Below are 41332 nucleotides of genomic sequence, written 5' to 3'. Positions count from 1 at the left end.
GCGGAGCGGTTGACGTCGGAAGCAGGGGCGGTGCTGCTGCGGGAGGTGGACGAGAGGCTGGGGCTGACACGTTGGCTGGGGGAGACGCTGACGGACACGCGGGACGAGAGCCGAATCACCCACTCGCTGCGGGAGTTGGTGCGCACGCACCTGTTGCTGCTGGCGCAGGGGTGGAAAGACATCGATGACGCGGACGCGCTGCGCGAGGACGCGGCGCTCCGACGTTGTCCCGGCTGACGGCCATGCTGGCCCAGGAGGGCAACCGCGAGGTGCTCAGAGAGGCACTGGTGTGGTTGACAGGGCGCAGACTGAGGGCGTCGAGGCCCAAGGGCGAGCGGCTGAAGCAGGTGACGGTGGACGTGGATGGACTGCCGGTGGAGGTGCACGGGCACCAGGAGGGCAGCGCGTACAACGGACACTATGGAGTGCGCATGTACCATCCGCTGGTGGCCAGCATGGCGGAGACGGGGGACTTGCTGGACGTGAGACTGCGCGAGGGCAACGTGCACAGCGCCAGCGGGGCGCTGGACTTCATCTCCCAGTTGCTCGAGCGGGTGGAGAAGGAAGTATGCGAGGTGGCGGCGGTGCGCATGGATGCGGGCTTCCCCGAGGAGAAGCTGCTGGGGATGCTGGAGGAGCGAGGCACGCCCTACGTGGCGCGCGTGCGCAACACGGCGCCACTGCAGAAGGAGGCAGCCCTCTGGCGCTTCCTCCACTCGGGCGTCCCCCAGGGCCAGCCAGGTACCTTCCTGTACGAGTCGGAGTACCAGGCGCAAGGATGGAGCCGTGCGCGGCGCGTGGTGCTGGTGCTGGTGCTGGTGCTGGTGCAGAGGAAGGAGGAACTCTTTCCCTATGCCTTCTGGCTGGTGACGAGCTGGACGACGGAGCAGATGCCCGCCGAAGCGTTGCTTACGCACTACCGCCAGCGCGGCACGGCCGAGGGGCACTTCGGAGAGCTCATGGACGTGCTGGCCCCGGCGCTCTCCTCGGCCAAACGGCCCAAGTCCAACTACCAGGGCCATCCGCCCGTGCAGCGCTCGGTTTCAATCGATGCCTTCGCCAACAACGAGGTGCGCCTGCTGCTCAACGCGCTGGCCTACGACCTCGTGCACGCCGCGCGCGTGTTGATGGAGCAGGCCACGGGCGAAGGCTGGGGGCTGCGCCGTGTTCGCGAGCGGGTGCTCAAGGTGGCGGCGCGGGTACTGGTGCACGCCAGGCGGGTGGTGCTGGTCATGGGCCAGGAGTCGGCCGGTCTCTGGCGCAAGCTGTGGAGCCAGCTCGGCGCTCTGAGTACGGCCCACATCACGTAACCTCGACAGCCATTACCGCTCATCCGTCGAGTCGTTCGCCGCACCCTTTCCAACCACTCCTGCTTGCTACCCGCGCCCACGGGAGGGCCGACGTCTGTTCTGTGCTCGAAATCGCTCACAAGAGCCCCTGGCTCCTGCTCTCATGCATGAGTTGGGCCAGTTGTCATGAATATGATGGGCTAACTGGAGCCCAGTTACCGGTGGTAGTGAGCGCCTGTTCAGGTGTTTCTGTCCGGTCGTTTAGTCAGAGCTATTCATCCCCCGCAACTATGTCCAAAAACTTCGTGGGCACTCGACTAGGGTGGCCCCTTGGCCGTCCCGCCCTGGTGCTGGGCGGCCCACCCGGAGGGGCGATGCACCTGTCACCGCGTGAGATCGACAAGCTGCTGCTGCATGGCGCGGGCTTCCTGGCCCAGAAGCGTCTGGCGCGGGGCCTGCGGCTCAACTACCCCGAGTCCGTGGCGCTCATCGCCACCCAGCTCCTGGAGCTCATCCGTGACGGCCGCGGCGTGGCCGAGTTGATGGATGTGGGACGGAAGATGCTCGGGCGAGCGCAGGTCATGGAGGGCGTGCCGGAGATGGTGGCGGAGGTGCAGGTGGAGGGCACCTTCCCGGACGGCTCGAAGCTGGTGACGGTGCACCACCCCATCGAGGCCGAGCACGGCGACCTGTCGCTGGCGCTCTACGGCAGCTTCCTCCCGGTGCCGCCGCTGGAGCGTTTCCAGCGGGCGCCCCAGCCGGAGGAGGTGCGGCCGGGAGAGGTGCTGGTGCAGCCGGGCGAGCTGGTGCTCAACGAGGGCCGCGACACCGTCACGCTGGAGATCACCCACCGGGGAGACCGTCCGGTGCAGGTGGGCAGCCACTACCCGTTCTTCGAGACGAACCGGGCGCTCGTGTTCGATCGGGCGAAGGCGTACGGGAGGCGGCTGGACATCCCCGCGGGGACGGCGGTGCGCTTCGAGCCCGGGGAGAAGAAGACGGTGTCGCTGGTGGCCATCGCGGGGGCGAGGGTGGTGTGGGGCGGCAACGCGTTGGGCTCGGGGCCGGTGACGCCGGAGAACCAGGAGCGCGCCCTGGCCGAGGTGGCCGCGCGGGGCTTCGGACACGAGGAGGGCGCATGAGCCGGAAGATGGATCGCCGTCACTACGCGGACATGTTCGGTCCCACCACGGGGGACCGGGTGCGGCTGGGGGACACGGGGCTGGTGGCGCAGGTGGAGAAGGACTTCACCGTCTACGGGGACGAGTGCAAGTTCGGCGGCGGCAAGGTGCTGCGCGACGGCATGGGCCAGAAGTCCGGGGTGGGGGACGCGGAGGCGCTCGACTGCGTCATCACCAACGCGCTCATCGTCGACTGGTCGGGCATCTACAAGGCGGACATCGGCATCAAGGCGGGGCGCATCACCGGGATTGGCAAGGCGGGCAACCCGGACGTGATGGCGGGGGTGACGCCGGGCATGGTGGTGGGCGTCACCACCGAGGCCATCGCGGGCGAGGGGCTCATCGTCACGGCGGGCGGCATCGACTCGCACATCCACTTCATCTGCCCGCAGCAGGCGGACGAGGCGATCGCCAGCGGCATCACCACCTGGGTGGGCGGAGGCACGGGGCCGGCCACGGGCACCAACGCCACCACGTGCACGCCCGGCGCGTGGAACATCCGGCGCATGCTGCAGGCCACGGACAACATTCCGCTCAACATCGGCCTCACCGGCAAGGGCAACACCTCGCGTCCCGAGGGCCTGTTGGATCAGATCGCCGCGGGAGCCATCGGTCTGAAGCTGCACGAGGACTGGGGCACGACGCCGGCCACCATCGACAACTGCCTGTCGGTGGCCGAGGGCGAGGACGTGCAGATCACCATCCACACGGACACGCTGAACGAGTCGGGCTTCGTGGATGACTCGATCGCCGCGTTCAAGGGCCGGACCATCCACACGTACCACTCGGAGGGAGCGGGCGGCGGGCATGCGCCGGACATCATCCGGGTGTGCGGCCAGCCGAACGTGCTGCCGAGCTCGACGAACCCCACGCGGCCGTACACGGTGAACACGCTGGACGAGCACCTGGACATGCTCATGGTGTGTCACCACCTGGACCGCGAGATTCCCGAGGACGTGGCCTTCGCCGAGAGCCGCATCCGGGGAAGTACGATCGCGGCGGAGGACATCCTGCACGACCTGGGGGCCATCAGCATGATGTCCTCGGACAGCCAGGCCATGGGCCGGGTGGGCGAGGTCATCACCCGCACGTGGCAGACGGCGCACAAGATGCGGGAGCAGCGCGGGCGCCTGCGCGAGGAGACGGGGGACAACGACAACCTGCGCATCCGCCGCTACGTGGCGAAGTACACCATCAACCCGGCGATCGCCCATGGGCTGGCGCACGAGGTGGGCGCGGTGCAGGTGGGGATGCTGGCGGACCTGGTGCTGTGGCGGCCGGCCTTCTTCGGCATCCGTCCGGAGCTGGTGGTGAAGGGCGGTTTCATCGCCTGGGCGCAGATGGGAGACCCGGGAGCGTCCATTCCCACGCCGCAGCCCTTCTACATGCGGCCGCAGTTCGGAGCCCGGGGCCATGCGCTGGGAGCCACCAGCATCGCCTTCGTCTCGGGCCGCGCGCTGGCCGAGGGGACGGTGCGGGGACTGGGGCTGTCCAAGCAGCTCTCCGGGGTGAAGCGGTGCCGGGGGATCGGCAAGCGGGACATGAAGCTCAACGACGCGCTGCCGGTGCTCACGGTGGATCCGGAGACGTACGAGGTGCGCGCGGATGGCGAGCTGCTGACCTGCGAGCCCGCCGTCCGGTTGCCCCTGGCGCAGCGCTACTCGCTCTTCTGAGAGACGCACATGGGCTCCGCGTGGAGGGTGCTGCAGCTGGCCGACTCGGGCTTCCCCACGGGGGGCTTCGCGCACTCGGGAGGATTGGAGGCGGCGGTACAGCAGGGCGAGGTGCGCGGGCGCGAGGGCCTGGAGCGCTTCGTGCACGAGCTGATGTGGCAGACGGGGCACGGGGCGCTGCCGTTGCTGGGAGCGGCCTGGCGTGAGCCCTCGACGCTGGAGACGTTGGACGCACGCGCGGACGCCTTCCTCACCAACCACGTGGCCAACCGGGCGAGCCGCACGCAGGGGCGGGCCTTCCTGGACACGTGCGCGCGCATCTTCCCCGGGCCGGTGGGGCCGCTGCGGCAGGCGGCGCGGGAGGCGGGGGTGCTCTACCACCACGCGCCCCTGTTCGGCGCGGTGCTGCGCGTGCTGGACGTCGAGCTGTCCGACGCGCAGCGGCTCCTGTTGTCCCTCACGCTGCGAGGGGCGCTGTCGGCGGCGGTGCGGATCGGGATTGCCGGCACGCACGAGTCCCACCAGCTGCAGAACCGGTGCGCGCCCCTGCTGGACACGGTGCTGGAGACGTGTGCCGGGCTGGGGGTGGAGTCGCTGGCGCAGACATCACCCCTGATGGACCTGCTCGGCTCCACACACGACAGGCTCTACTCACGGTTGTTCCTTTCCTGAGGTGAACCATGCACGACGACCACCGTGGCCACGGCCATGACGACGACCATGACCACACGCACGAGGAGTGGGACCACCCGGGTCACTTCCACGAGCGCGAGCAGCCCGAGCGCCGCGACTTCTCGGCGAGGGCCTTCACGATTGGCATTGGAGGGCCGGTGGGCAGCGGGAAGACGGCGCTGGTGCTGGCGCTGTGCCGGGAGCTGAGGGAGCGCTACCGGCTGGGCGTGGTGACCAACGACATCTTCACCAAGGAGGACGCGGAGTTCCTGGTGCGCAACCAGGCGCTCTCGCCCGAGCGCATCAAGGCGGTGGAGACGGGCGGCTGCCCGCACGCGGCGATTCGCGAGGACATCAGCCACAACCTGCTGGCGCTCGAGGAGTTGATGGAGGCGCTGAAGCCGGAGCTGCTCATCGTCGAGAGCGGGGGAGACAACCTGGCGGCGCAGTACAGCCGGGAGCTGGCGGACTACACGGTGTACGTCATCGACGTGGCGGGTGGGGACAAGGTGCCGCGCAAGGGTGGGCCGGGCATCACCCAGTCGGACCTGCTGATCATCAACAAGACGGACCTGGCGCCGCACGTGGGCGCGGACCTGTCGGTGATGGATCGCGACGCGCGGAAGATGCGGGGCGACGGGCCGTTCGTCTTCACCCAGGTGACGAAGGGCGTGGGGCTGCGGGAGGTGATCGATCACCTGCTCGGTGCGTGGCGAAAGGCCACGGACGCCACGCTCCGCACCTGACGTTCGCTGAGCCGCAGGCAGCTCCTGCGATTCCAACAAGGACAACCGGATGATGCGAGACGAACAGTATCTTCTTGGCTACAGCGAACGCGAAGCGCTCAGGCTGCGGCAACAATCGCGGGATCTCGCGCATGAGACAGGGGGGTTGCTCAATCAGATCGGGGTCGGGCCGGGCGAGCGCGTCCTCGATCTCGGCTGTGGGCCGCAGGGGAGCCTCGAGCTCCTCGCCGAGCGGGTTGGCCCCTCCGGCTCTGTCGTCGGGCTCGAGAAGAATGCGCGGGCAGCCGCGCTCGCGCGGGCTTTCGTCCGCGAGCGAGGGTTGGCCAACATCGAGGTCGTCGCGGGCGACGCACGCGCCAGCGGCTTGCCGCGCGCATCGTTCGATCTCGTGCATGCGCGGCTCGTGCTGGTGAACGTGCCGAGGCCAGAGGAGATCGTGCGGGAAATGGTCGCGCTCGCCCGGCCGGGCGGCGTTGTCGCCAGCCACGAGGCGGACTATGCAGCGCATCGCTGCGACCCGCCGCACCCATCGTGGGACCGGCTGTTCGCGGTCTACGAGGCCTACTCGCGCGACAATGGGATCGACCTGTTCATCGGCCGGCGGACGCACAGCCTCTTCCGCGCGGCGGGGCTCATCGACCTGCGCGTGCACCCGCTGATTCACGTCTATCCCCCCGGACATCCGCGGCGCGGCATCTTCCTCGAGTTCATCGGCAACGTCCGTGCGCACCTGCTCGCCGACGGACGGATCAGCGAGGACGAGCTCGACACGCACCTCCGGGCGCTGCATGAGCACATCGCGCGCCCGGACGTCTTGATCATCTCGCACATGTTCTTCCAGGTCTGGGGGCGAGCGCCTTGAGTCAAATGGTCCAGGGACAGGGCATCATCCCAGGCGCGCGCAGGCCGCACGGCATCCTGAAAGGACTGCGCGATGCCGGTGTGCTGGATGACTATGTGATGTACGAGAGCGGCACCGAGACGAGGATCGTCGGCGGTTGCCTCGCCAGGGTCCTCCTCTCGGGAGACGAGCTCATCCTCGAGGGCCCTTCCGGCCCGCGCCGCTCGGAGCGTGCGCATGATCCGTTCAAGCAGATCGAGCGCATGCTCGCCGAGGTGGGAATCCCGCACTGGACGGCGTACGGGTACGTCGGGTTCGACGTCGCCCGCTTCTATCATCCCTACGGCAAGGCGATGAGCTGGCCCCTGCTCCACCTCGTGATTCCGGCCATCGAGGTCCACCTCCGCGGCGGGTGCGCCTTGGTCCAAAGCGCGGCGAACAAGGAGGCGATCGAGCGGATCGTCTCGACGACGAGCGACGACCAGACCACGGCCGCCCCCACCCCGCCGGACATTGATTTCTCCGATCGCGACGATTACCAGAACAAGGTGTTGTCGCTCTCGGAGGCGATCCGGGCGGGCGAGTTGGAGAAGGCCATTCTTTCGCGCTCCGTGGACATCCCGGGAGCGCTCGATGTCCTTGGCACCTACGCCGCGGCCGTGCGCACCAACCACGCGGCGCGCTCGTATTGCTTCCAGCTCGGCCACGTCGCCGGTGCCGGACTGAGCCCCGAGCTCCTGCTCGAGGCCGATGCCTCCGGGTTGGTCATGACGAACCCCCTCGCGGGGACGAGGCCTCGCGGCGCGAACGCCGAGGAGGACCTGCGCATCAGGAGCGAGCTCTACTCCGACGCGAAGGAGGTGAAGGAGCACGCGCTCTCGATCCTCGCCGCCCAGGAGGAGCTTCGCTCGGTATGCCTCGCCGGCTCCGTGCGGATCCATGACTTCATGCAAGTCAAGCCGTTCCGCTTCGTGCAGCACCTGTCGTCCAGGGTCTCTGGCCGGCTCGCCCAGGAGAAGACCGTGTGGGACGCGCTCAAGGCGCTGTTTCCCGGGATCACGGTGTCTGGCATTGATAAAGGCACGGCACTGCGCTTCATCGGCCGCCTCGAGCGAGAGCCGCGGGGGGTCTACGGCGGCGCGATCGGCTGGATGGACAGCCGGGGCGCGGCGGACATGGCGATCGCCATCCGGGCTGTCTACCAGTACGGGAGCACTGTTCGGCTGAACGCGGGCGCCGGGATCGTCGCCGAGTCGATCGCGGAGCGCGAATACATCGAGACCGTCAACAAGATGAACACGATGCGTTCGCAGCTCGTCTTTCTGCCGGGGTAGAGAACATGGACAGGGGCGGCCGTTCCAGGCCCGCCCTCCGCTGTGCATAGAGGAAAGGGATTGCGCGGATGGTGCTGAAACAACGCGGGTTGGTCAAGACGCCGTATGGGCTGATTCACTACGTGGCGGTGGGCACGCCGCGGCCGGACCGCGCCGCGCTGGTGTGTCTGCACATGAGCCCGCGCAGTGTGGACGAGTTCCGAGAACTGCAGGAGCTCCTGGGCTCGGAGGAGCGCAGGGTGGTGGCCATCGACGAGCTGGGCTACGGCGCGAGCGACAACCCGGACAGGTCGGTGACGCTGGAGCAGTTGGCGGACGCTGTCATGTGTGTGGTGGAGCACCTGGGCATCCAGCGCTTCTGCATGGTGGGCAGCCTGATGGGTTGCTACATGGGCATCAATCTGGCGGCGCGCTTTCCCGAGCGCTGTGCCGGGCTCTTCCTGCACAACCCGTACTTGTGGCCGGACGAGGCCGTGGAGAAGGCACGCAGCCAGGCCGCCTCGGAGAACCCGTCGTGGGCCGCGTGGGAGTCCAAGCCAGACGGAAGCCACTTCACGGACATCTGGAAGCTGCGCAGCGCCTTCCTCCCCCCGGACATCAATACGCGCTGCGTGGTGGACGACGCCGTCTACCGCCTCAAGCGCAACCTGCGCCAACCCCTGAACATCCACATCCAGGAGCCGCAGCTCTTCGACTTCACCCGGTTCTCCCACCAGGTGAAGTGCTCCGTGCTGTGCGTGTTTGGCGAGCAATGCGTCACTTTTTTCGATGCCATCGGCTACCGGATGACCGAGCAGAAGGCCAGACTCGCGGAAAAGTTCCCCGGCGCTGCCTCCTACACCGAACACCACCTCCCCGCCGCCTCCATCAACATGCTCAACACCCACGCCACGGACATTGCCCGCATTCTCACGGACACCCTGAGCACTCTGGGGGTGTAGACCTCGCGGGCGATGAGAGCGTTCGCGATGCGACATGTGTCGCGGTTGCCGAGACGGGCTGGCCGCGCGGGCTAACGGCTCTCCTGGGGAATGAAGGCGAGCACGCGCGCGGGGCTGCCACTGCCTCCCTGCACGGAGACCGGCTGCACGACGACGTAGGCTCCTTCGGCCGGCAGGGCGGAGAGGTCCGCGAGGTTCTCGATGTGATAGCCGCCGCCGCTCAGGAAGTGCCGGTGCTGCTGGAACGTCTTGCTCGGCCCCGGATCCGTCGAGAGCGTGTCGATGCCGATGCCGCGCACCTGACGGGTGCTCAGCAACTGGCTCGCGGCCATCGAGACTCCGGGGAAGTGCATCACGCCGGAGGCGTCCGCATTGCGGTAGCGCACCTCATCCGGCCAGCGCGAGGCCCAGCCGGTGCGGATGAGCACGATGTGCCGGGGCTCCAGCGCACCATGCTTCTGCTCCCAGGCCTCGATGTCCGCCACCGTCACCTCGTAGTCCGCGTTCTCCGAGGCCTTGGCGGAGACGTCCAGCACGGCGGCCGGGCCCGCCAGTGACTCCACGGGGAGCTGGTCCACCGTCTTCGCACCGGCGGCGAAGTGGGCCGGAGCGTCCACATGCGTCCCCGTGTGCTCGCCCACCGTGAAGTCGCGGATGTAGTACCCGTCCTTCTCGACGGTGCCCTTGACCTTGGCGGACATCGGCGTGCCCCCGGGGTAGACGGGCATCTGCTCCGTGAGGGGATGGCTGATGTCGACGATGCGCGTGCGCGCCATCGTCTCGGTGAGGCTGGTCCGTCCACCCTGGGTGGCACATCCACTCAGCAACAGCGTCACCGGCAGCGCGAGCTTCTTCCAGGAGATGTCGTTCATGGCCGGAACATACCTGGGCCGTGGCGCGGATGGGGCGAACACCGTGCGCCCCTTTCCGAGCACCTGATGCCCGGGCTACTTGTCCGTCTTGGAACGCCGTGCCGGGCTCTTCCTCGGCGCGGCCTTCTTCTTGTCGTCGTCCGCGACTCCGCTGGGCAGGAGGATCCTCGCCGGGCTCTTCTTCGACGCGGCCTTCTTCGCCTGGGTGGGAGCCTTCACCTGTTTCTTCGCTGCTTTCGTTCGAGTCGCCATGGTGGGGCGGAGTGTAACCCGTCCGCGATGTGGACCCGGAGTCCCCTCATGTCCTGCTGGCTTGTCCGGGTCGCGATTGCCTAGGCTCCGCGCATGTCCACCACCCCCTCGCATTCCGGCGGCTGCCACTGCGGCGCCGTTCGTTACCGCGTCGAGCTCGATCTCTCCAAGCCCGTCATCCAGTGCAACTGCTCGATCTGCGCACGCACCGGCACGCTGCTGGCGTTCGTGCCCGAGAGCAGCTTCACGCTCGAGAAGGGCGAGCAGAACCTGACCGACTACCAGTTCAACAAGCAGGTCATCCATCACCTGTTCTGCAAGACCTGCGGCATCCGCTCCTTCGCGCGGGGCACCGGTCCGAACGGCCCGATGGTGGCGGTCAACACCCGCTGCCTCGATGACGTGGATGTGACCCGGCTGAACATCCAGCACGTGGATGGAAAGAGCCGCTAAGCCCTCGGGTGGACAACTCTGGCGAGCCTCAGCCTTCGCCGCCGGCCTGTGCGCTCACCCGCGGCGCGCTCTTCTCCCCGGACGTGCGGTGCCGCCAGAAGAAGAAGACCGGGACGCCCGCGAGCAGGAGCAGCGCCCCCTCGAGCGCGTGGGTGGGGTTCGACGCAATGGAACCGATGACGACGTAGGCGGCCGCCGCGATGAAGAGCAGCGGGGTGAGGGGGTAGCCGGGAACCCGGTATCGCGCTCGCGGCACGCTGCCCGCGCGCTCGCGGGCGCGATAGACGAAGAGCGTTGCCGCCGTGGCGCCGAAGACGAGCCAGTCGGCGAAGACGACGGCGTCGAGCAACTCGCCGTAGGTCCCGGAGAGGGTGAGGAAGATGGCCCAGGCCGCCTGGAACACGATGGCGGACGTGGGGGTGCGGTAGCGGGGATGCAGCCGGGCGAGCCGCGGGAAGAAGAGCCCATCCGCCGCCATGGCCTGGTAGACGCGTGGCGAGACGAGGATGACCAGGTTCAGGAAACCGAAGGTGGACACCGCGATTCCCGCGGTGATGAACGTCCGGCCTCCGGGCCCGAGCAGTTGTCCGAGCGCGTCCGCCGCGGGTGCGCTGCTCGTTGCGAGCCCCTCCGCACCGAGCGTGCGCAGGTAGGTGAGGTTGGCGAGGAGGTAGACCGTCACCACGGCGATGACGCCGAGGAGGAGCGCGCGGGGCAGGTTGCGCTCGGGGTCGATCATCTCCTCGGCCACGAAGTTGGTCTGCTGCCAGCCGCCGTAGCTGAAGAGAACGGGGACCAGAGCCGCGCCCACGGCCAGTCCGAGCGAGTCGGGCAGGGCGGCGGAAGCGCCGAGGGCGGCCTCCGGCGCCTGTCTGGCCAGGAAGAGCCCGGCACCGCAGAGCACCGCGAGCGCCACCAGCTTCAGGAGCGTGAACACATTCTGGGCGAGCGCCCCGAGCCTCACTCCGACGTAGTTGATGCCCGAGAGCAGGACGATGGCACCCACCGCGAGCGGAAGCCGGGCCGTGTCCGGCAGGGCGAGCAGCGCGATCGTGTAGCTCGCGAAGGCCACCGCCACCGCCGCGATGGCTCCGGTGGCGATGATCAGCAGCAGGCTCCACGCGTTGAGGAAGGCCGGCAGCGGTCCGAAGGCATCGCGAAGGTAGACGTAGCTGCCCCCCGCCTTCGGGGCGCGCTGACCGAGCTCGCCGTAGACGAATGCTCCGATCAGCGCCACCACGCCGCCGAGCACCCAGACGCCCAGGGTGAGCTCCGGAGTGTGGACCCGCTGCGCGACGATGGAGGGATTGAGGAAGATGCCCGAGCCGATGATGCCGCCGATGACGAGCATGACGCCCGAGAAGAGCCCGACACGCCGCGAGTAACCGGCCTGTTCCTCCATGACGATTCGCGGCCCTGCTTCGTGTTGTTCGTCCATGGAGGCCCTCGGGTCCGGGCGGGAGCTTATCCGAGCAGGGTTCTCGAGAAGAGGGGGCCCTCGCGTGGCGATTGCCCACGCGGGTGCCTGGCGCATGTGCTCGAGCTCTTCGAGGAGGAGCCTTCCTCGGTCTTCACCTCCGTGCGATGGGCTGCTCGCCTCGGACGAGCTACCTCACACTCCCGACTTCGAGGTGTTGGCCTGCGTGAGGAGAGGAGGCCGGCTCACCGTGACCGATGTTCCATGTTTGAAGTAGATGGCGACGAGGATGAGCGAGACGAGGGAGATGAGCGACCACAGCCCCAGGCCCGGGAGTAGAACCATGGGCACATCCAGGAGGGCCACCGGTACGGTGGCCACGCCGAGGATGCCATTCGCCGCGAACAGCCGGCGTATCCAGTTCTGCACCTCGTCCCCGTGGAAGACACACGCGGCGGACAGGGTCCCGAGGCCCAGGAACGAGTAACCGATCGTCTCGATTGCGAAGAAGGCGGAGTGGAAGTTGGGCATGGCCAGCAGCGAGAGCCCCTCCAGGTCACCACTCGAGAGGTTGAGCCGCACCACGAACAGTTGCAGGTAGTCGTTGGTGCAGATGATGGCCATGTACGCGAGGGTGAAGAGCATCCCCAGCAGGCTGTAGAGCTTCTTCTCCTGGGGCGCGGACATGTGGATGCTGGCCATGTTCACGACGAGGGTCGGTGCCAGCAGGAGCGCGGGGAAGAGATTGATGAGCTGGCGCGAGTGGAAGCTCCTGGCGTAGGCCTCGATTCCCGCCCACTCCGGGGTCTGGATCCCGAAGGCGAGTGCGAGCCATAGAGCGGTCAGCACGGTCGCGAGGACGGCCGACCAGAACCCCATCCACCTCACCGGCCTGGGAATGCCCGGCGGCTGGCTGCTCGCTCCTGGCCCCGGTTCGACCCGGCCATCCTGCTGGGTGGTTGTGACAGTCATGACAAGCCCCTCCTCCGGAACCTGTATCCACCCGTGGAGACAGGCTCATCGGCCAAACGGATGAGGTGGCTTGGGTGGAGGAGGCCCCGTCCGGATGCCTGCTCCACATTGGGATCCACCCGGGCGTTGCCATGGAGGGCGCGCGGTCGTAAGACGGGGCCGTGTCCGAGTCCGATCCCCGGAAAGATCCCCGTTACCGTCCCTTCCGCGCCGCCGCCTACGGCCTCTACATCGCCGTGGTGTCCGCCTTCTGCATCGCGGTCATCATCGGCGTGACGCGCTCGGTGCGGGCGATGACGCCGCCCAGGAAGCCCCCGGCGGAGCAGGTGCTCTCCTACCGGGAGTGCCTCGACGAGGCGGATGCACTCTGGTCCCAGCTCGAGTCCGAGCGCGAGAAGCTGGTGCGCATCTCCCCGGCCCGCGAGGTGGACCGGCAGTGGCTCGCCTTCCGCACCACCTGGCTCCAGCACATGCGCGACGCCGAGGCCCGGTGCGCGCTCGAGTCCCGCGACCGCGCCAACCTCAAGGAGGTGTTCCGCCGCCTGGAGGAGGTGCAGGACCTCTACTCCATCCACGCCGTGCAGTACGCCGGTGAGGTGGGCGGCGTGGTGGACGCCCTGCGCGGCGCCTTCTCCACCGCGCGCAAGAACCCCGCGGCGGGCCGGCTGCCCTGAGCGGGGCCCCTCGCTACCGGCCCTTGTGAGGCCCCCTGGCTCCCTTGGGGGCCGGAGAGCCGTGCAGCCGCGCGTGCAGCGTGTCCGTCACCAGGTACCAGAACTGGACATTGCCGAAGCTGAGGATGTCCCCGTCCTTGAGCGTGGCCTCGCGGGTGCCGAGCGTGCTGCCGTTGAGGAAGGTGCCGTTGGTGGAGCCGGTGTCCTGCACGGTGCAGCGGCCCTGGGGCTCGTTCCAGCGCAGCACGGCGTGGCGCTTGGACACCGAGGCGTCGTCGATCACCAGGTCGCAGTCCGGCAGCCGTCCCACGCTCAGCGCCTCCGCGCGGGCCAGCGGGGGGAGGGTGGTGATGAGCAGGTCCTCGAACTCGAAGAGGAGCGAGAGCATGCCCTGCTCGATGGCGCCGGCGGAGGCCACGCGGGTGGGTTCGAGCGCGGCCGAGGGACGGCCGGGGGCGCGCTGGATGAGGACGAAGGGGCCGAGTTGACGGCGGAAGGCCCCGATGGACAATGACGCGCCGAGCGCGCGCAATTCCTGGATGGACAGCACGGCGTGGCAGCATGCCAGAAGTCCGGCGGGGCGGGCGGGCGGAAGAAGCGCCGACGCTGGTCCGGACGGCGGCTTTCGTTGACCGGCCTGTCAAACGTCCCTTACAGTTTCCCTTTCGGCCCGGCCGCCGCCATCGTTGAAGGGCGGTGGCCGTGGGCCGCGGCGTTCACCTGTTGCCGTGGGAAGGAGTCGTGTCGATGAGTGGGAGCGGGAACATTCCGATGACCCCGTCGGGTCTGCGGAAGCTGAAGGCGGAGCTGAAGCACCTTCAGACCGTCGAGCGCGGGAAGATCTCCCGGGAGATCGAAGTGGCCCGTGCGCACGGGGACCTGCGGGAGAACGCCGAGTACCACGCGGCCAAGGAGAAGCAGTCCCACATCGAGGGGCGCATCCTGGACCTGAACGACTGGATCGCCCGGGCCGAGGTGATCGATCCGGCGAAGCTGGGCGGGGACAAGGTCGTGTTCGGTGCCACGGTGGATCTGCTGGACGTGGAGTCGGACAAGACGGTGACGTACCGGCTGGTGGGCGAGCTGGAGGCGGACCTGAAGAAGCGGTGGATCGCCGTGACGTCGCCGGTGGCGCGGGCGTTGATTGGCAAGAAGGTGGGCGACATCGCCACCGTGCAGAGCCCGGGTGGCACCCGCGAGTACGAGGTCCAGGAGGTCCGTTTCGAGGACCCGCAGGAGGACGCGCCGGCGGAGGGCTGAAGAACAGCTCGAGGCCAGGCGGGCGGGGGAGCGGGCGCGAGCTCGTTCCCCCGTGTCGTTCTGGTGGGCGGAGAGAAGGCCGCGTCTTAGGATGAAACGCTCGGATCCTGACTGTGAACCATCCGCTGACCAGCCTCGTTGGACCATTGCGTTATGCGTGCCGGAGTGACTTCGCCCATCTGTCGACGGTGAAGGACTTGCGGGGTCTCCTGGAGCGCGCGCTCGCGGGGGCGACGGGGGTGGACGGGGAGGCGCTGAAGCAGTTGAGGGCGGCGTTGCCGCACGTGGACCATCCGGCGCCGGAGCGGCGCAAGGAGGCGTTGAGGAGGGTCCTGGCGGGGCTGAAGCTGAGCGGGGTGCAGTTGCCCGACGAGCTGGCCCAGGTCGCGAGCGCCGCGCCCCCCCTGGCCGCCAGTGCCCCCCCATCCCCCGCCGTGCCCAAATCCCCCGCCGTGCCCAATACCCCTCGCCCTCCGGGAGAGGGACGGGGTGAGGGTATCGAGTCCCCCAGGTTGAGCCGCACCCCTCTCCCTCTGGGAGAGGGACGGGGTGAGGGTCGTCAGGACCTGGTCCCCGAGTGGAAATCGAGAACCCCGGCGCCGCCGCCCCCGGGAACGCGGAGCGCGGCCCCGGCGAGACCCACGGCCCCCATCCTCGCGCGCACCCCCACGAAACCCGTGCCCCCCGCGCCACCCGATGCGCCGGCCCCCGAGGAGAAACCCGCCGCGAAGCGCAAGAAGAAGAAGGTGGCGAAGGGGCAGGAGGAGTCGCGGGCGGAGGCGAAGCTGCTGTCGATCGCACCGCGCTCGGGGCCGTTGGCGATTCCGCTGAAGACGATGGGCAAGCGGTTGGGCCCGAGGCTGTTGGCGGCGCTGAACAAGAAGGGGCTGAAGCGGGTGGGGGACATCCTCTTCCTGCTGCCGCGCTGCTACGAGGATCGGCGCAGGCTGCAGACGATCGCCGAGCTGATGCCGGGCGAGCGTGGGGTGACGGTGGGCGTGGTGAAGATGGCGGACTTCGTGCCGAGCCGGACGGGCAAGCGCTACTTCCGGGCGGTGGTGGCGGACCGCTCGGGGAGCATCGCGGCGACGTACTTCAACGCGGGCCCGTGGCTGAAGGCGCGCTTCCCGGTGGGCAAGCGGCTGGTGCTGTCCGGCGAGGTGCGCGCGTCGCTGTCGGGGCGCGAGATGGCGCACCCGGAGATCGAGCCGGCGGAGGACCTCGAGGTGTCCTCGGTGCACTTCAACCGCATCGTCCCGGTGTACCCGGGCTTCGAGCGGGGGGACCAGCGGATGTTCCGGGAGCTGGCCTCGGTGGTGAGCGAGTCCTACGCGCAGCACGTGGAGGAGCCGCTGCCGGAGGGCCTGCGCCGGAAGCTGGAGTTGATGACGCTGACGGAGGCGCTCAAGTCCATCCACTTCCCGGCGGGGGACGCGGATCCGGAGATGCTGGACCGGCACCTGAGCCCGGCGCACCGGCGGCTGGCGTTCGACGAGCTCTTCTTCCTGCAGCTGGGCATGGGGCTGAAGCGGCAGGGGGTGAAGACGGAGAAGGGCATCACCTTCGACGTGTCGGCGCCGCGGCTGGAGAAGGCGCGCGGGGCGCTGCCCTTCCAGCTCACGGGGGCGCAGAAGAAGGTCATCGAGGAGATCTCCCAGGACATGGGCGCGGCCGAGCCGATGAACCGGCTGGTGCAGGGCGACGTGGGCTCGGGGAAGACGGCGGTGGCGGTGGTGGCGGCGCTGGTGGCGTTGCAGGACGGCTACCAGGTGGCGGTGATGGCGCCCACGGAGATCCTCGCCGAGCAGCACGAGCGCACGTTCCGCAAGCTGCTGGAGCCGCTGGGCTACAAGGTGGGGCTGTTGAGCGCGGCGGGGACGGCGAAGCGCAAGCGCGAGGTACGCGAGGCGGTGGCGCGAGGGGAGATCCACCTGGCGGTGGGCACGCACGCGCTCATCCAGCAGGACGTGGGCTTCCAGAAGCTGGGCTTCGTGGTCATCGACGAGCAGCACCGCTTCGGCGTGTTGCAGCGGCACACGCTGATGAGCAAGGGCGTGTCGCCGGACGTGCTGGTGATGACGGCCACGCCCATTCCGCGCACGCTGGCGATGACGCTGTACGGGGACCTGGACGTGTCCGTCATCGACGAGCTGCCGCCGGGGCGCACGCCGGTGAAGACGCGTGTCTTCAACGACAAGCAGCGGGCGCGGGTGTACGAGGCGGTGGCGTCCGAGGTGCAGAAGGGCCACCAGGCCTACGTGGTGTACCCGCTGGTGGAGGAGTCGGAGAAGTTGGATCTGGAGGACGCCACGCGCGGAGCGGACAAGCTGCGCCAGGTGTTCCCCGGCGTGGAGGTGGGGCTGCTCCACGGGCGGATGAAGCCCGAGGAGAAGGACCTCGTCATGGACGCCTTCCGGGCCGGCACCCTCCAGATTCTCGTGTGCACCACGGTGGTGGAGGTGGGCGTGGACGTGCCCAACGCCTCGGTGATGGTCATCGAGTCCGCGGAGCGCTTCGGCCTGTCGCAGCTGCACCAGTTGCGCGGCCGGGTGGGGCGCGGGGCGGCGGTGAGCTACTGCTACCTGGTGGCCAACCTCGCGCGCTCCTCCATGGACTCCTCGGAGCGGCTGGGCGTGATGGAGCACAGCAGTGACGGCTTCGTCATCGCGCAGAAGGATCTGGAGATCCGCGGCCCGGGCGAGTTCCTCGGCACGCGGCAGAGCGGCCTGCCGGAGCTGGCGGTGGCCAACCTCGCGCGAGATGGAGATCTGCTGTCGCTGGCGCAGCAGGAGGCGCGGCGCATCCTCGCGAGGGATCCGAAGCTCGCCGCCCCCGAGCACCAGGCGCTGGTGAAGGCGCTCGAGGAGCGCTGGGAGGGGCGGCTGTCCCTCGCCCGCGTGGGCTGAGCGGGAGGCCGGAAAAGAAGAGGGGTGGCCCGGAGGCCACCCCTCGTTCAACAGGGCCTGGGGCCCGCGGTCACACTACCCGCGGCCGAAGGAGCGGCGGCGCGAGAAGAGCAGGCCGGCGCCGAGCAGCAGCATCGACACCAGGGAGCTCTGGCCGGAGCCGCCCGTGCTGGAGCAGCCCATGCCTCCCTGCGCCTTCGGCACGTCCACCGTCACCTGGTTCGTGGCGGACGCCTTGCCATCGGACACCGTCAGCTCGAAGACGAGCGTGGCGCCATCCTTGGACTTCGGGGACACGAAGCTGGTGACCGCGCCATCCGCCGGGGTGAGCGTGACGGACGGGCCGGACACCTGCGTCCACTGGTAGGTGAGCGTCTGGCCGTCCGGATCCGTGGAGCCGGTGCCGTCCAGCGTGATGCTGTCACCCGCCACGCTGCCGCCGGCGATCTTCCGGGCCAGCGCCGTGGGCGCGCGGTTGACGTCCGTCACCAGCAGGTTGACGGTGACGGCCTCGCTCTCGGCCCCATCCGAGTCCTTCACCATCAGGCGGAAGGTCATCAGGGTGTCACCCAGCACCTCGGGCGTGGTGAAGCTCAGCTTCGCGGTGTCGTCACCCGACAGCTCCACCACCGGGCCACCCGTCTGCTCCCACTGGTAGCTCAGCGTGTCCTCGTCGGCGTCCGTGCCCTCGGCGTCGAGCGTGAGGTGGGTCCGCTCCTCCACCATCTTGTCGTTGGGGCCCTTCACCACCGGCTGACGGTTGGACTTGTGGATGACCACCGTGACGGTGTCCTCACCCACCAGCGCGTTGGTCTGGGCCAGCAGGAGGAACACCAGCTCCGTGTCCTCCTTCACGTCCGGGGCGGTGAAGGTCGTCGTGAGCGCGCCGTCATCCTTCAGCGTCACGTCCGGGCCACTGAGCTGCAGCCAGAGCGAGCCGAGCACCGGGTCCCCGTCCGGATCCATCACCGAGCCCGAGAGCGTGACGACGCCGCGGGCGGGAGCGCGGAAGTCAGCACCCGCGTCCACCACGGGATCGTGATCCGTGAGCACATAGACGGTGGTGTTGACCGGGGCGCTGTTCTCCTTGCCGTCGTTGACCACGAGCTGGAAGACGAAGGTCTCGTTGTTGGCCACGCGGGGCGTGAAGGTGGGCCGGGCCGTGTTGGCGCCCGTGAGCGTCACGGCGGGGCCCGACAGCTGGGTCCACGTGTAGGTGAGGGCGTCACCATCCGGGTCGAAGCTGCCGCTGCCATCGAGCTTCACCGTCGTGTACACCTTGTCACCCGTGCCCGGGTTCACGGTGAAGTTGGCCACCGTCTGCGGACCCTTGCCCGTGTTGGCCACCGGGCGGCGGTTGCACGCGGGGGCCGAGGGGTCGCCCGCGGGGCCCTCGAAGGCCTCGCGCACCGGGCCGCCGAAGGGCAGCTGCCGGGGATCGATGCCCACGAACCGCAGGTCATCCACGTCCAGGCCGTGCGCGCCCACGCCCGCATCGGAGCCGATCCGGAAGCGGAACTGCACGCGCTTGCCCGCCAGCTGACGGCCGAAGTCCAGCTCCGCCTCATCGAACGCGGGGAAGGCCGCGCTCAGGCCGGTGTAGCCGGGCTGGCCGTAGAGCGGGTTGCCATCATTGTCGATGAAGTCGGTGTAGCCCGGGTCCACGTCGAGATCGAAGACGTTGTGCCACTCGATGCCGTCGGTGGTGAACTCCACCACGGCGCCGTCGTACCAGGGGGCGCCACCGCCGTTGTCGGTCTCGAAGGAGTGGCGGTACTTGAAGCGGAAGATGAAGTCCGCGTCGGCGCTCGCCTGCACCCACGGAGAGGTGAGGGCGATGTCGGCGGTGAAGGGCAGGTCGCGGCCGTTCCAGTAGCGGTTGCCCTTCTCCTCCACGCGCTGCCAGGGCTGCGTGGGGCCGGAGCCGGGGACGGACGAGGTCCACGCCGTCGTCACGTCCTCCACCGTGTCCAGGGCGCTGGTGCCCGCGGACTCGTCCGTGTTGACGAGGCCGTCGTAGCGCGCCGAGCGCAGCGGGTCGGGGAGCGAGGGCTCATCGAGCGCCAGGGTGATGCCCGCGCGGGGCTCGGTCCCGGTGGTGCTCACCAGCTGGAGCGGCAGCTTCCGGGTCGCCGTCTGTCCGGGCGCCAGGGCCGGGAAGGCGATCTTGTTGTCCGCGGGCAGCGCGAAGGTGGCCGTGGAGCCCGTCGTGGCGAGCGTGGCGGTGAAGGCGCTGGTGTTGTCCGCGCCCACGTTGCGCAGGGTGACGGTGAGGTAGCCCGTCTCGCCCACGTCCAGCACGCCGTCCTGATCACACCCGCTGATGGTGTCGTCCAGCTTGATGCTCACCACCTCCAGGTTGTTGCCCGTCTGGTAGCTCTCCACCACGCCGATGAAGTCCTGGGAGTCGCGGTCCGGCGCCTTGGCGCCGAAGCCCATGCCGCGCCGGGCGAAGGCATTCACGAAGCGCGTGTAGTCCGCGGGATCCGACGCCTTGGCCACCGACAGGAGCGCGTCACGCGCCTCGATGTAGGTGGGGTTCGACGGGGTGGCCTTGTAGGCGGCCACCAGGTACCGCTTCATCCGGTCCTCCGCGTCCGCGAAGGAGTAGGCGTTGAGCAGCGAGGTGTAGCATTCCCACAGCATGGTGGCCCACACCTCGCCACCGTTGTGGACCTCGGAGTTGGCCCGGCCGTCATGGCCGAAGGCCAGCGCGTTCGTCTCCGGCAGCGGGTTGCCGTTGGCGATGTGCTTGAAGGTGAGGGCGTTCTTGTCGAACGAGGTGGAGTACGGGATGCGGCGGATGCCGTAGTAGGCACCGGGCACGCCAGGGCCGCTGGTGACGTAGGCGGACACCGTGTAGACGCCCTGGAAGAGGTTGTTGCCCGGGACCTCCCGGTCCGACTCACGCACCTGCATCATCAGGGCGTGGAAGTCGCCCCAGCCCTCGCCCATGGCGCCGCCCTGGTAGTTGCCCAGGCCGTTGGCGTCGCCGATGAGGCGGTTGCTGATGTAGTGACCCCACTCGTGGGCGATGATGGCGCTGTCCAGCGTGCCGTCGCGGGCCGCGCCGGGCTTGAACTTCACCATGCGCACGTTGACGGGGCCCGTCTCGAGCGCCTTCTTGATGGCGATGCCATTGGCCTGCAGCACGGCCACCACCGGGACGGTGATGCTGGCGTCATCGCCCACGGGGGTGATGCCGCCGGACGTGTTGTTGGCGAGGATCACACCGGCGGCGCCCGCGTTCTGCGCGTTCTTGGCCTTGATGGTGAAGGCGCAGGTGCCGCGGTCCATCAGGGCGATCTTGCCGGCGATCTCCGCCGCGTTGCTGAAGGCGGCCGTGCTGCAGCCGTCGGTCGCGGTCCCGTGGCGCGCCACCACCACGTCCTTGGTGATGTCATACTCCTGGGCGCCGAACTGGGCGGCCGAGGGCGTGACCTTCAGGTCCGTGGGCGTGTTGACGTCCAGGCTGAAGCGCGAGACCGGGTTGAACACGTACATCTGCATCCGCGGCGGAGCGCCGTCCGCGGGAGTGGACATGTTCGCGTTGTCGGTGCCGCCGTAGTCCTGCGCCTCGGCGCGCATCCGGTCACCCTCGACACCGCCGCGGCCGAAGTTGTAGGCCTGCGCGTTGCCGGCGGCCTCGTCGAAGCCGGCGTTGTAGAACGAGTCGTGCAGCCAGTTGGTGACGTAGAAGAGGTTCGTCACCGCCGCCTGGCGCTGGGTGGCGTTGAAGCCGGGCGCCTTGGTCAGATCGTAGAGGTAGTCGAAGCCGGGATCGGACGCCTCGCCCGTGAGGGCCGCGCGCACGTCCTGGCCACCGGGCTGGAAGCCGTCCGGCGCGGCCAGATCGGCGTAGGCATCCACGTTGTTGCCCTCCGTCTCGGTGGCCCCCGCGGGGAGCCACGGCTCATTGCCGGGCAGGCTGGAGAGCGTGATGGTGTTGGGCGGCACGTCCAGCGGCACGTCCACGCCATCCGGAACGCCAGGCGTGTAGGGCGTGGTGTTGGTGCCGTGCGGGCCGTCATACGGGGTATAGGGCGCCGTCGCGTCCGCCCACACCTTGTAGCGGTAGCTGGCGGGGGCGGCGTGCGCGGACAGGTTGTTGCGCATCAGCAGCGCGCCATCCACCGCCGACACCACGAAGGAGTGGTAGTCCGAGGCCGTGGTGTTGCGCACGCCGCTGTTCACCTCCACGTACCAGGCCGGCACCAGGCCGTCCGGCATCGTGAAGTAGACCTGCCTGGCGCGGGCGGGCACCACCAGGGGGTGGGTGAGGACGGAGGCGGAGCTCGAGTCCAGCTCGTAGTGCGAGTAGGGCCCGTTCGCCTTGCCGGTGGCCACGAAGCCGCGCGCCGGCATGGAGATGCCCGTCTGATCCTGGAAGGCGATGGCGATGGCCTGCTCGGCGGAGAGCTTGAAGGAGCTGGCCGCGCCGAGGCTCGCCTTGCGCGCCGACTGCGCGGGCGCCAGGTAGCCGGAGACGGCCACCAGGTCGAGGTTCTGGTCCATGACGACCTTCACCTCGTTGCGGAACACCTCGATGCCATCCACCTGCTGGGCGAAGCGGGCGATGACGGGGCCCTTGCCGCTCTGGTGCACCGACTTCAGCACCGCGGAGGACACGTCCTCGGAGCCCAGGCGGTACAGGTCCGCCACCGACTGCAGGTGCGCGCGCGCGGCCTGGTCCGGCTTGCGGGCCCCCAGCGCCTTGCTCATGCTCGTCGTGGAGCTGGAGCCCTCACGCGTGTTCCACACGAAGCTCGGGACTCCGAGCCGATCCTCCATCTGCGACACGCGCAGGCCGCGCGTCCGGAGGGCGTCGTCCTTGGCGGCGAGACCCTTCTCCTCCTGGCGAGCCAGGAAGGCGTCGTAATTACCTCGAGTCGCGGCCAGGGCACTTCCGCTCGCGAGGGGCGTGAGCAACAAGCCGGCCCACAACGTCTGCCTCAAACGCATGCAGCCTCCGTCTTGGAATTGGGGGGTTCCCGGTCTCCACATCCCCCGCTGAACGAGCCAGGGTCCGGGGGATCGAATGATAGTTTGAACTCAGACAGCCTGTCCAAGCACCCCCAGCGCTCGCCGGCTCGTCTTCCGCAGAGCGAGCAACTGAGCGCGGCTCTCAATTTCGGGCAAAGCGATTGATCAGATTGGCGAGCGCCATCACCAGTTCGATCGGATCCACCGGCTTGGGCACGTAGACGTGGAAGCCCGCGCTCAAGGCGCGCGTGCGATCCTCCAAGCGCGTATAGGCGGTGAGCGCGGCGGCGGGCACCTGGCCTCCCCGCGCGGGAGGCAGGGCGCGCACCTGGCGGATGAAGGTGTAGCCATCCGCGTCCGGCATGCCGATGTCCGAGACGAGCAGATCCGGTGGGGCGCGCTGGAGCTGCTCGAGCGCCTCGGCCGCGCTGGAGGCGGATGACACCACCGCGCCGCGCTCCTCCAGCAGGGCCCGCAGCAACTCGCGGGTGCCCTGCTCGTCATCCACCACCAGCACGCGCACGCCGGAGAGATCCGGCAGGTACGCGGCCAGCGAGGGATCCGGGAGCATCGACGAGATGCCCGGGGACGCGCCCTCCGGTGGGCGCGCCGCGATCAGGGGCAGGCGCATCGTGAAGGTGGAGCCGCGGCCCTCGCCCTCGCTGTGGGCCTGGACGGTGCCTCCGTGCAGCTCCACCAGGTGGCGCACGATGGCCAGTCCCAGCCCCAGGCCTCCGTAGCGGCGGGTGGAGCTGCCATCGCCCTGCCGGAAGCGCTCGAAGACATGGGGCAGGAAGGCGGGATCGATTCCCTTGCCCGAGTCCGTCACCTGCAGCTCCACGTGGCCCTCCACGCACCGCAGCCGGGCCGTCACCTGGCCTCCATCGGGCGTGAACTTGATGGCGTTGGTGAGCAGGTTCCACGCCACCTGTTGCAACCGCTGGGCATCTCCCTGGACGGAGCCCACGCCGGCCTCCAGCTGGGGCTCGAGCTGGACGTTCCGGGCGGCCGCCGCCGGGCGTACCGCGTCCAGCGCCGCCTCCACCACGGGCGCCAGCTTCACCGGTTGCATGTCCAGACGCATCCTCCCGGCGACGATGCGCGAGATGTCCAGCAGATCATCGACGATCTGCGCCTGGGCCCTGGCGCTGCGCTCCACCGTCTCCAGGGCGCGCGTCTGCTTCTCCGGGGTGAGCGTGCTGGTGCGCAGGATGCTGGTCCAGCCGAGGATGGCCGTGAGCGGGGTGCGCAGCTCGTGCGAGACGGTGGCGAGGAACTCGTCCTTGGCGCGGTTGGCCTCCTCGGCCCGGTCCCGCTCCTGGCGCGCCAGCTCGAAGAGGCGCGCGTGCTCCACGGTGATGGCGGCCCGGTGCGCCAGCTCCTCGCAGAGGCGCACGTCGTCGGCGTCGTAGGCGCGGTACTCGTCGCCCGTGGCGAGCACGAGGACTCCGGGCTTCTGCCCGTCCAGGACGATGGGCACCGCCAGCCCCCTCATCCCCACGAAGGCGCGCCGCAGCTCCCGGAGCGCCTCGTCCGGCTCCGGGGCGAGCGCCTCCTCGGTGAGCACGGGGAGGGGCTCGGGCCGGCCGCCCTCCAGCACCGCGGTGGGCAGCGGGTACGGACCCTCCCACTGCTTGCCCGCCTTGCGCAGCCGCAGGGCGCGGACGGGATCCACGTCGGTGAAGGCCACCCGCTCCAGCGGACCCTTGCCCTGGCGCAGGTAGATGCCACACCACCCGGCGAAGCGCGGCACCAGGCTCCGGGTGAGGCGCTCCAACGCCTGGCGCAGCTCCAACGTGGAGGAGAGCGCGGCACTCGCCTCGGAGATGAGCTCCAGCGAGCGGAAGCGCGCCTCGCTTCGGCTCAGGTCCTGCGCCAGGTGCTCCGCCCTCCAGCGCGAGCGCACGGCTTCCATGTGCTTGAGCGCCGTCACGTCCCGGAGCAACACGAGCAGCCCCTCGCTGGTGGGGAACACCCGGGCCTCCAACCAGGCCCCGAGCGACGCGAGGTGCTCCTCTACCGTGGTGGGCGTGCTCTCCGCGAGCGCGCGGTGGCAGGCCCGGTACAGCTCCGTCTCCTCCAACCCGGGCAGCTCCGCCCAGAGCCGGCGGCCGAGCAGCAGGTGCCGGGAGCGGCCCAGGATGCGCTCGGCGCTGGTGTTGACGTAGGTGGGCCGTCCCTGGACGTCGAGGGCGAGCACTCCGTCCGTGACGACCTCGAGCAGCTGCTCGAGTCGCGGCGGTGCCCGGCCGTGCGTGTCCGTCAGGGGAATCATGCGGGAGATCGTGACAGGTCGAACTCCCGCTTGCCCGCTCCCCCTCATGGCCGTCCCGGAGCAACGCCCGGCAGTGAACGAGGCAAGTGGCGATTCTCAGGTGGCGAGACCCCCAGCGTTGGGCGCCCCACACCCGGCGTTCAAGGGATGAGGCCCACCTGCCGCGGCAGGGAGGAGAGAGCATGGAAGGCCTGGTCGTGGCAGATGCGGCCGTCGCGGAACTCCCAGCGGTCCACGCCGGTGATGGGTGCTCGCGGACATGCGGGAAGGAGCCTGGGTTGTTAGATGGGGGCCCGAGCCTGTCCGTCCGCTGTTCACCCTGCCAAGGACTCGCCGGGTACAGCGGGGCTCCCGCTCCGGGGAGGGTGTGGCACAACGCCACAGTCCCGGAACGCCACGATCCCAGGGGGTCCCCAGGATTGTGGCGAGACGCTACAGTTCGAGTCCTGCTGGATTGTTGGAACCCAAGAGAAGGGCGGTTGGCATGTCCGTCGCAGTAGCTCCCCCCACCATGATCAATCGGGTGGAGACGTTGAAGCGGGACCACGGTCGGCTGCGCGTGCTCCTCGGTGTTTGCGAGAAGGCGAGCGCGTCGGAGCTGCCAGGCTTGTTGCGGCAACTCCATGACGTCTTCGTGCCCCACCAGCGGGCGAAGGAGCAGCTCTACGAGGTGGTGGTGGCGAGCTGCCAGGACTCGAAGGACGCGACCACGCTCACGCTGCTCAACATCTTCCGCACCAACCTGACGGTGATGTCCAGCGCGGTGCTCGGCTTCTTCTCCAACGTGGACACGAATCCGGAGCGGCTCCACCAGCGCTTCCGGACGGTGGCCGCCGCGCTGCGCTCGTTGATGGACACCGAGGAGAAGTCCGTCTTCCCGCTGTGCCTGCGTCAGCAGACCCGGATGCAGCAGCCCGCCCGGTCGCTGCGTATCCAGACCCTCTCCTCGCCACCCTGGCAGGCAGGTGGCCGATGAACTTCGTGCCTCCCAAGGACATGTCGGTGTTGGACGACGCCGAGCGGCTGGCGTCCTTCGATGCCCCATTGCTCGAGTCCACGCCGGACCCGGAGCTGCAGGCGCTCGTGACCGAGGCCACCACGTTGACGGGCTTTCCCATCGGGCTGGTGAGCCTGGTGGTGCGGAAGATCCAGTTCTTCCGGGCGCAGGTGGGGCTGCCGCCGGATCTCTCGGCGACGCTCGCCACGGATCGCTGCACGTCCTTCTGCCAGTTCGTGGTGGCCCGGGGTGACTGCTTGGAGATCGAGGACGCCGAGCGCGAGCCCGGTCTGCCCAGGGATCTGGTGGAGCGCTACGGCATCCGGGCCTACGTGGGCTTCCCGCTGGAGGTGCAGGGGCAGACGGTGGGCTCCTTCTGCGTCATCGACGCGAAGCCCGCGCGGCTGACGCCCGAGGTGCTGACGAAGCTGAGGGCACTGGCCCGGCGCGCCAGTGCCCGCCTGGAGGAGCTGGCCCGCCAGGTGCCGGCTCCGGCGTCCTCCTCCGAGGCCGAGGCGCAGGCCCGGAACGCGTGGCTGGCCGTCGCCGAGGCCCAGCCCTTGCTGAGCCTCAGCGAGCGTTACGCCGACGGGCAGATCTCGTTCGAGGAGTTCCAGCGCGGACTCGGAGCGCTGGCGGGGCTCTCGGGCTCGTCGGAGTGACCCTCCCCGTTCTCCGCCCGCGCTATGCTTCGGGCGGAGACCGAGGGGGCCATGACTCTTCCGAGAGAGCTGATCGAGGCGGTACGCAAACACCAGGTGGTTCCCTTCGTGGGAGCGGGTGTGAGCATGGGGGTGAAGCGGGAGCTGTTTCCCTCGTGGAAGCAGCTGCTCGAGGGGCTCGCGGAGAGGCTGGAGCAGGAGGCGCTGCCGGAGACGGTGGTCGCCGAGGTGCGGCGGCACATCGCCGGGGGCGACTTCCTCACGGCGGCGGAGATCGGCTTCAAGGAGATGGGGGCGTTCCGCTTCAACCGCTTCCTGCGCGAGCGGCTGCGGGTGCGCCGGCCGGCGGACGCGGAGCTCTCGGTGGTGCGGGCGCTCTGGAGCCTGCGGCCCGAGGTGATGCTCACGACGAACTACGACGACGTCCTGCTGTGGGGCCAGGAGGGCGCGGAGCCCCTCTCCAATGATCAGGACGACGAGCTGCACCTGATGGACGCGGAGGCCTCGCCGGACGCGCCGCGGCTCTGGTACCTGCACGGCACCATCCACCGGCTCTCGACACTCATCCTCGGTGGGGCGGACTACGCGCGGCTCTATGGAGATGGGACCCATCAGGACGGGCGCTACTCGCAGTACACGAACGCGCTGGTGCGGCTGCGCGAGTGGATCCGCGCCAGGCCCTTCCTCTACGTGGGCTTCAGCTTCAGCGATCCCTACGTGCTCAAGCAGATCGAGCACGTGCTGGGCATCACGAAGGGGCGGCACGTGCCGAGCTTCGCGCTGATGAAGAAGGGGAGCATCGAGCGCGGCGCGCTGTGGCCCCGCTACAACATCCAGCTCATCGAGTACGAGGATCACGGCCCGCCGCTGGCGGCCTGTCTGAACGCGCTGTCCCGAGCGGCCTTCGGTGAGCCCCCCGCGTCCCGCATGCCGCTGCCTCGCGGGCCAGGTCCCGCTGTCGAGCCCACGCGGGGAATACCCGCACCCGCGTCCGTTCCCACCAAGGTGGGGCCCGCGCCCTCGCCGGACGCGTTCCTGCTCGAGTCGTTTCTCTCCGGGCCGTCCCAGGTGCCTCCTCCGCAGGCGGCCCCCACCGCCCCGCCGCGGCCAGCTCCCGTCCCACGGAATCCACCACTCGTTCCCCGGGAGGCGTTGGAGCACGTGTACGCCCGCATCCTCTGGACCCAGCACCGGCTGGTGCTGTTCGCGCCCGAGGAAGGGGGGGCGGAGTCGATCGCGCGCCGCCTGGCGGAGCCGTACGGGAAGCGGGTCACCTGGCTGGAGCCGCCGAACGTGCCGGACTGCACGGAAGCCGATTACTGCCGCGCCCTCGCGGAAGACAAGAGCGTCACGAGCTTCGACGCCCTGATGGAGCACCTGCGCCAGCAGGCCGAGGGACTCGGGCGCGAGCACCTGTTCGTCCTGCGCTACGAGTGGGGGCCGTTGGGACACCTGGAAATGTTCGGCAAGCACCTGCGGCGGTTGCTGGAGGAGCCGTCGAAGGTGGAGCTCCACCTGCTGGTGGCGGGAGGAGGGGCACGGGGCGCGTGGTTGCAGCACAACGTGGCGAAGTCCTCCGTGTACAAGGACGCGCCGCGGCGCGAGGTGCCCGACTTCACGGTGGACGAGGTGTGCCAGCTGCTCGACGGAGCGGGTCTGGACGGGAAGCGGTGGGCCCGGGAGGTCCACGAGGCCACGGGCGGTCACCCGGGCCTGCTCGAGGAGGTCGTGGCCGGAGCGGGAGCGCTCGACCGGGAGTCGGTGACCCAGCGCCTGGCGAGAAGCCCGTGGGTGCGCGGCGTGCTCCAGGAGGTGCTGCGCGAGGACGAACGCAACGGCTACTCGGGGGCGCGGGGCTGCCGCTTCGTGCTGCACGAGCTGCTCGCGGGCCGGCCCGTGAACGCGCTCGAGCCGCTGGACAACCACATCGAGGAACCGGAGGTGCGGCTGTACTTCTCCGGGCTGGTGCGCGGTGACGAGGAAGGGAGGACCGTCCTGCGATGCCGGGCGGTGGAGCTCGCCGCGAGAGACCTCCTGGCGCGCAAGGACGCGCGGCCGTGAAGACGGGGCTGGTCCTCCCGGGAGGCACCGGCCCCGCGCGTCTCAACCGAGCAGCGAGGCCACGATGGCCGGCCAGTCGGTGGTGGGAGGCAGGCGGCCCTCGGCGTGCTCGGGGCGGCCACCTCCGCGGCCTCCGGCGGCCTCGGCGGCGCGCTTGAGGAAGGCCCCGCAGCCGAAGCTGGAGCCACTGCCCCGGGTGATGAGCACCGACAGGCCGTCGGGATTCCGGCCGGCGAGCAGCACCACGGCCTCGGGCCGGCTCGTCAGGCGGGCGGCGACGGAGCGCAGGTCCTCGGGCGTGGCACCCTCGAGCACCGCCACCACGGGCTTGCCGGGGGACTGCTCGGCCTGGGCGGCGAGCTCGGCGGCGGTGGACTCGGCGAGCTTCGCCCGGGCGGCGCCGAGCGCCTCGCGCACCTCGGTCAGGTCGCGCCGCAGCTTGTCCACGGAGGCGGGCACATCCAGCGGTCCGCACGAGAAGCTCTTGCCGAGCGCGCGCAGGGTGCCGGCCTCCTCCCACAGCCCGGTCCGGGCGCGGCGGCCCGCGGAGAAGAGGACGCGGCCCTTGCCCTTGTAGCGCTCCACGCCGAGCACCCGCACCAGGCCCACCTGCGCCGAGCGCGTGCAGTGCGTACCGCCGCAGGGCGACACGTCGAAGTCCCCCATCTGGATGACGCGGATGTTGTCGGTGACCTTGGGGGCGCGGCGCAGGGGGAGGGTGGCCAGCTCCTCGGGCGTGGGGAAGAAGGCGCGGATGACGATGTCGTCGTCGATGATGGAGTTGACCAGGTCCTCGGCCTCGGCGACGCGGCGCTCGTCGAGCACGTCCAGGTCCACGTCGATGGTGCACAGCGTCTCGCCCAGGCGCGAGGACACGGTGTGGGCGTTGGCCACGTCCACCAGCGCGCGCGAGAGCATGTGCTGGCCGGTGTGCAGCGCCATGTGCGTGCGGCGGCGGACCCGGTCGATCTCCCCGGCCAGCTCGGTGCCGACCTCGGGGAGCGTGGCGCCCTCGGACAGCTCCAGCATGTGGTGGACCACCCCCGCGTCATCCACCTGCACGTCGCGGATGGCCCGGCCGCCGAGCACCCCCCGGTCGGCCATCTGGCCACCGGCCTCGGGATAGAAGGCGCTGCGGTCGAGCACGACGGACGGGGCACCGTTCCACGTGCCATGCGCGAGCACGCGCCCGGTGAACCGGAAGAGGAAGGGATCGCTGTAGTAGAGGCGCTCGGTGGGGGTCATGGCTCCGGGAGGGATAACACGGAGGCGCGAGCCGGAGGACGAGGATGCTCGCCGGGCTGACGGCGGGCCCTGGGGACACCCGGACCGGGGGGGGGGCGGCCCGGGCCCTCTACTTGGGCCCGTAGCGCGTCTTGAGCTCGGCCATGGACAGGCCGCTCCAGCGGGAGAGCAGCTCCACGACGTCCCGGGCGTGCAGGAAGTGGAGCGTGTCTCCGGAGAACACGGAGAGGAAGACGCCGCCGCAGTGGGGCAGCTTGGCGCCGCTGGACTCGAGGTAGTCCACGAGCCGGGGCAGGGTGTAGTCGAGCAGGAAGGAGCGGACGTTGTCCGCGGGCAGCACGAGCTCGTAGCTGGTGGCGCCGGAGAGCTCATCTCCGGCGGCGTCGCGGATGCGGGCGATGGCCTGGTTGGCCTCCATGGCGGGGGCGCGGTCGAAGGCGAGGCGGAGCAATTCGTCGGCGGCGGCGTCCATGCGTGGGCTCTCCTGCCCGGATTCCCACCATGGCCCACCGGGAAGTGCAAGGGGAAGCCTCGGGCGAGTGTCGCCGGGACGGGGCGGGCGCCGTGAGTGTCCGCTCCGTTCCCGGGGAAGCGAGGCAGGGCCTGCGGGAGTGCCTCGATGTGGTTAGGCTGGTCCCATGGGAGACGTGGAACTCGCGGAGGCACTCCGGCGGCAGGGCATCTCCGACGCGCGGGTGCTCGAGGTGATTCGAGCACTGGACCGGGCGGCGTTCGTCCCCGAGTCGATGCGGGACGTGGCGGGACAGGACACGCCGCTGCCCATCGGCCATGGGCAGACCATCAGCCAGCCGTTCATCGTGGCCTTCATGACGGAGGCGTTGAACCTCCAACCCGGGGAGCGGGTGCTGGAGATTGGAACGGGCTCGGGCTACCAGACGGCCGTGCTCGCGCGGCTGGGGGCCGAGGTGTACACGGTGGAGAGCCTCCCGGACCTGGCGGGACCGGCCCGGGAGCGGCTGGAGCGGATGGGCCTCGGCGGCATCCACTTCCGGGTAGGCGATGGCACGGCTGGCTGGCCGGAGGACGCGCCATTCGACGCCATCATCGGCACGGCGGCCCCGGAGCGGCTGCCCCCGGCGCTCTACCAGCAGTTGCGGCCGGGCGGGCGGCTGGTGCTGCCGGTGGGCCCGAGGCAGGGCTCCCAGGAGCTGATCCGGGTGACGCGGCCGTTACGAGGGGAGGCCCCCCAGGTGGAGAAGCTGCTGGGCGTGCGCTTCGTGCCGATGACGAGCGCGCCGCCGCCGGACTTCGTGCATTGATTGCTCCATCCGCTGGGGACCGGCTAACCTCCTGGTCATGATCATCTGCCCCGTGTGCGAGCACCAGCAGGCTCAGGGCACCGAGTGTGAAGTCTGTGGGAAGAAGCTGTTCACGACCGCGCCGGTGGCGGTGCCGGTGACACGGCTGGCGGAGCTGGAGCAGACGCAGCTGGCGGGAGGGCGCGCCCCGGTGCAGACCGCGGCGATTCCCGACCTGGAGCTGACGGCCCAGCAGGCGGTGCCGGAGGTCGCCGTGCAGGCGGTGCCGGAGCTGGACACGGGCCGTTCCGCCGCGGCGGGCAACGTCGTGGTGGCGCCGGTCCAGGACATGGACACGGGCCGGGCGATGTCCGACGGACTGAAGACGGCGGCACCCACGGGCCCGGTCGTCTGCCGGTACTGCCGCAACGTGCAGGACATCGGGGCGGTGTGTGATCGCTGCGGCATGCGGCTGCCCAAGGCGCGCCTGGCGCCGGCCGAGGCGTCCGCGTCCGGCAAGCCGCCGCAGTCCGGGGAGCGGACGGCGTGTCCGAAGTGCCACACGCCGGGGTACGCGGGCCGGGCCTGTGTGACGTGCAGCACGATGATTCCAGCGGCGGAGTGAACACCATGGGAACGCCTGCCTTTCACGCCGAATACGCCTGCAGCGAGGGCTGTGGCTTCCGGGCCTCGTTGTTGGAGGTCGTCTACCGCTGCCCGAAGTGCGACGGGTTGCTGGAGGTGGCGCACGACGTGGAGGCGCTGCGCTCGGTGTCCGCGGAGGAGTGGAAGCGGCGCTTCGAGCAGCGTTTCGGGGCCTCGCGGCTGCCGTACGCCTCGGGGGTATGGGGCAAGCACGAGTGGGTGTATCCGCGGCTTCCGGCGGGGGACATCGTCTCGTTGGGAGAGGGGCGGGTGCCGCTCAAGGCGCTGCCGAGGATGGCGGCGGAGCTGGGGCTGGCGAGCCTGGATTTGAAGGAGTGCGGCGTCTCGCCGACGGGCAGCTTCAAGGACTGGGGGATGACGGTCCTGGTGTCCGCGGTGAAGCACATGCGGGCGAAGGGCGTGCCCATCCGGGCGGTGGCGTGCGCGTCGACGGGAGACACGTCGGCGGCGCTGTCGGCCTACTGCGCGGCGGCGGGGATTCCGTCGGTGGTGTTCCTGCCGAAGGACAAGGTGTCGCTGTCGCAGTTGGTGCAGCCGGTGGCGAACGGGGCGCGGGTGCTGTCGCTGGACACGGACTTCGACGGCTGCATGAAGCTGGTGCAGCAGGTGACGAAGGACTCGGGCCTGTACCTGGCCAACTCGATGAACTCGCTGCGCATCGAGGGGCAGAAGGTGGTGGCCATCGAGCTGTGCCAGGACCTGGAGTGGGATCCACCGGACTGGGTGGTGATTCCGGGTGGCAACCTGGGCAACGCGAGCGCGCTGGGCAAGGGCTTCGAGCTGATGCACGCGCTGGGGGTGATCTCCAAGCGTCCGCGGATCGCGGTGGGGCAGGCGCAGCGGGCCAATCCGCTGATGCGCTCCTTCCGTGGGGGCTTCGCGGAGCTGGTGCCGATGAAGGCGGAGAAGACGCTGGCGTCGGCGATCCAGATTGGCGCGCCGGTGTCGTTCCGTCGAGCGGTGAAGATGTTGAAGGCGTTCGACGGAGTGGTGGAGGAGGCGACGGAGTCGGAGCTGGCGAACGCGGCGGCGAGGGCGGACCGGGAGGGGACGTTCACGTGTCCGCACACGGGCGTGGCGCTGGCGGCGCTGGAGAAGCTGGTAGCGCAGGGAGTGATTGCGCGGGGAGCGCGGGTGGCGGTGGTGTCCACGGCGCACGGGCTGAAGTTCCCGGACTTCAAGGTGGGCTACCACCGGGGAGTGCTGGAGGATGTGAAGAGCCGCTACGCGAACCCGCCGGTGGACCTGCCCGCGAACCTGGACGCGGTGCGCGCGGCGCTGTCGGACCTGTAGCGCCCAGCTCCAATCACCCCCCATTTCCCCTCTCCCCCCGGGAGAGGGACGGGGTGAGGGTATCGAGCGCCCCGGGTTGCCCCCGTGAGGCCCGAGACCACGGGCAATGGATCTTCGACCGCGGCCCCGATGAACCTGACACGGATGTCGCGGCTTGGGAGTCAGCCCACCCGTCTTGCGCGTGTCACGCGTGCTTGGAACACGGCTTGCTCAGTCGGCCCCTCGCAAACACAAGAGGGGGGTCCGAATGGCAATGCTGACGAGACGCGGCGCGGGAGCACTGGGACTGATCGCGTGGATGGCCGTCGTGGCGGGGTGTGAAGAGCCGCGGGGTACGGGAAAGCACGGGGAGCTGTACCTCCACTCCTCCGAGGAGGTGGCCTCGGGCCTGTACACGACCGTGCGGCTCAACGACTTGCGGACGTGGCCGGAACACATCGATCCGATGGAGGCGGACCGGGTCGAGCGGTGGGACTTCAAGGGCACGACGCTCGAGGTCCAGGCCCCGCCGGGGTTCGACTTCGAGGTCTCCCGCGAGGAATCCCCGGCCCGCTACCTGCCAGGAGGCTACCGGCTGCGCACGCGCTGTGACGCGGAGCCGGGGCGCGCGCACGAGGTGCGGGTGCGGGTGATGGCCGGAAGCGAGGTCCGCTATGAGGATGCCTTCGAGCTCACCTGCCTTGAGCCCACCCGGCTCGAGTTGCTGGAACTGGAGCATCCGTACGCAGCGCCCGGTCAACCGGGGGTGGGGCGCTACTTCGTCGGAGGCGCGATCGAGGCGTCGATCGCCCTCTTCGCCGACACTCCGCGAGGCGAGGTGCGGGTGGGCGGTGAGGGACTCGTGCTCACCGACATCCGCGGCATCCTGCGGATGGGAGAGCCCGAGCGCCATCCCCGGCGGAATTCGGGGCAGATCCTCGAGGTCGTCGCCCCTGGCACGGGGCCGGAGCTCTCCTACCGTGGGGCCTCCCTGCGGCTGCCCATGGAGGCGGTGCTCGACGAGGGCTGGAGCCTGGAGCTGGGCACCTGGCAGGGGCCGCCGGGCCTGGACTACGCGGAGCGGACGCTCGATGCGTGGGCGCGCGGCTCGGATGGCTCCGAGTTGCACGGGTTGCAGCGTTGCGTCTGGACGGACGCGGTGGCCGGGACCTTGATGCAGGACGACGGTTGCCGCCTGCACCTCTGGGGGCCGCCTGCCGTCTCGGGGGTGTGCGTCACGGCGTATGGACGCACCACTTGCGGACCTTGAGATTCGAGAAGGTGGAGCTGCCCGCGAATCTGGATGCGATGCGGGCGGCCCCACCTATAGTGCCCCACTTCACTCGCAGTCTCTCCAGGAGAGCGCATGAAGAAGTGGGTTGCCTGTATGGCCCTCGCTGTTTGTGGATGTGGCGGTAACAACCTCGTCGGGACGTGGAAGGGCAGCGCATCCGGCTGGGATGTCACCGTGAACGTGAAGGAGCAGTATTCGAGCTCCATCGTGGCCGTGACCGGAGTGCTCAGCACCAACAAGGCCACCTGTTTCAACAATGGGACCCTCGCTGGAACGCTGGCCGAGACGAGCGTGGAGTTCGGTGGGTCCGGGTCGGGCTCGGAGAGCTCGAACACGATCATCCAGATCGACGGCGAGTACGACGGCGAGAAGATCACCGGTTACTTCGAGGCGGCCAGCTCCGCCACCGCGTGCAATGTGGCGCGGACCTCCATCACGCTGACGCGGCAGTAACCCGCGCACACATTCCCTCTCCCACCGGGAGAGGGACGGGGTGAGGGTGCCGGGTGCCCCGGGTTGCTCTCCGGGGCCTCAGTTCTCGAAGTACTCGGTGTTCGGCTGCGCGTTCAGATAGGGCCGCAGGGCGTCGGCGATGTCGTCGGGCAACCGCTCCAGCGCATTCTCGCGGAAGGCGGAGAAGTCGCCCGAGGCGAGCGCGTTCCCCAGCGAGGCCTCCGCGTTGTACGGGTCCGCGATGACGGTGTCGAACGCCGCGAGCGCGCCGCCGTGCTCCTGGAGGAACCGGAACGCCTCATCCCCGCTCAGACCGAACGCGGCGAGCGTCTCGAACATGGGGTTGGGGTTGCCGAACGGCACGTAGTCACCCAGGCCGCCGGAGAAGGCGAACAGCGGCGGATCCGTCTGGGTGAGCAGCTCGCGGATCTGCTCCGGCTCGAGCCCCAGCTCCTGCAGCCGCTCGCCGTAGCCCTCCTGGGTGTTCGCGACGAGCAGTTGCACCTCCGCGTCGGACAGGCCGAGCGTCTCGTGGAGTGGGTGCTCGCGGTACGACAGCCCCGCTGATCCGGTTACACCGATTTGTCGAATTATCGGATTCTCGAATCCTGTATTGTAGGTGTTGCTGCGCTGAGGGCCTACCCACTCCAGGAGCCCGGTGTGCGGAGTCGACGTGGCCCGCCGCTTCCGCTAGGTTGCCGCCCCCGTGAACGCAGAAACGCAGCAGAATCTCCACGAGCAGCTCGAGCGCCTCCAGGAGGCGCTGTCCACGCGCCAGAGCACGCTTCTGTTCGCCCACGCGGGCGTGTCCTTCGTGGTGTCCTTCATCCTCGGGGGCGCGACGGCGAAGCTCTTCTGGGACTCGACGAGGGCGCCGCACGTGGCGTGGCTGGGCCTGGCGGCGACGCTGGGGCTGGTCATCTACGGGGTGGTGCGCTACCGGCAGGGCCGCACGGTGCTGGCGGACGAGCTGGTGCGCTACGAGACGATGCTGGAGCTGCGCCACCGGCTGGGGCTGGACGATCCCAGGGCGTTGCTGCCCCGGTGAGTCCGGCACGCAAGCCCGCGCGCGGCGGGCGTCTGATCGTCCTCGAGGGCCTGGACGGGGCCGGCACCACCACGCAGGTGGAGCGGCTGGCGTCGGCGCTGCGGGCCGAGGGCCAGTCCGTGCTCACCACGCGCGAGCCCTCGGACGGGCCGGTGGGCGTGCTCATCCGTCAGGCGCTGACGGGGCGGCTGGTGCTGCCCGGAGGCGCGGGGCCGCTGGCGCCCGAGACACTGGCGCTGCTGTACGCGGCGGACCGGACGGATCACCTGCGCGCGAAGGTGCTGCCGGCGCTGGAGGCGGGGCAGGTGGTGCTGAGTGATCGCTCGGTGCTGTCGTCGCTGGCGTACCAGGGGGCGTCGCTGCCCATGGAGTGGGTGGAGTCCATCAACGCGCACGCGGTGCCGGCGGACCTGACGCTCTTCGTCGGGGTGTCCATCGAGGTGGCGGCGCGGCGGCGGGCGGCGCGGGGCGGGCCGGAGGAGCTCTTCGACGCGGAGGAGAAGCAGCGCCGCATCTCCAAGCAGTACGAGGCGGCCATCAAACTGAGGGGCAAGCGCGAGCACGTGGTGCGCATCGACGGGGACCAGACGGTGGAGGCGGTGACGGCCGATTGTCTGGCCCAGGTGCGCAAACTGCTCGGACGCAAGCCCACGCGAGCGGCGGTACGGTAGAGTCCCGGCCGCATGGATCCCACCGGCGCGGCGGCGGTCATCATCGGCAACGAGGTCCTCACGGCGAAGGTGGTGGATGCCAACGGCCCCCACCTCATCAAGCGTCTGCGGGAGGTGGGCATTCCCCTGCGCACGCTGGAGATCGTCCCGGACGAGGTGGACATCATCGTGGAGGCGGTGGCGCGGGCGCGGCTGCGCGCGAAGTACGTCTTCACCAGTGGCGGCATCGGCCCCACGCACGACGACGTGACGGTGCGGGCGGTGGCGCTGGCCATGGGGCGCAAGGTGGTGCGGCTGCCGGAGATGGTGGCGCTCATCCGCGAGAAGGCGGTGGACGAGCCGACGGCCGAGGCGATGCGGCTGGCGGACGCTCCCGAGGGCGCGGTGCTGCTCGCCCAGCCGGGCAGCTGGTACCCGGTGCTGACGGTGGGGGACGTGTTCATGCTGCCCGGAGTGCCGCAGCTCTTCCGCACGCAGCTGGAGGCGGTGCTGGCACAGCTGCGCGGGACGCCCATGCACCTGCGCGTGCTGTACCTCAACCTGGGGGAGAGCGCGGTGGCGGCGGTGTTGGACCGGGTGGCGCTGGACATGCCGCACGTGGCCATCGGCTCCTACCCGATGTTCGATCGCTCGCTGGACTACGTGGTGAAGGTGACGGTGGAGAGCGTGGAGCCGGACGCCGTGGAGCTGGCCCTGACCCGGCTGCGGACCGGGCTGCCCGCGGGCTCGGTGGTCCGGACGGAGTAGTGTGGGGTGGAGGACATCTCCCCGCGTGTGTGAACCCCCTCACAGACAGGGGAGCCACGGGCGCGCACTCTGAGCCTCGACACGCTCCACCGCCCGGACTCCGGGGGGAGCCAGGTCAGAGGGGGGAACGATGTCCGACACATTGCGTCAGCAGGAAGCTGGGGTTATTCAGTCCTTCGCTCGTGAACCAGCGGAAGTGATGCTCGAGGGCTACGAACAACTGGCGGAACTCTGGGCGCGGCAAGGGTTGCTGGTGCGCGCCATTGCCTTGTGCAAGGTCATCCTCCGGCTGGATCCGGCGCATGAGCCGGCGCGGCGGCTGTTGGCGGAGCTGGATGCCCGCCGGTTGGATCCCTCCGCGCCGCCGGGGCCCGCCGTCCCGAGGACCCGGTTCCTGGAGGCCGCCGCCGAGAAGGTGTCCACCGGGGCCGAAGCGGTGCCGCGCGCCTCGCTGCTCGCGCGGGTGGGTCCGCGGGAGCTGCTGTCGATGATGGAGACGCTGGAGCCGCGGATCTTCCAGGCGGGCGAGAACATCGTCGAGGAGGGGCAGCCGGGCAGCTCCATGTTCGCCATCGTCGAGGGGAGCGTGGAGGTGGTGCGGACGCTCAAGTCGGGGCGCCGGCGCACGGTGGCCTTCCTGGGCGAGGGCGAGTTCTTCGGGGAGATGTCGCTGCTGGCCAGCACCCCGCGCTTCGCCACCGTGCGGGCCTTCGAGCGCACGGCGGTGCTGGAGCTGACGCGGGAGCAGCTGGAGCAGCTCCTCCAGACGCACCCGTCGGTGGAGGACGTGCTGCAGGGCTTCCACCGCGAGCGCCTGCTGGAGGACGTGCTGCGCGGCAACCCGCTCTTCCGCAGCCTCGGCCCCGAGCAGCGCGAGGCCCTGGCCCGGGACTTCCAGATCTGCACCCGGCCGGCGGGCACGCTCCTGCTGGAGCAGGGCCGCGAGGTGGATGCCCTGTACCTGCTGCTGCGCGGGCGGTGCCAGGTGCTGCACCGTCACGCGGACGGGAGCCAGGTCCCCCTGCGCACGCTGGGCGAGGGGGACATGTTCGGGGAGATCGCCCTGATGCTCGGCCTGGCGGCCACGGCGACCGTGTGCGCGGAGACCGCCTGCGTCCTGCTGCGGCTGGACTGGGGGAGCTGCGAGCGGCACCTGCTGTCCGACCCTGGTGTGTGCGAGGCGCTCTCGCGGCTGGGCAACGAGCGCCTGCTGAGCAGCGCCGGGCTGTACTGGGATTCCGTGCCGCGGGGCGGAACCCCGCGGGCCTGAGCCTAGACGCTGGGGCTCGGCGGGGCGCTGCCCTCGAGGTTCACGGGCGGTGCCCCGCGCCGGAGCACGGAGTTGCGGTAGCCATACGCGAAGTAGAGCGCGAGGCCGATGGCGAGCCAGATGCCGAAGCGGACCCAGGCGTGTGAGGGCAGGCCCTGCATGACGAAGAGGCAGGCGCCGGCTCCGGCCAGGGACACCGGCCACACGAAGGGCACCTTGAAGGGCCGCGGACGGTCCGGGTCCTTCAGGCGCAGCATGGGGACGCCCAGGCACACCAGCATGAAGGCGGACAGCGTGCCGATGTTGGTGAGATCGTAGGTCGCGGCGTCATCGGCCACCAGGGAGCCGAGCGCCACCAGCACCCCCGTGGCGATCGTGGTGACGTGGGGGGTGCGGTACTTGGGGTGGAGCTTCGCCGCCCACGGGGGCAGCAGCCCATCCCGCGCCATGGCGTAGAAGATGCGCGGCTGGCCGTACTGGAAGACGAGCAGCACCGCCGCCATGGAGACCACGGCGCCCAGGGAGATGAGCCAGCTGAACTGCGTCAGCCCGGCCACCTCGAAGGCGTGGGCCAGCGGATCCGACGACTTGAGCTGAGAGTAGGGGATGAGGCCCGTCGCGACCGCGCCGACGATGACGTAGATGAGGGTGCACACCGCCAGCCCGAGCAGGATGCCGCGCGGCATGGTGCGCTGGGGATCCTTCGTCTCCTCGGCGGCGGTGGAGATGGCGTCGAAGCCGATGTAGGCGAAGAAGACGATGGCCGCCGCCTGGTGGATGCCGGTGAAGCCGTTGGGCGCGAAGGGCGTGTAGTGGGCCGGGTTGATGTGCAGGGCGCCCACGCCGATGAAGACGGCGAGCACCAGCAGCTTCACCACCACCATGACGTTGTTGACCCGGGTGCTCTCCTTCACCCCGATGACGAGCAGCCAGGTGATGGCCATCACGATGAGGAAGGCCGGCAGGTTGACCAGCACGGGGATGCCGAGCACGCGCGGCGCCGTGTCCAGCAGGGCGCGGATGGCGGGGTCCGAGCTGGCGAGCACGTTGTAGTAGCCATGCGTGAGCCAACCGGGGAGTTGCACCCAGGGGGAGATGAGCGAGTTGAAGTAGCCGCCCCAGGCGATGGCCACCGCCACGTTGCCCACCGCGTACTCGAGGATGAGATCCCACCCGATGATCCACGCGACGAGCTCCCCGAGCGTCGCGTAGGAGTAGGCATAGGCGCTGCCGGCCTGGGGGATCATCGAGGCCAGCTCGGCGTAGCAGAGCGCGGCCAGGGCGCAGACGCCCCCGAGCAGCAGGAAGGAGAGCACCAGGGCGGGGCCGGCGCCGTAGCGGATCACCTCTCCGGTGGGCAGGGTCTCGCCAGCGGCGGCGGTGCCGAGCGTGGAGAAGATGCCGGCGCCGATGACCGCGCCGATGGAGAGCATGACCAGGTCGCCGGTGCCGAGCGCGCGCTTCAGGCCGCCGGAGGCCTCGGAATCAGGGACGAGGTCGGCGATCTGCTTGCGTTGGAAGAGGGAACGCATGGGGAAGGGCGGATTAGCACGATCCCACCCGCCGGGTCTCCCCCCGTCCGTGCCGCGATGCGTTGGCTGCCGGGGGGGCAGGGGGGGTGGAAACCACGGACCGGTGCTCATGGGACTTGTCCTCGGGCCAGGGTGCGGCTAACTCCGCGTTCCGCGAGACTTTTTCGGAGGAAGGACGCCAGTCATGCAGGTCGTCAGTGTGAAGAAGGCGCTGGATGGTTCGATGGCACCGGACACGAAGGTGGAAGTGCGCGGCTGGGTGCGCACGCGCCGGGACTCGAAGGCGGGCATCAGCTTCGTCAACGTCACCGATGGCTCGACCTTCGATCCGATCCAGGTGGTCGCGCCCAATACGCTGCCCAACTACGAGAAGGAAGTGCTGCACCTGACGGCGGGCGCCTCGGTGGTGTGCCGGGGCACGCTGGTGAAGTCCCAGGGCAAGGGCCAGTCCTTCGAGGTGCAGGCCGAGGAGGTGAAGGTGCTCGGCTTCGTGGATGACCCGGACACGTACCCCATCCAGCCCAAGCAGCACACGCTGGAGTTCCTGCGCGAGGTGGCCCACCTGCGGCCGCGCACCAACACGTTCGGCGCCATCACCCGCGTGCGCCACACGGCGGCCCAGGCCATCCACCGCTTCTTCCACGAGGAGGGCTTCTTCTGGGTGAACACGCCGATCATCACCGCCAGTGACGCCGAGGGCGCCGGGCAGATGTTCCGCGTGTCCACGCTGGACGCGGTGAACCCGCCTCGCACGGACGGTGGGAAGATCGACTGGAGCAAGGACTTCTTCGGCAAGGAGGCCTACCTCACGGTGTCCGGCCAGCTGAACGTGGAGGCCTACTGCCTGGCGCTGTCCAAGGTGTACACGTTCGGGCCCACGTTCCGCGCGGAGAACTCGAACACCACCCGGCACCTGGCCGAGTTCTGGATGATCGAGCCGGAGATCGCCTTCGCGGACCTCAACGAGGACGCGAACCTGGCCGAGCGCTTCCTCAAGTACGTCTTCAAGGCGGTGCTCAACGAGTGCGGCCCGGACATGAAGTTCTTCGAGGAGCGCCAGCAGAAGGGCGTCATCGAGCGGATGGAGAAGTTCATCAACTCGAGCTTCGAGCGGATCGACTACACGGACGCGATCGAGATCCTGAAGAAGGCGAAGAAGAAGTTCGATTACACGCCGGAGTGGGGGAACGATCTGCAGACGGAGCACGAGCGCTACCTGACGGAGGAGCACGTGGGCCGGCCGGTGGTGGTGATGAACTACCCGGAGAAGATCAAGGCGTTCTACATGCGCCTGAACGAGGACGGGAAGACGGTGGCGGCGATGGACGTGCTGGCGCCGGGAATCGGGGAGATCATCGGCGGGAGCCAGCGCGAGGAGCGGCTGGACATGCTGGACAAGCGCATGCAGCAGTTC

Annotated in this window: 35 protein-coding genes and 1 pseudogene (1 of these 36 only partly in view); 25 read left to right on the top strand and 11 right to left on the bottom strand. The window is 69.6% G+C overall.

Going from position 1 to position 41332, the window contains the following annotated elements:
- Nucleotides 1-30 precede the first annotated feature (30 nt).
- From AC16DP_RS42360 to AC16DP_RS42325, 8 genes and pseudogenes are all read left to right on the top strand, one after another.
- A pseudogene (locus AC16DP_RS42360) lies at nt 31-1310 on the top strand (IS1380 family transposase).
- Between the two features lie 353 nt (nt 1311-1663).
- A complete protein-coding gene (ureA, locus tag AC16DP_RS42355; protein WP_329732167.1) occupies nt 1664-2431 on the top strand; it encodes an urease subunit gamma in 768 nt (255 codons plus the stop codon).
- A complete protein-coding gene (gene ureC / locus AC16DP_RS42350) occupies nt 2428-4143 on the top strand; it encodes an urease subunit alpha (protein ID WP_329732168.1) in 1716 nt (571 codons plus the stop codon). The genes ureA and ureC overlap by 4 nt, the downstream gene beginning before the upstream one ends.
- Before the next feature lie 9 nt (nt 4144-4152).
- Nucleotides 4153-4815, top strand: coding sequence for an urease accessory protein UreF (locus AC16DP_RS42345; protein ID WP_329732169.1), 663 nt, complete (start codon nt 4153-4155; stop codon nt 4813-4815).
- 8 nt (nt 4816-4823) lie between these two features.
- A complete protein-coding gene (ureG, locus tag AC16DP_RS42340) occupies nt 4824-5561 on the top strand; it encodes an urease accessory protein UreG (RefSeq protein ID WP_329732170.1) in 738 nt (245 codons plus the stop codon).
- A gap of 49 nt (nt 5562-5610) precedes the next feature.
- The gene (locus AC16DP_RS42335) at nt 5611-6423 is read left to right on the top strand and encodes a methyltransferase domain-containing protein (RefSeq protein ID WP_329732171.1); all 813 of its coding nucleotides are present in this window, start codon (nt 5611-5613) and stop codon (nt 6421-6423) included.
- 5 nt (nt 6424-6428) lie between these two features.
- A complete protein-coding gene (locus AC16DP_RS42330; protein WP_329732172.1) occupies nt 6429-7736 on the top strand; it encodes a chorismate-binding protein in 1308 nt (435 codons plus the stop codon).
- A 68-nt stretch (nt 7737-7804) separates the two neighbouring features.
- Complete coding sequence (locus AC16DP_RS42325; protein WP_329732173.1) at nt 7805-8677, top strand: alpha/beta fold hydrolase; 873 nt, start codon at nt 7805-7807, stop codon at nt 8675-8677.
- A gap of 71 nt (nt 8678-8748) precedes the next feature.
- On the opposite strand, the gene AC16DP_RS42320 is transcribed toward AC16DP_RS42325, so the two are convergent.
- Together AC16DP_RS42320 and AC16DP_RS42315 are read right to left on the bottom strand one after the other, a co-directional pair.
- Nucleotides 8749-9549 (bottom strand): cyclase family protein, encoded by an 801-nt coding sequence (locus AC16DP_RS42320; RefSeq protein ID WP_329732174.1) that lies wholly within the window; start codon nt 9547-9549, stop codon nt 8749-8751.
- Between the two features lie 75 nt (nt 9550-9624).
- Nucleotides 9625-9801 (bottom strand): hypothetical protein, encoded by a 177-nt coding sequence (locus AC16DP_RS42315; RefSeq protein WP_329732175.1) that lies wholly within the window; start codon nt 9799-9801, stop codon nt 9625-9627.
- A gap of 93 nt (nt 9802-9894) precedes the next feature.
- Between AC16DP_RS42315 and AC16DP_RS42310 the strand changes: the two genes are divergently transcribed.
- A complete protein-coding gene (locus tag AC16DP_RS42310; RefSeq protein WP_329732176.1) occupies nt 9895-10254 on the top strand; it encodes a GFA family protein in 360 nt (119 codons plus the stop codon).
- A 28-nt stretch (nt 10255-10282) separates the two neighbouring features.
- Here AC16DP_RS42310 and AC16DP_RS42305 read toward each other — a convergent pair whose 3' ends face one another.
- Nucleotides 10283-11692, bottom strand: a complete 1410-nt coding sequence (locus tag AC16DP_RS42305; protein WP_329732177.1) for an APC family permease — start codon at nt 11690-11692, stop codon at nt 10283-10285.
- A 174-nt stretch (nt 11693-11866) separates the two neighbouring features.
- Nucleotides 11867-12643, bottom strand: coding sequence for a hypothetical protein (locus AC16DP_RS42300; RefSeq protein WP_329732178.1), 777 nt, complete (start codon nt 12641-12643; stop codon nt 11867-11869).
- A 161-nt stretch (nt 12644-12804) separates the two neighbouring features.
- On the opposite strand from AC16DP_RS42300, the gene AC16DP_RS42295 reads away from it, so the two are divergent.
- Entirely contained in the window at nt 12805-13317 is a 513-nt protein-coding gene (locus AC16DP_RS42295; protein WP_329732179.1) for a hypothetical protein, read from the top strand.
- Between the two features lie 13 nt (nt 13318-13330).
- Here AC16DP_RS42295 and AC16DP_RS42290 read toward each other — a convergent pair whose 3' ends face one another.
- On the bottom strand, nt 13331-13867 hold the full coding sequence (locus tag AC16DP_RS42290; protein WP_329732180.1) for an FHA domain-containing protein: 537 nt from the start codon (nt 13865-13867) through the stop codon (nt 13331-13333).
- Nucleotides 13868-14064: 197 nt separating this feature from the next.
- On the opposite strand from AC16DP_RS42290, the gene greA reads away from it, so the two are divergent.
- Together greA and recG are read left to right on the top strand one after the other, a co-directional pair.
- Nucleotides 14065-14577: a transcription elongation factor GreA gene (gene greA / locus AC16DP_RS42285; RefSeq protein ID WP_329732181.1), complete on the top strand. Its 513-nt coding sequence runs from the start codon at nt 14065-14067 to the stop codon at nt 14575-14577.
- Between the two features lie 113 nt (nt 14578-14690).
- The gene (gene recG / locus AC16DP_RS42280; protein ID WP_329732182.1) at nt 14691-17483 is read left to right on the top strand and encodes an ATP-dependent DNA helicase RecG; all 2793 of its coding nucleotides are present in this window, start codon (nt 14691-14693) and stop codon (nt 17481-17483) included.
- A gap of 75 nt (nt 17484-17558) precedes the next feature.
- On the opposite strand, the gene AC16DP_RS42275 is transcribed toward recG, so the two are convergent.
- Nucleotides 17559-22445, bottom strand: a complete 4887-nt coding sequence (locus AC16DP_RS42275) for a myxosortase-dependent M36 family metallopeptidase (RefSeq protein ID WP_329732183.1) — start codon at nt 22443-22445, stop codon at nt 17559-17561.
- A gap of 163 nt (nt 22446-22608) precedes the next feature.
- Nucleotides 22609-24741, bottom strand: coding sequence for an ATP-binding protein (locus AC16DP_RS42270; protein WP_329732184.1), 2133 nt, complete (start codon nt 24739-24741; stop codon nt 22609-22611).
- A 484-nt stretch (nt 24742-25225) separates the two neighbouring features.
- Here AC16DP_RS42270 and AC16DP_RS42265 point away from each other — a divergent pair, with 484 nt between their 5' ends.
- From AC16DP_RS42265 to AC16DP_RS42255, 3 genes are read left to right on the top strand one after another with little or no spacing between them, the layout of a single operon-like run.
- On the top strand, nt 25226-25717 hold the full coding sequence (locus AC16DP_RS42265) for a hemerythrin domain-containing protein (protein WP_329732185.1): 492 nt from the start codon (nt 25226-25228) through the stop codon (nt 25715-25717).
- Nucleotides 25714-26400 (top strand): GAF domain-containing protein, encoded by a 687-nt coding sequence (locus tag AC16DP_RS42260; protein WP_329732186.1) that lies wholly within the window; start codon nt 25714-25716, stop codon nt 26398-26400. The genes AC16DP_RS42265 and AC16DP_RS42260 overlap by 4 nt, the downstream gene beginning before the upstream one ends.
- A gap of 51 nt (nt 26401-26451) precedes the next feature.
- Entirely contained in the window at nt 26452-28461 is a 2010-nt protein-coding gene (locus AC16DP_RS42255) for an SIR2 family protein (RefSeq protein WP_329732187.1), read from the top strand.
- Between the two features lie 42 nt (nt 28462-28503).
- Here the strand turns inward: AC16DP_RS42255 and AC16DP_RS42250 are convergent, their stop codons facing one another.
- Together AC16DP_RS42250 and AC16DP_RS42245 are read right to left on the bottom strand one after the other, a co-directional pair.
- On the bottom strand, nt 28504-29706 hold the full coding sequence (locus AC16DP_RS42250; RefSeq protein ID WP_329732188.1) for an alanyl-tRNA editing protein: 1203 nt from the start codon (nt 29704-29706) through the stop codon (nt 28504-28506).
- A 109-nt stretch (nt 29707-29815) separates the two neighbouring features.
- A complete protein-coding gene (locus AC16DP_RS42245) occupies nt 29816-30178 on the bottom strand; it encodes an STAUR_1299 family protein (RefSeq protein ID WP_329732189.1) in 363 nt (120 codons plus the stop codon).
- 166 nt (nt 30179-30344) lie between these two features.
- Between AC16DP_RS42245 and AC16DP_RS42240 the strand changes: the two genes are divergently transcribed.
- The 5 genes from AC16DP_RS42240 (at nt 30345) to AC16DP_RS42220 (ending at nt 34650) form a co-directional block, all read left to right on the top strand.
- Nucleotides 30345-30986, top strand: a complete 642-nt coding sequence (locus AC16DP_RS42240; protein ID WP_329732190.1) for a protein-L-isoaspartate(D-aspartate) O-methyltransferase — start codon at nt 30345-30347, stop codon at nt 30984-30986.
- Between the two features lie 37 nt (nt 30987-31023).
- Nucleotides 31024-31590, top strand: coding sequence for a hypothetical protein (locus tag AC16DP_RS42235; RefSeq protein ID WP_329732191.1), 567 nt, complete (start codon nt 31024-31026; stop codon nt 31588-31590).
- Between the two features lie 5 nt (nt 31591-31595).
- Nucleotides 31596-32924: a threonine synthase gene (thrC, locus tag AC16DP_RS42230; protein ID WP_329732192.1), complete on the top strand. Its 1329-nt coding sequence runs from the start codon at nt 31596-31598 to the stop codon at nt 32922-32924.
- A gap of 247 nt (nt 32925-33171) precedes the next feature.
- Entirely contained in the window at nt 33172-34173 is a 1002-nt protein-coding gene (locus AC16DP_RS42225; protein WP_329732193.1) for a hypothetical protein, read from the top strand.
- 96 nt (nt 34174-34269) lie between these two features.
- A complete protein-coding gene (locus tag AC16DP_RS42220; RefSeq protein ID WP_329732194.1) occupies nt 34270-34650 on the top strand; it encodes a hypothetical protein in 381 nt (126 codons plus the stop codon).
- A 78-nt stretch (nt 34651-34728) separates the two neighbouring features.
- On the opposite strand, the gene AC16DP_RS42215 is transcribed toward AC16DP_RS42220, so the two are convergent.
- On the bottom strand, nt 34729-35154 hold the full coding sequence (locus tag AC16DP_RS42215) for a hypothetical protein (RefSeq protein ID WP_329732195.1): 426 nt from the start codon (nt 35152-35154) through the stop codon (nt 34729-34731).
- Between the two features lie 202 nt (nt 35155-35356).
- Here AC16DP_RS42215 and AC16DP_RS42210 point away from each other — a divergent pair, with 202 nt between their 5' ends.
- From AC16DP_RS42210 to AC16DP_RS42195, 4 genes are all read left to right on the top strand, one after another.
- The gene (locus AC16DP_RS42210) at nt 35357-35698 is read left to right on the top strand and encodes a hypothetical protein (RefSeq protein WP_329732196.1); all 342 of its coding nucleotides are present in this window, start codon (nt 35357-35359) and stop codon (nt 35696-35698) included.
- Nucleotides 35695-36369, top strand: coding sequence for a dTMP kinase (gene tmk, locus AC16DP_RS42205; protein ID WP_329732197.1), 675 nt, complete (start codon nt 35695-35697; stop codon nt 36367-36369). Before AC16DP_RS42210 ends, tmk begins: the two co-directional genes overlap by 4 nt.
- Before the next feature lie 12 nt (nt 36370-36381).
- Entirely contained in the window at nt 36382-37116 is a 735-nt protein-coding gene (locus AC16DP_RS42200; RefSeq protein ID WP_329732198.1) for a competence/damage-inducible protein A, read from the top strand.
- Between the two features lie 199 nt (nt 37117-37315).
- Nucleotides 37316-38386, top strand: coding sequence for a cyclic nucleotide-binding domain-containing protein (locus AC16DP_RS42195; RefSeq protein ID WP_329732199.1), 1071 nt, complete (start codon nt 37316-37318; stop codon nt 38384-38386).
- 2 nt (nt 38387-38388) lie between these two features.
- Here AC16DP_RS42195 and AC16DP_RS42190 read toward each other — a convergent pair whose 3' ends face one another.
- Nucleotides 38389-39918, bottom strand: coding sequence for an amino acid permease (locus tag AC16DP_RS42190; protein WP_329732200.1), 1530 nt, complete (start codon nt 39916-39918; stop codon nt 38389-38391).
- Nucleotides 39919-40102: 184 nt separating this feature from the next.
- Here AC16DP_RS42190 and asnS point away from each other — a divergent pair, with 184 nt between their 5' ends.
- Nucleotides 40103-41332, top strand: the 5' portion of a protein-coding gene (asnS, locus tag AC16DP_RS42185) for an asparagine--tRNA ligase (RefSeq protein ID WP_329732201.1). It continues 171 nt past the right edge of the window; only the first 1230 of its 1401 coding nucleotides appear in the window; the start codon lies at nt 40103-40105; its stop codon lies off the right edge, out of view.

This window comes from Archangium sp. (assembly GCF_057119385.1).
Note: the sequence above shows the minus strand (reverse complement) of the source record. Positions and strands in the feature narration are given on the sequence as shown.

Coding starts and splice junctions, on each gene's coding strand:
- AC16DP_RS42320 (WP_329732174.1), bottom strand. CDS start 9,549: ATGAACGACATCTCCTGGAAGAAGCTCGCGCTGCCGGTGACGCTGTTG.
- ureA (WP_329732167.1), top strand. CDS start 1,664: ATGCACCTGTCACCGCGTGAGATCGACAAGCTGCTGCTGCATGGCGCG.
- AC16DP_RS42240 (WP_329732190.1), top strand. CDS start 30,345: ATGGGAGACGTGGAACTCGCGGAGGCACTCCGGCGGCAGGGCATCTCC.
- AC16DP_RS42310 (WP_329732176.1), top strand. CDS start 9,895: ATGTCCACCACCCCCTCGCATTCCGGCGGCTGCCACTGCGGCGCCGTT.
- AC16DP_RS42245 (WP_329732189.1), bottom strand. CDS start 30,178: ATGGACGCCGCCGCCGACGAATTGCTCCGCCTCGCCTTCGACCGCGCC.
- AC16DP_RS42315 (WP_329732175.1), bottom strand. CDS start 9,801: ATGGCGACTCGAACGAAAGCAGCGAAGAAACAGGTGAAGGCTCCCACC.
- AC16DP_RS42225 (WP_329732193.1), top strand. CDS start 33,172: ATGGCAATGCTGACGAGACGCGGCGCGGGAGCACTGGGACTGATCGCG.
- AC16DP_RS42195 (WP_329732199.1), top strand. CDS start 37,316: ATGCTCGAGGGCTACGAACAACTGGCGGAACTCTGGGCGCGGCAAGGG.
- AC16DP_RS42335 (WP_329732171.1), top strand. CDS start 5,611: ATGATGCGAGACGAACAGTATCTTCTTGGCTACAGCGAACGCGAAGCG.
- AC16DP_RS42305 (WP_329732177.1), bottom strand. CDS start 11,692: ATGGACGAACAACACGAAGCAGGGCCGCGAATCGTCATGGAGGAACAG.
- AC16DP_RS42270 (WP_329732184.1), bottom strand. CDS start 24,741: ATGATTCCCCTGACGGACACGCACGGCCGGGCACCGCCGCGACTCGAG.
- AC16DP_RS42250 (WP_329732188.1), bottom strand. CDS start 29,706: ATGACCCCCACCGAGCGCCTCTACTACAGCGATCCCTTCCTCTTCCGG.
- AC16DP_RS42220 (WP_329732194.1), top strand. CDS start 34,270: ATGAAGAAGTGGGTTGCCTGTATGGCCCTCGCTGTTTGTGGATGTGGC.
- AC16DP_RS42235 (WP_329732191.1), top strand. CDS start 31,024: ATGATCATCTGCCCCGTGTGCGAGCACCAGCAGGCTCAGGGCACCGAG.
- AC16DP_RS42190 (WP_329732200.1), bottom strand. CDS start 39,918: ATGCGTTCCCTCTTCCAACGCAAGCAGATCGCCGACCTCGTCCCTGAT.
- AC16DP_RS42200 (WP_329732198.1), top strand. CDS start 36,382: ATGGATCCCACCGGCGCGGCGGCGGTCATCATCGGCAACGAGGTCCTC.
- AC16DP_RS42260 (WP_329732186.1), top strand. CDS start 25,714: ATGAACTTCGTGCCTCCCAAGGACATGTCGGTGTTGGACGACGCCGAG.
- greA (WP_329732181.1), top strand. CDS start 14,065: ATGAGTGGGAGCGGGAACATTCCGATGACCCCGTCGGGTCTGCGGAAG.
- AC16DP_RS42255 (WP_329732187.1), top strand. CDS start 26,452: ATGACTCTTCCGAGAGAGCTGATCGAGGCGGTACGCAAACACCAGGTG.
- ureC (WP_329732168.1), top strand. CDS start 2,428: ATGAGCCGGAAGATGGATCGCCGTCACTACGCGGACATGTTCGGTCCC.
- AC16DP_RS42325 (WP_329732173.1), top strand. CDS start 7,805: ATGGTGCTGAAACAACGCGGGTTGGTCAAGACGCCGTATGGGCTGATT.
- thrC (WP_329732192.1), top strand. CDS start 31,596: ATGGGAACGCCTGCCTTTCACGCCGAATACGCCTGCAGCGAGGGCTGT.
- AC16DP_RS42265 (WP_329732185.1), top strand. CDS start 25,226: ATGTCCGTCGCAGTAGCTCCCCCCACCATGATCAATCGGGTGGAGACG.
- AC16DP_RS42330 (WP_329732172.1), top strand. CDS start 6,429: ATGGTCCAGGGACAGGGCATCATCCCAGGCGCGCGCAGGCCGCACGGC.
- ureG (WP_329732170.1), top strand. CDS start 4,824: ATGCACGACGACCACCGTGGCCACGGCCATGACGACGACCATGACCAC.
- AC16DP_RS42300 (WP_329732178.1), bottom strand. CDS start 12,643: ATGACTGTCACAACCACCCAGCAGGATGGCCGGGTCGAACCGGGGCCA.
- AC16DP_RS42275 (WP_329732183.1), bottom strand. CDS start 22,445: ATGCGTTTGAGGCAGACGTTGTGGGCCGGCTTGTTGCTCACGCCCCTC.
- AC16DP_RS42345 (WP_329732169.1), top strand. CDS start 4,153: ATGGGCTCCGCGTGGAGGGTGCTGCAGCTGGCCGACTCGGGCTTCCCC.